Origin of the sequence: Sorangium sp. So ce204 (assembly GCF_051526795.1) — a bacterium.
Taxonomy (GTDB): Bacteria; Myxococcota_A; Polyangia; order Polyangiales; family Polyangiaceae; genus Sorangium; species Sorangium cellulosum_B.
Genome location: NZ_CP150317.1, coordinates 12990975 through 13047549, shown reverse-complemented (window position 1 = coordinate 13047549; position 56575 = coordinate 12990975). Strand labels below are relative to the sequence as shown.

The 56575-nt window shown below is 73.3% G+C and carries 44 protein-coding genes, 1 tRNA gene and 1 other RNA gene (2 of these 46 only partly in view); 28 read left to right on the top strand and 18 right to left on the bottom strand.

Translation table 11 applies throughout. The annotated features are described in order from the left end of the window. Window positions 1–672 carry the 5' end (the start) of a DsbA family protein gene (locus tag WMF22_RS49445; protein WP_438037346.1) on the bottom strand. 1149 nt of this gene lie to the left of the window's left edge, so 672 of the gene's 1821 nt are visible here — the first part of the coding sequence; it begins with the start codon at window positions 670–672; the stop codon falls past the left edge of the window. A gap of 343 nt (window positions 673–1015) precedes the next feature. Between WMF22_RS49445 and WMF22_RS49440 the strand changes: the two genes are divergently transcribed. The 4 genes from WMF22_RS49440 to WMF22_RS49425 all read left to right on the top strand — a co-directional run bounded on the left by WMF22_RS49440 (window position 1016) and on the right by WMF22_RS49425 (window position 7547). Beyond that, window positions 1016–2302: a GNAT family N-acetyltransferase gene (locus tag WMF22_RS49440; protein WP_437296793.1), complete on the top strand. Its 1287-nt coding sequence runs from the start codon at window positions 1016–1018 to the stop codon at window positions 2300–2302. A gap of 78 nt (window positions 2303–2380) precedes the next feature. After that, complete coding sequence (locus WMF22_RS49435; RefSeq protein WP_438034271.1) at window positions 2381–5236, top strand: DUF4175 family protein; 2856 nt, start codon at window positions 2381–2383, stop codon at window positions 5234–5236. Continuing rightward, window positions 5233–6798, top strand: a complete 1566-nt coding sequence (locus tag WMF22_RS49430; RefSeq protein ID WP_437296791.1) for a hypothetical protein — start codon at window positions 5233–5235, stop codon at window positions 6796–6798. Before WMF22_RS49435 ends, WMF22_RS49430 begins: the two co-directional genes overlap by 4 nt. 143 nt (window positions 6799–6941) lie before the next feature. Then, window positions 6942–7547, top strand: coding sequence for a hypothetical protein (locus WMF22_RS49425; protein ID WP_438034270.1), 606 nt, complete (start codon window positions 6942–6944; stop codon window positions 7545–7547). Window positions 7548–7571: 24 nt separating this feature from the next. Here the strand turns inward: WMF22_RS49425 and WMF22_RS49420 are convergent, their stop codons facing one another. Both WMF22_RS49420 and WMF22_RS49415 read right to left on the bottom strand, forming a co-directional pair. Next, a complete protein-coding gene (locus tag WMF22_RS49420; protein WP_437296789.1) occupies window positions 7572–9053 on the bottom strand; it encodes a sigma-54-dependent Fis family transcriptional regulator in 1482 nt (493 codons plus the stop codon). A gap of 56 nt (window positions 9054–9109) precedes the next feature. Then, window positions 9110–9952: an MBL fold metallo-hydrolase gene (locus WMF22_RS49415; protein WP_437296788.1), complete on the bottom strand. Its 843-nt coding sequence runs from the start codon at window positions 9950–9952 to the stop codon at window positions 9110–9112. A gap of 570 nt (window positions 9953–10522) precedes the next feature. Here WMF22_RS49415 and asd point away from each other — a divergent pair. Genes asd through WMF22_RS49400 form a run of 3 tightly spaced genes read left to right on the top strand, consistent with a single transcriptional unit; the run spans window position 10523 to window position 15689 of the window. After that, window positions 10523–11245: an archaetidylserine decarboxylase gene (gene asd / locus WMF22_RS49410; protein ID WP_438034269.1), complete on the top strand. Its 723-nt coding sequence runs from the start codon at window positions 10523–10525 to the stop codon at window positions 11243–11245. Then, entirely contained in the window at window positions 11242–13614 is a 2373-nt protein-coding gene (locus WMF22_RS49405) for a methyltransferase domain-containing protein (protein WP_437296786.1), read from the top strand. Before asd ends, WMF22_RS49405 begins: the two co-directional genes overlap by 4 nt. 20 nt (window positions 13615–13634) lie before the next feature. Next, on the top strand, window positions 13635–15689 hold the full coding sequence (locus WMF22_RS49400) for an FAD-binding protein (protein ID WP_437296785.1): 2055 nt from the start codon (window positions 13635–13637) through the stop codon (window positions 15687–15689). Between the two features lie 22 nt (window positions 15690–15711). On the opposite strand, the gene WMF22_RS49395 is transcribed toward WMF22_RS49400, so the two are convergent. The 5 genes from WMF22_RS49395 to rpmE all read right to left on the bottom strand — a co-directional run bounded on the left by WMF22_RS49395 (window position 15712) and on the right by rpmE (window position 19450). After that, window positions 15712–16050, bottom strand: a complete 339-nt coding sequence (locus WMF22_RS49395; RefSeq protein WP_012241641.1) for a histidine triad nucleotide-binding protein — start codon at window positions 16048–16050, stop codon at window positions 15712–15714. 9 nt (window positions 16051–16059) lie between these two features. Beyond that, window positions 16060–16647: a hypothetical protein gene (locus WMF22_RS49390; protein ID WP_438034268.1), complete on the bottom strand. Its 588-nt coding sequence runs from the start codon at window positions 16645–16647 to the stop codon at window positions 16060–16062. Beyond that, a complete protein-coding gene (prfA, locus tag WMF22_RS49385) occupies window positions 16647–17741 on the bottom strand; it encodes a peptide chain release factor 1 (RefSeq protein ID WP_437296783.1) in 1095 nt (364 codons plus the stop codon). Before prfA ends, WMF22_RS49390 begins: the two co-directional genes overlap by 1 nt. Before the next feature lie 62 nt (window positions 17742–17803). Further along, window positions 17804–18979: a DUF1385 domain-containing protein gene (locus tag WMF22_RS49380; RefSeq protein WP_437296782.1), complete on the bottom strand. Its 1176-nt coding sequence runs from the start codon at window positions 18977–18979 to the stop codon at window positions 17804–17806. A gap of 264 nt (window positions 18980–19243) precedes the next feature. Beyond that, window positions 19244–19450 carry a 50S ribosomal protein L31 gene (rpmE, locus tag WMF22_RS49375; RefSeq protein WP_012241637.1) on the bottom strand — a complete coding sequence of 69 codons (207 nt, stop codon included), beginning with the start codon at window positions 19448–19450 and terminating at the stop codon, window positions 19244–19246. 461 nt (window positions 19451–19911) lie between these two features. Between rpmE and dnaK the strand changes: the two genes are divergently transcribed. The 3 genes from dnaK (at window position 19912) to WMF22_RS49360 (ending at window position 24743) form a co-directional block, all read left to right on the top strand. After that, window positions 19912–21831, top strand: coding sequence for a molecular chaperone DnaK (gene dnaK, locus WMF22_RS49370; RefSeq protein ID WP_437296781.1), 1920 nt, complete (start codon window positions 19912–19914; stop codon window positions 21829–21831). A 231-nt stretch (window positions 21832–22062) separates the two neighbouring features. Continuing rightward, entirely contained in the window at window positions 22063–24090 is a 2028-nt protein-coding gene (locus tag WMF22_RS49365; protein ID WP_438034267.1) for a hypothetical protein, read from the top strand. 227 nt (window positions 24091–24317) lie between these two features. Then, window positions 24318–24743 carry a TraR/DksA family transcriptional regulator gene (locus WMF22_RS49360; protein WP_438034266.1) on the top strand — a complete coding sequence of 142 codons (426 nt, stop codon included), beginning with the start codon at window positions 24318–24320 and terminating at the stop codon, window positions 24741–24743. A 168-nt stretch (window positions 24744–24911) separates the two neighbouring features. Here the strand turns inward: WMF22_RS49360 and def are convergent, their stop codons facing one another. Further along, on the bottom strand, window positions 24912–25487 hold the full coding sequence (gene def / locus WMF22_RS49355) for a peptide deformylase (RefSeq protein ID WP_437296778.1): 576 nt from the start codon (window positions 25485–25487) through the stop codon (window positions 24912–24914). A 104-nt stretch (window positions 25488–25591) separates the two neighbouring features. Here def and WMF22_RS49350 point away from each other — a divergent pair, with 104 nt between their 5' ends. Beyond that, window positions 25592–26515 carry a hypothetical protein gene (locus tag WMF22_RS49350; RefSeq protein WP_437296777.1) on the top strand — a complete coding sequence of 308 codons (924 nt, stop codon included), beginning with the start codon at window positions 25592–25594 and terminating at the stop codon, window positions 26513–26515. Between the two features lie 92 nt (window positions 26516–26607). On the opposite strand, the gene WMF22_RS49345 is transcribed toward WMF22_RS49350, so the two are convergent. Then, complete coding sequence (locus tag WMF22_RS49345) at window positions 26608–27396, bottom strand: hypothetical protein (RefSeq protein ID WP_437296776.1); 789 nt, start codon at window positions 27394–27396, stop codon at window positions 26608–26610. Between the two features lie 325 nt (window positions 27397–27721). On the opposite strand from WMF22_RS49345, the gene ffs reads away from it, so the two are divergent. Further along, an RNA gene (gene ffs, locus WMF22_RS49340) (signal recognition particle sRNA small type) lies at window positions 27722–27811 on the top strand. Window positions 27812–27902: 91 nt separating this feature from the next. Here the strand turns inward: ffs and WMF22_RS49335 are convergent. Together WMF22_RS49335 and WMF22_RS49330 are read right to left on the bottom strand one after the other, a co-directional pair. Continuing rightward, window positions 27903–29372 (bottom strand): hypothetical protein, encoded by a 1470-nt coding sequence (locus tag WMF22_RS49335; protein ID WP_437296775.1) that lies wholly within the window; start codon window positions 29370–29372, stop codon window positions 27903–27905. A 55-nt stretch (window positions 29373–29427) separates the two neighbouring features. Then, window positions 29428–33798, bottom strand: coding sequence for a protein kinase domain-containing protein (locus WMF22_RS49330; RefSeq protein WP_438034265.1), 4371 nt, complete (start codon window positions 33796–33798; stop codon window positions 29428–29430). 318 nt (window positions 33799–34116) lie between these two features. Here WMF22_RS49330 and WMF22_RS49325 point away from each other — a divergent pair, with 318 nt between their 5' ends. After that, on the top strand, window positions 34117–35604 hold the full coding sequence (locus WMF22_RS49325) for a sigma 54-interacting transcriptional regulator (protein WP_438034264.1): 1488 nt from the start codon (window positions 34117–34119) through the stop codon (window positions 35602–35604). Window positions 35605–35693: 89 nt separating this feature from the next. On the opposite strand, the gene WMF22_RS49320 is transcribed toward WMF22_RS49325, so the two are convergent. Next, entirely contained in the window at window positions 35694–36134 is a 441-nt protein-coding gene (locus WMF22_RS49320; RefSeq protein ID WP_044967417.1) for a deoxycytidylate deaminase, read from the bottom strand. Window positions 36135–36456: 322 nt separating this feature from the next. On the opposite strand from WMF22_RS49320, the gene purD reads away from it, so the two are divergent. The 4 genes from purD to WMF22_RS49300 all read left to right on the top strand — a co-directional run bounded on the left by purD (window position 36457) and on the right by WMF22_RS49300 (window position 40162). Then, window positions 36457–37749 carry a phosphoribosylamine--glycine ligase gene (gene purD, locus WMF22_RS49315; RefSeq protein WP_438034263.1) on the top strand — a complete coding sequence of 431 codons (1293 nt, stop codon included), beginning with the start codon at window positions 36457–36459 and terminating at the stop codon, window positions 37747–37749. A gap of 9 nt (window positions 37750–37758) precedes the next feature. After that, complete coding sequence (locus tag WMF22_RS49310) at window positions 37759–38208, top strand: hypothetical protein (protein ID WP_437296771.1); 450 nt, start codon at window positions 37759–37761, stop codon at window positions 38206–38208. Window positions 38209–38431: 223 nt separating this feature from the next. Next, window positions 38432–39310 (top strand): FHA domain-containing protein, encoded by an 879-nt coding sequence (locus tag WMF22_RS49305; RefSeq protein WP_437296770.1) that lies wholly within the window; start codon window positions 38432–38434, stop codon window positions 39308–39310. Window positions 39311–39313: 3 nt separating this feature from the next. Next, complete coding sequence (locus tag WMF22_RS49300; protein ID WP_012241622.1) at window positions 39314–40162, top strand: FHA domain-containing protein; 849 nt, start codon at window positions 39314–39316, stop codon at window positions 40160–40162. Here the strand turns inward: WMF22_RS49300 and WMF22_RS49295 are convergent. The 3 genes from WMF22_RS49295 to WMF22_RS49285 all read right to left on the bottom strand — a co-directional run bounded on the left by WMF22_RS49295 (window position 40053) and on the right by WMF22_RS49285 (window position 42170). Continuing rightward, a complete protein-coding gene (locus tag WMF22_RS49295; RefSeq protein WP_437301693.1) occupies window positions 40053–40745 on the bottom strand; it encodes a DUF721 domain-containing protein in 693 nt (230 codons plus the stop codon). The genes WMF22_RS49300 and WMF22_RS49295 overlap by 110 nt on opposite strands. A 277-nt stretch (window positions 40746–41022) precedes the next feature. Then, window positions 41023–41105, bottom strand: a tRNA-Leu gene (locus tag WMF22_RS49290). Between the two features lie 201 nt (window positions 41106–41306). Continuing rightward, on the bottom strand, window positions 41307–42170 hold the full coding sequence (locus tag WMF22_RS49285; protein WP_437296769.1) for a Crp/Fnr family transcriptional regulator: 864 nt from the start codon (window positions 42168–42170) through the stop codon (window positions 41307–41309). Window positions 42171–42411: 241 nt separating this feature from the next. Here WMF22_RS49285 and WMF22_RS49280 point away from each other — a divergent pair, with 241 nt between their 5' ends. Both WMF22_RS49280 and nadE read left to right on the top strand, forming a co-directional pair. Next, window positions 42412–43398, top strand: a complete 987-nt coding sequence (locus WMF22_RS49280) for a hypothetical protein (RefSeq protein ID WP_438034262.1) — start codon at window positions 42412–42414, stop codon at window positions 43396–43398. Between the two features lie 11 nt (window positions 43399–43409). Further along, a complete protein-coding gene (nadE, locus tag WMF22_RS49275; RefSeq protein ID WP_438034261.1) occupies window positions 43410–45329 on the top strand; it encodes an NAD(+) synthase in 1920 nt (639 codons plus the stop codon). Window positions 45330–45407: 78 nt separating this feature from the next. Here the strand turns inward: nadE and add are convergent, their stop codons facing one another. Both add and WMF22_RS49265 read right to left on the bottom strand, forming a co-directional pair. Beyond that, the gene (gene add, locus WMF22_RS49270) at window positions 45408–46601 is read right to left on the bottom strand and encodes an adenosine deaminase (RefSeq protein ID WP_438034260.1); all 1194 of its coding nucleotides are present in this window, start codon (window positions 46599–46601) and stop codon (window positions 45408–45410) included. 57 nt (window positions 46602–46658) lie between these two features. Further along, window positions 46659–48044 carry a vitamin K epoxide reductase family protein gene (locus WMF22_RS49265; RefSeq protein ID WP_438034259.1) on the bottom strand — a complete coding sequence of 462 codons (1386 nt, stop codon included), beginning with the start codon at window positions 48042–48044 and terminating at the stop codon, window positions 46659–46661. Between the two features lie 103 nt (window positions 48045–48147). Here WMF22_RS49265 and rnr point away from each other — a divergent pair, with 103 nt between their 5' ends. From rnr to WMF22_RS49220, 9 genes are all read left to right on the top strand, one after another. Continuing rightward, window positions 48148–50520 carry a ribonuclease R gene (rnr, locus tag WMF22_RS49260; RefSeq protein ID WP_438034258.1) on the top strand — a complete coding sequence of 791 codons (2373 nt, stop codon included), beginning with the start codon at window positions 48148–48150 and terminating at the stop codon, window positions 50518–50520. A 222-nt stretch (window positions 50521–50742) separates the two neighbouring features. Then, complete coding sequence (locus tag WMF22_RS49255) at window positions 50743–51225, top strand: MSMEG_0572/Sll0783 family nitrogen starvation response protein (protein WP_020742060.1); 483 nt, start codon at window positions 50743–50745, stop codon at window positions 51223–51225. 14 nt (window positions 51226–51239) lie between these two features. Then, window positions 51240–52268 carry a Nit6803 family nitrilase gene (locus WMF22_RS49250; protein ID WP_012241613.1) on the top strand — a complete coding sequence of 343 codons (1029 nt, stop codon included), beginning with the start codon at window positions 51240–51242 and terminating at the stop codon, window positions 52266–52268. Next, a complete protein-coding gene (locus tag WMF22_RS49245) occupies window positions 52213–53532 on the top strand; it encodes an MSMEG_0568 family radical SAM protein (RefSeq protein WP_437296763.1) in 1320 nt (439 codons plus the stop codon). The genes WMF22_RS49250 and WMF22_RS49245 overlap by 56 nt, the downstream gene beginning before the upstream one ends. Further along, window positions 53429–53935, top strand: a complete 507-nt coding sequence (locus WMF22_RS49240) for an MSMEG_0567/Sll0786 family nitrogen starvation N-acetyltransferase (RefSeq protein WP_438034257.1) — start codon at window positions 53429–53431, stop codon at window positions 53933–53935. The genes WMF22_RS49245 and WMF22_RS49240 overlap by 104 nt, the downstream gene beginning before the upstream one ends. Continuing rightward, window positions 53935–54915, top strand: coding sequence for a sll0787 family AIR synthase-like protein (locus tag WMF22_RS49235; protein ID WP_437296761.1), 981 nt, complete (start codon window positions 53935–53937; stop codon window positions 54913–54915). The genes WMF22_RS49240 and WMF22_RS49235 overlap by 1 nt, the downstream gene beginning before the upstream one ends. After that, complete coding sequence (locus WMF22_RS49230) at window positions 54912–56141, top strand: MSMEG_0565 family glycosyltransferase (RefSeq protein ID WP_437296760.1); 1230 nt, start codon at window positions 54912–54914, stop codon at window positions 56139–56141. The genes WMF22_RS49235 and WMF22_RS49230 overlap by 4 nt, the downstream gene beginning before the upstream one ends. A gap of 16 nt (window positions 56142–56157) precedes the next feature. Continuing rightward, window positions 56158–56445 (top strand): MSMEG_0570 family nitrogen starvation response protein, encoded by a 288-nt coding sequence (locus WMF22_RS49225; protein WP_437296759.1) that lies wholly within the window; start codon window positions 56158–56160, stop codon window positions 56443–56445. Between the two features lie 40 nt (window positions 56446–56485). Next, window positions 56486–56575: the start of a methylenetetrahydrofolate reductase gene (locus WMF22_RS49220; RefSeq protein ID WP_012241607.1), read on the top strand. The gene runs 822 nt beyond the window's last position; only the first 90 of its 912 coding nucleotides appear in the window; the start codon lies at window positions 56486–56488; the stop codon falls past the right edge of the window.

The window sequence follows — 56575 nt, the reverse complement described above, 5'->3', positions numbered from 1 at the left end:
CACCACGCCGCCGTCGCCTTCCTCTCCGGCGTCGTCGGGCTCCTCGGCAGGAGGAGCGAAGTTCTTCTCCGCGAGCGCCGCGTAGATCTTCTCCGGCGGCGTCCCCCCGGCGCGGAGCGCCTGCGCCGCGGCGAGCTGCGCGTCGATGATCTCCGCGAACCGCTCCGCCGGCTGCGCGCCGACGAGGAGCACGCCGTTGATGAACGATGCCGGCGTGCCGTTCACGCCGAGCCGCCCGGCGAGCTCCATGTCCGCGCCGACCTTCTGCGCCGCCCCGCTCTGCTGGACGAGCTGCTGGATCTTGCCGGGGGTCACGCCGGCCCGCCGGAGCGCGGTGGCCTGGACCTCCGGCGAGAGCCGCTCGTCGGCCGTGAAGATGGCGTCGTGAAACGCCCAGAAGGCCTTGGGACCCGCGTGCGCGAACACCGCCATCGCGGCCTCGGCCGTCGGCCGGGCCTGCTTGTGGAAGGCGAGCGGGAAGTTCTTCCACACGACCCGCAGCCGCTCCGCGCCGTACCGCTGCTCCAGCTGCCTCAGCGTGCCGCCCAGGTGCTTGCAGAAGGGGCACTCGAAGTCGGAGAACACGACGATCGTCACGGGCGCGAGCCGGCTGCCGCGCGCCGGATCCGCGCGGGTCACCGGCACCGGACCGGGGTCGCCGTCCGCGACCATCACGTCGTCACCGAACGTCGCTCCCGGATCAGCGGCTGGGCTCGGCTGCCCCGCAGGGGCGCCGCTGCTCTTCGCCTGCGAAGCGTCTGGAGGGGGCTGCGGCAGCGCGGAGCTGCAAGCCAGGGCGAATAGCAACGAGAGCCAGGCGACGGCGGCGATGGCGCGGCGAGACATCGCGCGAGTGTACTCCGGTTCCGCGATGACGCCTTCGCCGCACGGGCGTCGCTGTGCCCAGCGCGGAACGCCTCGCCGCGCCGCCAGGCGCGATTGACGCCCTCACCGCCTTCGGCCATGACGGGCGCGGCGCGCCGCTCTGCCGCGCCAGGAGACGCACCGGAAAGCCATGGAGAAGGTCTACAGCGCCGCCCGCGTCCAGCCGGAAGAGCACAGGGACGTCCTCGCGCAGCTCTGGAAAGAGAACCTCGCCCACGGCGAGGTATCGCAGGAGCTCGTGGAGCGGCGGATGCGCTGGTTCCAGGAGCAGAACCCGGCCGGCCCCCCGCGGACCTGGATGGGCTTTCACGGACCGGAGCGGGAGATCATCGGGAGCGGCTCGTTCTACCCGCGCGACCTGGTCGTCGACGGGCGCAAGCTCAAGGCCGGCGTCCTCGGCGACTTCGGCGTGACCAAGGCGCACCGCATCGCGGGGGCCGCCATGAGCATCCAGCGAGAGCTCGCGAGGGGCTGCCGCGACGCCGGGGTCGATTTCGTGTTCGGCTTCCCCAACAAGGCCTCATTCCCGATCTTCCAGCGCGCCGGCTACAAGAAGATCGCCGATTCCATCATCTGGGTCCGGCCCCTCATGGCCGCGTACAAGCTGAACGAGCTCGCGGCCTCGTCGGCAGGCGAGCAGCGGAGCACCGTGAGCGCGGTGGTGCAGCGGATCGCCGAGCGGGCCGCGTCGGCGGTCCCCCACCCTCGCTGGCGCGCGCTCTGGGAGGCGGCGGAGCCGGGCGCCCCGCCCGCCCCGCTCGCGCAGGCGCTGTCGACCGCGGCGGAGCGCGCCGTCCAGCGGGCGACGGTGAAGCCGGACAACCTCCTGGTCCGGGCCGCGGGCAGCGCCCTCGACGCCTCGATGGCGCTCCGGGACACCGCCGCGCTGCTCGCGAAGGGGAGCCGCGTGCGCACCGAGCTCGTGGACACCGCCGATCACCGCTTCGACGGGCTGTGGTCGCGGGCGAAGCCCTGGCCGGTCGTCGGCGAGCGGAGCGCCCGGTTCCTGAACTGGCGCTATGCGCAGCTCGGTAACGTTCGATACCGCTTCTTCTGCATGCTCGACAGGCATGACGGGCGGCTGCTCGGCTACGCCGTCTACTCGGTGCGGAACAACAAGGTCGAGGTCAGCGACCTGTTCTGCGAGGACAACGGCCCCACGTTCGACGCCCTGCTGCTCGAGTTCTGCCAGGCGATGCGGCGGGAGGGGCACGTCTCCGTGGGCATGCTCCTCGTGACGCCCCCTTCGTTCAGCGCCCGCCTGCGGGCGCTCGGGTTCTTCTCCCGCCCCCACCCGCCGGACGTCGGCTCGCGGTGGCTCATCGTCCACCTCGATCCCGCCTTCCCCGACGAGCTGCGGCGCGTTCTGCTCGACGCGGAGAGCTGGTTCATGACCGACGGCGAGCTCGACGTCTGATCGCCCGGGCCCGCGCCTCCCGGGGGATCGCATTGATCCGCTGGACCACCTCCTCCCGCCGGTTACCCTTGCTTCTTCATGGATAACGAGGCGCCGGCCCTGTCCATCGCGCGGCTGCGCTCCGTCTGGGATGCGGAGGTGGGCCCCTCCGCGGGCCGCGCGCTCACCGCGGCCGCTTGCGCAGGGCTGTTCGGCGCGGCGCACGTGGCGCGCGTGGGGTCGCCGCTCGCCCGCGGGCTCACCGGCGCCGGGCTCGCGCTGCTGCTCGCGGCGATCGCCGCGCGGGCCATCCTCGTGCGCCGGCGGCGCGGCGACGCCCGGCGCACGGTGCGCGAGATCATCGGTCGCACGGACGAGGCGCTCGGCGCCGCCACCCTGCGGGCGCTCACGCTCGCGGATCGCGCCGCGGCCGACGATCGGGTCGGCTCGCCGGAGCTCGCCGGCCTGCACCTCCGGCGGCTGCTCGGCCGCGCCTCGCAGGCGCGCGTCGTCGAGCGCGCGCGCCAGGCGGCGACGCGGTGGGCGAGCGCGGGCCTCGCCCTCGGCGCGGCGGCGCTCGCGGCGGCGGCGATCGAGCCGTCGCGCGTCGTCGAGGGGCTGGACGTCCTCGCCGCCCGCGGCGGCGAGGCTCCCCTCGATCTGCCGTGGATCGAGGAGGTCGAGATGACGGCGGCGCCGCCCGAGTACCTGCACCAGGGCGCGGAGGAGCTCCTGCCGTTCGCCCCGACGATGCAGCCCCGAGGGACCGTGATCACGGTGCGCGGCCGCCCCGTCCGCGCGGGGCGCGCGCTCGTGCTGACGGACGGCGGCGCCGAGGTGCCGTTCGTCGACGACGGCAAGGGCAGCGTGGTCGCCCGCTGGACGCTCGGCGCGTCGACGACCCTCCAGGCGGCCGCGCGCTTCGGGCAGGTGCGCGTCCGGCAGGCCGACGCGCAGCGCGTCGTGTCGATCCCGGACGACGCGCCGCGCGTCACGCTCGAGGGCGCGCCGCGCACGGTGAAGCTCCTCGACGAGCCCAGCATCCCGCTCCGCTACGAGATCACCGACGATCACGGCCTGCGCGAGGTCGATCTCGTCCTGCGCGCCGGAGCGAAGGAGGAGCGGCGGGTGCTCTCGCGGCCGGCGGCGGACGCGAAGGTCGACCGCGGAGGCTACGAGCTCCGGGCGCGCGATCCCTTCTTCCGCAGGACGTACGTGCCGGTCGAGGTGCGGATCGAGGCGCGGGACAACGATCCGATCGAGGGCCCGAAGTGGGGCAGGAGCGAGGCCATCCTGGTCATCCCGCCGCAGGTGGGCGAGCCCGAGGCGCGGCGCTACGCCGCGCTCGTGAAGGCGCGCGACGCGCTCACGGATCTGCTCGCCGACCGCATCGGCCAGCGGACGCCGGAGGCGGGCGGCGCCGCGGCGCACGCGGCGCACGAGGCCGAGGTGCAGGCGACGGCCAGGGCGGCGGTCGAGGCGGCGCTCGCCGCGGATCACGGCGGGCTGCGGGTGCGGGGGCGCATCGCGTCGCTCGCCCGAGGTCAGCTGGCCCGGCTCGACGCGGCGCTCGCCGCCGAGCGGAAATCGACGACCCGCGCGGCGCACCAGGAGCTGCTCGACGAGACCGAGGGCGCGCTGCTCGCGTTCGACGCCGGCCTGCGCGGCCTGGGCCACCGCGACGCCCGGGCCGTCGCGCAGCGGCTCGCCGACGTCGCGGACGAGGCGGCGGCGGCGGCCGAGCTCCTGGGCAACGGCGACCGCGAGGGCGGCGAGGTCCGCCTGGAGGCGGCCGTCGCGGTGCTGGGCGGCGGGGGGGTCGAGCTCGGCAAGCTCGGCGAGCTCGGCCTCGACCTCGGCGAGATCGTCGCGAACGACCTGCGCAGGATCGCGCGCGCCCGCGGCGCCAGCGACTGGCTGCACGCCGAGCTCTCGGCGCGCGACCTCGCGGCGCGGCTCAGGCGGCCGGAGCCTTCGTTCGGCGGCGGCGGCCGCGGCGGGGTGGAGTCCGGCGCGCCGCGCGGGCCGGACCCCGGGGACGCGTCCAACGCCGACGAGAGCGTCGCCCAGAGCGAGCGGGATCTCGAGGAGCTCGCGCGCGATCACGCCGCCGAGACGAACGCGGTCGCCGAGGAGCTCTCGCGCGCGTCGCGGCCCGAGGACATCGCGGCGCTCCGGGAGGAGGCGAAGAAGCACGCGGAGGCGATCCGCGAGGCCGTGCGGGACCTGCCGCAGCCGGGCGCGGCGCCGGGCTCGGCCGAGGCCGCCGCGGCGGCTGGCCGGGAGCAGGCCGAGGCGATGGCCGGCGCGCTGGAGCAGGGCCGCCCCGAGGAAGCGGTGACGAGCGGCCGGGGCGCGATGCGCTCGCTGGGCGACGCGAAGCGGCTCGGCGCGCAGGCCGGCGGCTTCTTCCCGGAGGAGCGCGCCGCGCGCGAGGCCGGCGAGGCGCAGCAGGCGCTCGCCGAGGAGCTGGCCTGGGCCGAGGAGGCGCTGCGCAAGCTGCGGCAGGCGGCGGCGGAGCGGGCGCGGGACGGCCTCGGGAAGTCGAGCCAGCGCGAGGGGTCGCTCGCCGACCGCGCGCGCGCTCTCCGCAAGCGGGGCGAGCGCGGCGACGGCCGCATGCCCGAGGAGATGCTCGATCGCCTCGACGAGGCCGAGCAGGCGATGCGCGACGCCCAGCGCGCCCTCGCCGAGGGAGACGGCGAGGGCGGCAACGAGCGCCAGCGCGACGCGCAGCGGCTGCTCGAGATGTCGCGCAGCGAGGACCAGGGTCAGGACGGCGACGCCGAGTCGGAAGGGGATCGGAACATGGCGAGGAAGGCCGACATCCCGGACAAGGACAAGCACAAGGGCCCCGAGGAGTTCCGCCGTCGCGTGCTCGAGGGGCTCGGGGGGACCTCGGAGCCGCGGCTGCGAGGGGCGGTCAAGCGTTACGCCGAGGGGCTCCTGAAATGACGCACGCAGGCGGCAGGGCGGCCACGGCCCGGCGCGGGGCGGCGGCGATCGCGAGGCGCGGCCTCCGGGCGGCGATCCTCGCCGGGCTCGCGACGGCGTCGGCGACAGCGTCCGGGCGCCTCACGGTCGGTGATCTCGATCGCGCGGCGCGGGCCCGGGCCGCGATCCTGGAGATCGACGTCCCCGCGGCGCGGGACGCCCTGAAGGACGCGGATCCGGCGGACCTCGCGCTCGCGCTCGAGCGCGGCCGCCTCGCCATCTACGAGGGCGACTGCGACGCCGCCTCGGCGATCCTCGCGCGCCCCGATCTCGCGGCGACGGCCGAGGGCGCGGCGCTCGGGGACATCGCGCGCGGCTGCGCCCGGGCCACCGCGGCGACCGTCGTCGTGAACGACGAGGAGCGCGGCGTCTGGGTGCGGCTCCAGGACGACGACGATCGCGCGCTCGTGCCGCTCCTCGTCGACGTCGCGGCGAGGACGCGCGACGTGCTCGCGAAGGACCTCGGCGTCGAGCTCCTCCGGCCGCTGCGGATCGATCTCGTCCGCGATCAGTTCACGCTCTCCGCGATGACGGGGCTGCCCGAGGAGGCAGCGCGGACGACGGGCACGGTCGCCATCGCCAAGTGGGGGCGGGTGACGATGCTCTCGCCGCGCGCCACGCCGAGCGGCTACCCCTGGCTGGACACGCTCGCGCACGAGATAACGCACCTCGCCCTGTCGCGCGGGACGCGCGACAACGCCCCGCTGTGGCTGCAGGAGGGCGTGGCCAAGCGCGAGGAGGTCCGCTGGCGCGAGCCCGACCCGCTGGACGACGTGCCGTCCGCGGACGCGATCGCCTTCCTGGGCATCCAGAGGGGCCTCGGGCGTCCGCTCGACAAGATCGGCCCCTCGATCGCGATGCTCCCGAGCGCGGAGGAGGCGGCGGTCGTGTTCGCCGAGGTCGCGAGCTTCATCCGTTACTGGACGAGGGAGGCGGGCGACACGGCGCTGCCGCAGCTCCTGCGCCGGCTCAAGGACGCGAGCAGCGACGCGGACCTCGAGCGGGCGATCGCCGAGATCTCCGGCGCGGACCTCGCGGCCTGGGACAAGCGCTGGCGCGCCTACCTCGCCAGCGTGCCGGCCGACGTGCCGCCCGACCTCGCGCCCGGCGCGGACATGCCGCACCGGCAGGAGGTGAGCAAGCGGGTGCGGCTCGGCCAGCTGCTCCACGACCGCGGCCACCACGCCGCCGCCGCGGTCCAGCACGCGCGCGCGCAGGCGCTCGCGCCGCACGAGCCGGCGGTGCGCTGCTTCCTCGCCGCCGCGCTGCTGGCGTCGGGCGAGCGCGCGAGCGCCTCGCCCCTCGTCGAGCGGGTGGAGGACGTGCACAGCCGCTACGGCCGGTGGTGGTCGCTGCACGGGCTGCTCCACGGAGGCCCCGACGGGGATCGCGCCTTCTCGGCGGGCACGGCGCTCGATCCGCTGAACCCCGACGTGGCCTGCGAGGAGAAGCTGCCGCCCGATCTCCCCGGCGATCCCCTCCGTTCGGCCCTCTGCGAGGCCGCGCGCCGCAGGGCGCGCTAGCCCGCCGCCTCCGAGATCAAAAAAAAGACGGCGAGCCGAGGAAATAGCGCCGCTCGACGCAATGGCGCGCGAGCGGCGGTTTGTTCGCGAGGGCGCCCGCTCCGGATTCCGTCGCGCCGGCGCGCGCTCCTAGGGTGCGCGGGATGCCGAACCCTGGTCGCATCCCCTTGATGATCGCGCTGGGCCTCGCCCTGCCGGCCCCGGCCTACGCCGACGGCGCGCAGCGCGCGCCAGAGCCGCGCGTGCACGGCGAGTTCAGCGCGTCCTCCGTGCTGGCATTCGGCCTGACACCGACGGCGGGCCTCGGCCTCTCGCCCGCCGCCGCGCTCCGCTGGTCCGACATGTCCATGTCGCTCGAGGCGCGGGCGCTCGTCGCGCTGGGCGGCCCTCCGAGCGATCTGCCGAGCGTCGGGCCGCGGCGCATCAGCGCCGGCCTGGGGGTCATGTCGCTCTGCAGGCACCGGGACGACGTCTTCCTGTGCAACGTCTTCCAGCTCGGCGCTGTCCGCGCGCCCGTCCCGGAGAGCGTCACCCAGACGGAAGACGGCATCCTCTGGCTGCTCACCTCCGGCGCGCGCGGCGGCGCCGAGTGGCGCATCGCGCGGCACCTCCAGCTGCGCAGCTTCCTCGAGCTGCACCTCGTCCTGGCGCGCCCTCTGCTCTCGGCCGGCCCGGCCGGGAGGTGGAAGACCTCGTCCGTCGCGGCGATCGCCGGGATCGGCCTGACGTTCCCGGTGGACCCGGGGTGAGGAGGTCGCGCGCTCAGCGCGGCCTCAGTGCTTCGCGCGGAGCGCGCGCGCCAGGGTGTTCCTGCCGACGCCCAGCCGCTTCGCCGCTTCCGTCTTGTTCCCCTCGCACGCCCGGACCATCGCCTCGACGTAGCGCCGCGTCACCTCGTCGAGGGTGAGCCCGAGCGGCAGCGCCACCCGCGCGTCGCCCTCGGGCGCCGCGGCGGCGTGCGGCGGGGCGCCTTCACCCCGGCGCGTCGGGAGGTGCCCCGCGGAGATGCGGCCGTCCGGCGCGAGGGCGATGGCGCTCTCGACCCAGTGCTCGAGCTCGCGCACGTTGCCCGGCCACGTATGAGCGCGCAGGTGGCGGAGCGCGTCCGGATCGAAGCGCGGCGACGGCCTGCCGTACCTCGTCGCGTAGACGTCCGCGAAGTGCCGCGCCAGCGTCTCGACGTCGTCGGGGCCGCGCTCGCGCAGGGCCGGCAGATCGATCTCGACGACGCGCGCGCGGTAGTAGAGGTCCTTCCGGAAGCGCCCATCGGCGACGGCGCGCTCGAGGTCGCAGTGCGTGGCGCACACGACGCGCACGTCGGCGCGGAGCGACTGGCGGCCGCCGACGCGCTCGAAGGAGCGGTCCTGCAGGAAGCGAAGGAGCTTGCCCTGGATGTCGAGCGGCAGGTCCCCGAGCTCGTCGAGGAACAGCGTGCCGCCCTCGGCGAGCTCGACCTTGCCCGGCACGCGCCGGTCCGCGCCGGTGAACGCCCCCCGCTCGTGGCCGAAGAGCTCGCTCTCGACGAGCTGCGCCGGCAGCGTCGTGCAGTCGACGGTGACGAAGGGCCTCGTCTGGCGCCGCGAGTTGACGTGGATCGCCCGGGCGAAAAGGCTCTTGCCGGTGCCTGTCTCCCCGCGGAGCAGCACGGTCGCGTCGGTCTGGGCCGCGAGCTGGACCTTCTCGTACACGGCGGCCAGCCGCTCGCTCCGGCCGACGATCCGGTTGAACGGCCCCTGCAGCACGACCCCCGGGCCGCCGCCCTCGGCGGCGCGGAGCGTCGTCAGCGAGAGGGCGCGGGCGAGCTGCGTCGCGAGGGCGACGAGGTAGCGCTGGTCCTCCTCGTCGAAGGGCGCGCCCGCGCGGTTCAGCAGCTGGACGACGCCGCGGACCGGCGCGGCGCCGTCCTCGCGGATGGGCGCGACGAGCATCGAGCGCGTCGTGTAGCCCGTCGCCCGGTCCGCCGACGGATCGAAGCGCGGGTCGCGCGACGCGTCGTCGACGCGCACGACCTGCCCGGTCGTGGCCACGTGCCCGGCGATGCCGCGCTCCAGCGGCTGCCTGAGCGAGGGGAGCTCGGGCAGCAGGGCGACGCGCGTCACGAGATCGCCGCGCTCGGCGTCGACGAGCCAGATCGTCGCGCGGTCGGCGCGGAGCGCCTTCGCGAGCCGCTCGCACGCCGTGCCGAGGAGGGCGTCGAAGTCGACCTCCCGGGCGAGGAGGGAGGCGAGATCGACGAGCAGCGAGAGGCGCGACATGGATAGCGGAGCAGCATCCAGCATAGAGGGCGCCGCGCTTGTCGTCATCCGCGTCATCACGCGGCCCGCGCGAGGGCCTCTACGTGGATGCAGAGCCCCTCGCGCGCCGCGACCGATCCAGCGAAGAGCTCGCGGGAGAGGCGCTCGATCTCGGCGACGCCGGCGTCCGTCCGCTGCGGGTCGTGATGGAACAGGACGAGCTTCCGCGCGCCGCACGCCCGCGCGATCTCCGCGCCCGCGACGTACGTCGAGTGCCCCCAGCCGACCCTCGAGCGCCCGCCGTCGCCGCGGTACTCCTCCGGGGTGTACTGCGCGTCATAGATGAGCACGTCGGCGCCGTCCGCGAGCGCGCGCAGCGCCGGATCGACGCAGGCGTAGTGCTCGGTGTCGGTCGCGTAGACGACGCTGCGGCCCTCGTGCTCGACGCGGTAGGCGAGGACGCCGCCCGGGTGGTTGAGCTTGGCGATCCGCACGTGGACCTCGCCCACGTCGAACGCCTCGCCCGGCCGCGCCTCCCGCACGGCGATCTGCGCGCAGAGCTCGTCCATGCGGACGGGGAAGCTCGGCGCGGCCATCTGCGTCGAGAGCACCTCGCGGAGGCTCCCGACCCCGTGCGCGCTGCCCACGATCGACAGCCGCGAGCTCGGCAGGTACGCCGGCACGAAGAACGGCAGCCCCTGGATGTGGTCCCAGTGCAGGTGCGACAGCAGCACCGTCGCCTCGACCGGTCCCTCCCGGAGCAGCGCATCTCCGAGCTTGCGTACGCCCGTCCCTGCATCGAGGATGATCCGCGACGATCCGCAGCGAACCTCCACGCAGCTTGTGTTTCCGCCCACCGCAGCCGTCTCCGGCCCAGGCGAAGCGATGCTCCCGCGAACTCCCCAGAACGTGATCTCCATCGTTGTTGCGAGCCTCCTCGCCCCGCTTCAGCGAGCGGCGTGCCAGGACGCAGGCCCTTGAAACCGCTCCGCTTTTCTGCTGCGCCCGCGGAGGTCGATCGAAGTTGCAGCGCGAGGCCCGGATCGCCGCTTCAGAATGGAGCGCGTCGAGGGGACGGCCCGCGGGCCCTCGCGCCCCCATTTGCGCGGAGCGGCGCTTCGCGATTGACGCGCTCGCAGCGACGTGGAGAAACGTGGGGCGCGGGGGACGGGCCTGGCGTCGCGCCTCGGATCGCGCTGTGCGTCGCGTCAAGGCTGAGCTCCCTCGCTGGCTGGGGACCGCGCCGACGCTGGAAGGTTCGTCTGACCCGAGCGTTGACCAAGGTCCTTCCTGAGGCCTAGCATTCCTGCACCGCTCTTTTCCCGCATCGTTCCCGCATCGTTCCCGCATCGTTACCGCTGCTCCGCACAATGACCGTTGCCACCTACGCCGCCGCACAGCTGTTGCGGGTGCTTCCGCGAGAGCGCATTACCCGGGCCGTTGGCCGCCTCTGCGACGCCAGGGCACCCGCCGCCGTCTTGAACACGGTGGTGAAGCTCTACGCGCGCGCGTACCGCGTCGACATGGACGCCGCCGAGGTGCTGACGAGCCCTTACGAGAGCTTCGACGCGTTCTTCACGCGCAAGCTCCGCGAGGGGATGCGCCCTGTCTGCTCCGATCCCGGAGCCATCACCAGCCCTGCCGACGGCCGGGTCGAGGCGCTCGGCCCCGTGACCGAGGGCGGGCGGCTGACCATCAAAGGGCAGCCCTACCGCGTGGAAGACCTCGTGGGCGACCCCGCGGAAGCCACGCGTTATGACGGCGGGCAGTTCGCGATCGTCTACCTGTCGCCCCGCGACTACCACCGGGTCCATTCGCCCGTCGCCGGGCGGGTGAGCCTCATCCGCTCGATGCCGGGGGAGCTGTTCCCGGTGAACGCGATCGGCGAACGCCACGTCCCGGGCCTCTTCGCGCGCAACCGGCGCGTCGCGATCGTGATCGACACGGAGCGCCAGGGGCGCGTTACGGTGGTGATGGTGGGCGCGATGATCGTCGGACGGATCACGGTGAGCGCCGTCGACGCGCGCGACGTGCCGCTCGGCGTGCACACGATCTCGCCGGCCCTTCCGGTCGCGTGCGGCGAGGAGATCGGCAAGTTCCACCTCGGATCCACCGCGGTCATGTTCGTGGAGCGCGGGGTGGCCCCGCCCTGGAGCAGGGCGCCTGGGCCGATCCTCTACGGCGAGCCGCTGGACGGAGGGGGCCAGCGATGACGAGCGAGCGGCCGCGCAACCCCCTGGCTACGCCCGCCCAGGAAGGCGGCGCCTCCGGAGAGCCCGGCGCGCCGCTGCCGGGCGAGGCAGGGAACGCGGCCGCACCGGCGCCGCAGGGAGAGCAGGGCTCGCTCCCCGCGCGCGCGTCCGCCCCACGGCCCGAGCGCTCGCCCAGCGCGCGCCCGCAGCTCGCGACGACGACGCCGCTGCCGCGCCTCGATGTCATCGCGGGCATCGCGGACGGGAGCTCCGGCGGGCAGATCGCGGAGATCCCGGACCTCGATCTCGACCCGCGGATCGCCGGACCGCCCACGGAGCGCTCGCGGCACGGCGCTCCCCTGCCGACGAGCTCCAGCTCCAGGCGGTCCTGGCAATCGCTCGCGACGGAGGTGGAGCGGGCGGCGGAGGTGGAGCGCGGCGAGGGCGCGAAGACCGGGCGACGGCGCTCGCGGCGGCTCGTGAACGTGTCGGGAGACGCAGCGCAGCAGGGCGACGATCAGGTCACCACGCACGACCGCGCCACCGTGCCCGAGGATGCCGCGGCGCAGCGCTCGCGCGACGAGGCGGACGACGACGGGTGGCCGAGCGCCTCCGAGAGGCGCCCCAGCTACCCGACGCTCGAGGCGCCCAGGCATCCCAGCGAGCCCGCGCTCGATGGATCCAGGCCCCCCAGCAAGCCGGCGGCGGCGACGGCCGCGGCGACGAACCTGGCCGAGCTGGTCGCGCCCCGTGCGGTCCCGCGCCCGTCGCCGAAATCCTCGAGCATGCCGCCGATGCCGGCGCCGAGCGGGCTCATCATCGATCCCGATTCGGTCGCGGTGATCCGGCCGCTCCAGATTGTCAGCATCGAGTCGGACCTGCCGCCGGTGCCGCCGGTCACCTCGGCCGCCGAGCCCGCCAGACCGCCGCTCTTGACCGATCCGGCGGAGCACGAGTGGCCGCCGCTCCAGTTCAGGATCCGGCCGGACGACGTCCCGACCGGGATGGGCCTCGACTCGTTCCAGGAAGGCCTCTCCGAGGGCCCGCCGACGGCGCGCGACGCCGCCTTCGACGCCCTCCAGCCGGCGCCTCGAAGGCGGTCCAGGAGGCAAACCTCGGCGCCGGAGATCGACGCGCGCCCCTTGGACTGGCCGCTGGGGGCGGGCGCGGACGAGGTCGCGGAGGTCGAGCCCGAGTCCGAGCCCGTCGACGAGGCGAAGGCCGAGCTGTCCGGCGCTCCTCCCGCGGGCGGCGAGGGCCAGCAGGCGCAGGGCGACGCGACGCGCATCACCGTGCCGCCGAGGAGCACCGAGGTCGAGCTCGAGGAGGTCGAGCCCGAGCGCGACGCCGAGCTCGCCGACGCGGGCTCGGCCGCGCAGGCCGATCCGCACGCCGCGCACCCGAAGAAGCCACCGCCGCCTCCCTTGCCGCCGCGGCGCCCGCGCGCGCAGGCGCTTGCATCGCCGGATCTCGCGACGTTCACGAGCTCGGTGCCGCCGCCGCCCGCGTCGGCGCCGCCCGTGTCGGCGCCTTCGTCGCACGGCGAGCCGTCCGCGTCCGCGCGGCCCGCCGCTCCCGCCGCGGCGCCCGCGGCGAAGCAGGCCGAGCACGATTCCGGCCCGTCGACCGAGCCCGCCGCGCGCCGGAAGCGCCCGTGGTGGGAGGAGCTCTTCGGCGACGACTTCCTGCGCACGCTCGACAAGATCGACAGCAAGGTGGTTCGCCGCGAGGTCGATTTCATCGAGGAGCGGCTCGGCGTCGAGAAGGGCGCGGTGATCCTCGATCTCGCGTGCGGCGCAGGCGGCCACGCGATCGAGATCGCCAGCCGCGGCTACAGCGTCGTCGGCTACGACCTGTCGCTCGCCATGCTCGCCCGCGCCGCCGACGAGGCGCAGGATCGCGGCCAGAAGCTGAACTTCCTCCAGGGCGACATGCGCGAGATGACGTTCGAGGAGACCTTCGACGGCGTCTACTGCTGGTCGACGAGCTTCGGCTACTTCGACGACGAGAAGAACGCGGATGTCCTCGCCCGCATCCGCCGCGCCCTCCGCCCCGGCGGGATGCTCCTGCTCGACATCGTCAACCGCGACTATGTGGCGTCCCGCCAGCCGAGCCTCGTCTGGTTCGAGGGGGAGGGCTGCGTCTGCATGGATGAGATGCACGTGGATTTCTTCACGAGCAGGCTCAAGGTGAAGCGCACCGTCATGTTCGAGGACGGCCGCTCGCGCGAGCTCGACTACTCGCTCCGCCTCTACGGCCTGCACGAGCTCGGCAAGGTGCTCCACGAGGCGGGCTTCAAGGTCACCGAGGTGACCGGACACCCTGCGCACCCCGGCGTCTTCTTCGGCTCCGAGTCGCCGCGGCTCATCGTCCTTGCCGAGCGGAGCTGAGGCGCTAGGGCTCCCCGCGAATGAGCTTCGAGGCCGCGATCGCGCGCGCGCTGCCGGGGATCCCGCGCAGCGCCTCCCCCGTCGATCAGATCGCCTACGCCCGCGATCTCTGGCCGCGGCACCACCTCGCGGTGACGGAGGGCCGCATCGCCGAGCACCGGCCCGGGATGATCGTCTGGCCGTCCTCCGCGGAGGAGGTCGCCCAGGTGGTGCGCTTCTGCGCGGACGAGGGGCTCCCGCTGGTGCCTTTCGGTGCGGGCTCGGGCGTGTGCGGCGGCGTCTTGCCGGACGAGCGCACGGTCGTGCTCGATCTCAAGCGGCTCTCTCGCCGCCGCTCGCTCGATCGCCAGGCCCCCTCGGTCGAGGTCGAGGCCGGCGCGCTCGGCATCCGCTTCGAGGAGGAGCTCAACGCCGAGGGCTTCACGCTCGGCCATTTCCCGTCGTCCATCCTCTGCTCGACCGTCGGGGGCTGGGTCGCGGCGCGCAGCGCCGGCCAGTGCTCCGGGCTCTACGGCAAGATCGAGGACATGGTCGCGTCGCTCGAGTGCGTCGTCGGCCGCGGCGAGATCGTCCGCTTCGATCGGCGCGCACGAGGCCCGGATCTCACGCCGCTCCTCATCGGCAGCGAGGGCGTGCTCGGCGTGGTCACCGCCGCGACGCTCCGGCTGCACCCGGCGCCGCCGGCGCGCGCGTTCGCCGCGTTCTCGTTCCCCGGCGTCGAGGCCGGATGGGACGCGATGCGGACGATGTTCCAGGCCGGCCTCCGCCCGGCGGTCTCGCGGCTCTACGACCCGTTCGACTCCTTCATGGCCCGGCTGGGCGCCGTGCGCCGGCAGCGCGCCCACGCCGCCGCGGCCGATGAATCCTCCGAGGGGGCGGCCGCGCGGGGGCACGGCGCCCGCGGCCCCGGGGCCGGCGCCGCGGTGCTGCGCGGCCTGCTGCGCGCGCCGGGGCTCCTCAACCAGATCGTCGACGGCGTCGGGTCGCGCGTGCTCCGCGGCGCGACGCTCATCCTCATCTTCGAGGGCACGGCGCGCGCGAGCGCGGACGACCTCGCCCGCGCCGCGGCGATCGCGGAGCGCGGCGGGGCCAGGCCGCTCGGCGAGGAGCCCGCGCGCCACTGGCTCGCGCACCGCTACAGCGTGAGCTACCGCCAGGCGCCCGTGTTCATGGCCGGCGCGTTCAGCGACACCATGGAGGTCGCCGCGCCCTGGTCGCGCCTCGACGGGCTCTACCGCGCGGTGCGCGGCGCGCTCGGGCGCCACGTGTTCGTGATGGCTCACCTGTCCCACGCGTACCCGGACGGCTGCAGCATCTACTTCACCTTCGCCGGCAGCGCTCCGAGCGTCCCGGCGGCCGAGGCGAAGTACGACGCGGCCTGGCGGGCGGCCCTCGACGCAGCGATCGACGCCGGCGGGACGCTCTCGCATCACCACGGGGTCGGCCGGAGCAAGGCGCCGCGGCTCGGCGCCGAGCTCGGCCTCGGCGCCGACGTCATCCATGCGCTCCGCGGCGTCTTCGACCCCGCCGGCGTCATGAACCCTGGCAACCTGCTCCCGCGCGAGGCGTCCTCCGCCGCGCGCCGCCCGCTGCCGCCGCCGCCCGCGGCGCCTCTGCTCGACGGCGACTCCATGCTCGTGCACGCCGCCGGTACCGCTCGCCTCGGCGAGATCGAGCGCGCCCTCGAGCAGCGCGGCCTCACACTGGCGATCGACTTCGGCGCGACCTCGCCCGAGCTGACGCTCGACGCGTGGATCGCGGCGGGCGCCCCCGGCGCCCCGGATCCGTGGAGCGATCCGGTCGATCACCTCGTCGCCGGGTTCACCGCGCGGCTCGCGTCCGGCGCCGAGCTCGCGGTGCGGCCCGCCCCGCGGCGCGCGGTGGGCCCGGATCTCTTCGCGCTGTTCCTCGGCGTGGGTGGGCGCGTCGGCGCCATCACGTCCGCGCACCTCCGCGCCCACGGCGCGTCGCAGCCCCGCGCCCTGCCGACCGCGCTGCCGAGGCAGCCGTCGCTCCGCGACGACGAGGCGGCGTGGCTCGACGCGGCGGTGAGCGCCGCCCGCGGCGTCCGCTGAGCGCGGTCGGCGCGTACGGCGCTCAGCCGGGAGGCCAGGCCATCGGCCTTCCACCCATCACGTGGACGTGGATGTGGAAGACCGTCTGGCCGGCGTTCGCGCCGCTGTTCACCACGGTCCTGAAGCCGCTCTCCGCGATGCCGGTGAGCTCCGCGACCCGCCGCGCTGCGAGGAGCAGCCGGCCGAGGACGGCCTCGTCCTCGGGCGTGGCCTGGGCGATGCCCGCGATGTGGCGCTTCGGGATGACGAGCGCGTGCGTGGGCGCCTGCGGGTTCACGTCGTGGAAGGCGATGACGTGCTCGTCCTCGAACACGACCTTCGACGGGATCTCCTTGTTCGCGATCTTGCAGAAGATGCACATGGCCGCGTCCTACTCCCAGGGTGCTTGCGAGTCACGCCGCGCCTGGTCACGCGGCAGCGCCCTGGTCCCGGGGTCCGGCTCTCCCGGCTCCTTCTCGCCAGGAGGCTCCAGCGCTCCGCCGGCCTTCCCCTCGGGCAGCAGCCGGGCGAGCGCGCGCTCGATCCGCGACGTGTCCGCCGGCTCGGGGAGGAGCGCATCCGGCAAGGCGGCGCCTGTCGCCGAGCTCGGCGCGGCGCCCCCGCCGCCCGGCTGCTCGGCCCGCGGGACCACCCCGCGCGCGACAGCGATGCGGAGCACCGCGAGCTCCAGGGCGTCGAGCGCGGCGGTGCGCTTCAACCCGAGCGACGGCACGTCGTAGGTGAGCAGCGCGCCGCCGCTCGCGGCGGGCGCGAGCCCGGCGCGGTCCGCGCCCGCGACCAGCTGCCGCACGATGCTCCTGAGCAGCGCCGCCCGCCGCCGCACCCGGCGCGCCTCCGGGTCGGCGTACAGCGAGAAGAAGCGGTTTCGCGAGAAGGTCGACGGCGCCAGCACGAGCGCGACGAGCAGCGCCTCCAGATCGACGGGCGGCGCCCCGCTCTCGATGGACGGCGCCCCCATCACGTGGCGGGCTCCAGCGCGGGCCCCGAGAGCCCGCCACGCCGCAGGAGCTCCGCCTGGCGGTGCGTGCGCAGCGCGCCGATGAGCTCGTCGAGGTCCCCTTCGATGATCTTGTCGAGCTTGTGCAGCGTGAGGCCGATCCGGTGATCCGTCACGCGGTTCTGCGGGAAGTTGTAGGTCCGCACCTTCTGCGCCCGCTCCCCCGTGCCGACCATGGTCCTTCGCTCGGCGCTCTGGGCCTCCTCCTGCCGGCGCTGCTCGAGCTCGAGCAGCCGGCTCCGGAGCACCTTCATCGCCTTCGCCTTGTTCTTCAGCTGGGAGCGCTCGTCCTGGCACTTCACGATCATGCCCGTCGGCAGGTGCTTGATCTGCACGGCGCTGTTCGTCGTGTTGACGCCCTGGCCGCCGGGGCCGCCCGATGCGGCGATCGAGATCTCCAGGTCCTTGTCGTCGATGTGCACGTCGACCTCGTCGGCCTCGGGCAGCACGGCCACGGTCGCGGTCGAGGTGTGGATCCGCCCCTGCGTCTCCGTCGAGGGGACCCGCTGGACGCGGTGGACGCCGCCCTCGTACCGGAGGTGGGAGTAGACGTCCTGCCCCGTGATCAGCGCCGCGACCTCCTTGTAGCCGCCGGCGGAGGCCTCGCTCAGGTTGAGCACCTCGACCTTCCACCGCTTCGTCTCCGCGTAGCGGCAGAGCATGCGGAAGAGATCGGCGGCGAAGAGCGCCGCCTCCTCGCCGCCCTCGCCGCTGCGGATCTCGATCACGGTGTTCCGCGTGTCGTTGGGGTCCTTCGGCAGGAGGAGCACCTCGAGCTCGCCGGCGAGCCGCTCGCGCTCGATCTCGAGCTCGGGCAGCTCCGCCTGGGCGAGCTCGGACAGGTCGGGATCGCTCAGCGCCTCGCGATCCTCGGCGATGCGCCGCTCGACGTCCCGCAGCCGGGCGAAGGCGACGACCACCGGCTCGATCTCGGTCCGCTCGCGGTTGAGCCGCTGGAGCTCGGCCGGCGCGGAGAGCACCGCCGGGCTGCACATGAGGTGCTCGAGTTCCTGAAAGCGGCGCTGAACCGCCTCGAGTTTCGCGATAGGTAGCATCTGCAATCCGAAGACGACGCGGGGTTGGACGGCGGCGAGGGGCCCGGCGGAGCCGGCGCGCGCTAGCCGTGAGCGCCTGCGTAGCCGGGGTCGGCCAGCAGCTTGGAGTAGTCGGCGAACACCCGATCGGGCTGGACAGGAGCGGCCACCGAGGCCTCGCGCCAGAGCGTCGCGCGGAGCGACGCGAGGGCGATCTCCAGCTGCGCGTCGTCGGGCTCCGCCGTCGTGATCTTCTGGACCAAAAACCCCGGCCAGAGCAGCGCGCGGAGCGGGCCGGTGGTGCAATAACGCGCGAAGATCCGCTGGATCTCGAAGGTGACCGCGGCGATCAGCGGGAGGAACGGCAGCTTCATCAGGAAGAACGTGACGCTCTCGACGAGCCGGCCGCCGGGCAGCTTGGGCAGGAGCGCCCCGAGGGACGCCCCGGCCACCGAGAACACAACGATCGACACGAGCGCCACCATGACCAGGAACGTCGTCCCGCAGCGGGGGTGCATGGCCGTCTTCCGGCGCGCGTTCTCGACCTCGAGGAGCTCGTGCGCCTCGTAGGTGGAGATCGCCTTGTGCTCGGCGCCGTGGTACTGGAAAACGCGTCGAACCTCGGGGATCTGGCGGATCAGCAGGAGGTAGCCGACGACGATGGCGAGCTTCGCCACGCCGGTGATCGCCTGGAACGCCGGCGACGTGACCTCGAGGCCGAGGCCCAGGAGCTTGTTGACCAGCTCGGCGCCGGCCTGGGGCGCCGCCACGAAGAGCAGGACCGCGAAGAGGATCGGGATCATGCCCATCCCTCCTCCGCGCTTCTTCCCCTCTGCGCCGCCGCCCGGCGCGGGGCTGCCCGTGACCTGCGCGGGCTCCACGTCCTGCGCAGCGATCGCCGCCATGCTGAGCGCCAGGGAGGTGAGGTTCACCCCGCCCGCCTGCCCCGCGCTCGGGCGCTTGGACTCCGGCCCCTTGGCCGAGCCCGCCTCCTCGGCCGACAGATCTTGCTCGTAGAGGTCCGCGGACCAGCGGAGCGCCTGGGATCCCAGGCGGAGCGACTCGACGAGCGTCGCGACCCCCCGCACGAACGGCCAGGTGCGCGGCCCCTTCGAGACGGCGGTCATCGGCTGCTCGCGCACGACCAGCTCTCCCGAGCGGCGCCGGCAGACGATCGCGACCGAGCTCGGCGACCGCATCATGACCCCTTCGATGACCGCTTGGCCGCCGATATACGGACGTGCAGGCTGATCGCTCATACGCGTTCCAATCTAGCGCATAACACGGCCAGCGCATCGGCCCGACCGACGAGCGCTGCACAGGTGAATGTGCCGACGTCGTCGGGTTCGCCTTCGCGTCCGGGTCCGCGTACGCCGCGCGCGACGTCTCGGCCGCTCACGTTCCGCGCAGGGCCAGCGGGCTCCAGGCGAACGAGCCCATCCGCCACGCCCTGGGCGGGCGCGGCGTGACGGGCGAATCCGGTGAAAGAAGGGAGTTCGGGGATAGAGGGACGATCGGCCCGGCTACTTGCCTGCGGTCGCGTACTTCTTGCGGAAGCGGTCAACGCGGCCGGCGACGTCCATGATCTTGTGCTTGCCCGTGTAGAACGGGTGGCAGGCGGAGCAGACGTCGGTGGTGAAGCTGCCGCGGGTGGAGCGGGTCTCGACGACGGCGCCGCACGCGCAGGTGATCGTGGAGGCCTTGTACTCGGGGTGGATGCCGGGCTTCATGGTGAGTCCTTCGGGTGTTGCGAGGGAGGGCGCCTATAGCTCAGCGCGTCTTGGACCGCAAGAAGCCCCTCGGACGCGCCCGCTCTTCTATTCTCTCGTCCGGTTCAGGTCCGGCCCGCTCGGCATCGTCTGCGATCGTTTGCGCCGCTAGCGATGCGAAGCGCGGACACCTCAGGTGCGGCGCGACCGGGCTCCGGTCAAGGTCCGGGCGGCCCCAGCCCGCGCGCACGGCAATTGCTAGAGGCGGCGTTGACGCTCGGGCGCACATGGTTAGCTTCGCGGTCGCGAGCCAGCGAGCTCGCGAAAACTCGGCGAAAGTATCCGGATTCCCAGCGGTTTTTGACGGCTCTGGAGCGGTGGCTCGCGGCAGCTGTCAGCTGAGCCCTGCTGGCCGGTCGGGTCTTCTCGCCCCCCGTGGCCATCAGGCCGTCGCGCAAACAGTTCTCGGAGGGTTCAACGTCATGGGCAAGATCATCGGCATCGATCTCGGCACGACCAACAGCGTCGTCGCGGTGATGGAGGGCAAGGAGCCCAAGGTCATCGTGAATGAGGAGGGCTCGCGCCTCACGCCGTCCGTCGTGGCCTGGGACGACAAGGGCGAGGTGCTCGTCGGGCAGATCGCCAAGCGCCAGGCGGTCACGAACCCCACCAACACCATCTACTCGGCCAAGCGCTTCATGGGGCGCCGCTACGAGGAGGTGCAGGAAGAGGCGAAGCGCGTCCCGTACACGGTCAGCAAGGGCAAGAACAGCGACGCCTCGATCGCGGTGCGCGGCAAGCAGATGTCGCCCCCCGAGGTCTCCGCGAAGGTCCTCCAGAAGCTGAAGAAGGCCGCGGAGGACTACCTCGGCGAGAAGGTCACCGAGGCCGTCATCACCGTGCCGGCGTACTTCAACGACTCGCAGCGCCAGGCGACCAAGGACGCGGGCCGCATCGCCGGGCTCGACGTGAAGCGCATCGTCAACGAGCCCACGGCCGCCGCGCTCGCGTACGGGCTCGACAAGAAGAACGAGCAGGTCATCGCCGTGTACGACTTCGGCGGCGGCACGTTCGACATCTCGATCCTCGAGGTCGGCGACAACGTCGTGCAGGTCATCTCGACCAACGGCGACACCCACCTCGGCGGCGACGACGTCGACCACCTCGTGATGGACTGGCTCGCGGCCGAGTTCAAGAAGGACACCGGCATCGACGTCTCGAACGACAAGATGGTCGTGCAGCGGCTCAAGGACGCCGCGGAGCAGGCGAAGATCGAGCTGTCGAACGTGCAGGAGACGACGATCAACCTGCCGTTCTTGACCGCGGACGCCTCGGGGCCGAAGCACCTCCAGAAGCAGCTCACCCGGGCGAAGCTCGAGCAGATGATCCGGCCGCTCATCGACCGCACGCTCGAGCCGACCCGCAAGGCGCTCGCCGACGCGAAGAAGTCGCCGCAGCAGATCGACGAGATCGTCCTCGTCGGCGGCTCGACCCGCATCCCGCTCGTGCAGGAGACGGTCAAGAAGTTCTTCGGCAAGGAGCCCCACAAGGGCGTGAACCCGGACGAGGTCGTGGCCGTCGGCGCCGCGGTCCAGGCCGGCGTGCTCTCGGGCGACGTGAAGGACCTCGTGCTGCTCGACGTCACGCCGCTCTCGCTGGGCGTCGAGACGCTCGGCGGCGTGATGACCGTGATGATCTCGAGGAACACCACGATCCCGACCCAGAAGAAGGAGATCTTCTCGACCGCGACCGACAGCCAGCCCAGCGTCGAGGTCCACGTGCTCCAGGGCGAGCGCACCGAGGCCCGCTACAACCGGACCCTGGGCCGCTTCCACCTGGAAGGGATCATGCCGGCGCCCCGCGGCGTGCCGAAGATCGAGGTGACGTTCGACATCGACGCGAACGGCATCCTCTCGGTCCACGCCAAGGACACGGCCACCGGCAAGGATCAGCGCATCACGATCACCGCGTCGGGCGGCCTGAAGGAGGACGAGATCAACCGGATGGTCAACGAGGCGGCGGCGCACGAGGCCGAGGACAAGCGCCGGCGCGAGGAGATCGAGCGGCGCAACAAGCTCGATAACCTCTGCTACACGCTGGAGAAGACGATCAGCGAGAACAAGGACAAGCTGCCGGAGGGCGACGTCTCGGCGCTGAACGGGGTCATCGCCGAGGGGCGGTCGGCCATCGAGAAGCAGGACGACGCGGCCGTGAGCGCGGCGCTGGAGAAGCTCGAGAAGGAAGCGCACCGCATCGCGAGCGTCATGTACGAGAAGGCCGGCCCGCCGCAGGACGGCGGCGGCGCCGCGCCCGGCGGCGCGCCGGGAGGCCAGCCGCCGCCCCCCGCCGGCGGCAAGGGGAAGGATTCGGTCATCGACGCGGAGTTCGAAGAGTCGAACTGATCGCCGCGAGGAGCCCGCTCCTCGACGGTGTGCGACGAGCGCGGATCCCTCCGCGCGCGTTCGCCGAGCGGCAAGCGCCAAACGCCAAACGCAACGAGCGCGGATTCGTCCGCGCTCGTTCGCATTTGGAGCGACCGCCGCGCGCTATGCGGCGCACGCGGCCGTCGCCTGCGCGGCGCGCTCCTTGTTGGGCGTCGACTCGGATGTCCGGGAGCCGTATAACCGGCGCTCATGCGAACTCTCCTGCCGATCGCCCCCCTGGTCCTGATGGCCGGTTCCCTCGCCTGCGGGCCGTCCCCCGCGCCTGTCGCGCCGACAGCAGGACAAGGCGAGGTCAAGGCCGGGCCTGCCCAGGTCGCCGCCGGCCCAGCGTTCGATCTATCCCCCGTCGCCGAGCCAGCCGACATCGTCGGCGTGCTCCGCTGGAGCAACCCCGCGGCCACGCTGTCGAGCATCGCGACGTGCGCGGGGCTGCCTCCGGCGCTCGCGGAGACGGGCGCGCAGGCGTTCTCCTCGGGTGTGCTGGGCGAGCTCGTGAGCCCTTCCATCGACACCGACCAGCTCGCCGCGGTGCTCGCGCTCGACGCGCCGGTGCACCTGATCGTCGCGCTCGATGACAGCTCGAAGCGGGGCAAGCCCGTGGCGGCCGTGTCGTTCGGGCTCACGTCGCTCGAGCGGGCGAGGGGCGCGCTCGAGGCGGGCGCCGCGCTCACCGAGGTGAAGCCCGGCATGTGGAAGATCGGCGGCAAGGAGCCCTCGTCATCGAGCTGCTTCCTCGCCGCGTCCGCCGGATCGGCGCCCGCGCGGCTCCTCTGCGGCGATCGGGACCGCGACGTGACGACGCTCGGGCCGTACCTCGCGCGCACGCTGCCGACGCTCGCGCCCGAGGCGCGCGACCTCCACGGCGAGGTCCGCTTCGTCCCGCTCAGCACGAAGTTCGGCGGCATGGCGAAGCAGCAGCTCGGCGGGCTCCCTATCCTCGCGCAGAGCCAGCTCTCGATCGGACAGCCCCAGTTCGATCGGGCGCTCACCGACGCGACGACCGCCGTCCAGCAGGAGCTCGAGGCGCTCATCAACGACGCGAGCAAGGCGGTCGTCGATCTCCAGGTCGACAACCAGTCCTGCGTGAGCCTCACGGCTGCCCTGGAGCTCCGGGGCCAGTCGTCGTGGCTCGCCAAGACGATGGCCGACGGCGCGAACCGCGCCGGGGCCGCGCCGGAGCTCTACTGGCGCGTGCCGAAGGACAGCGCCGGCGCGTTCTTCGACCACGGCTACGACCCGGCGCACTACGGCGGCATCCTGAAGACGCTGCGCGAGATGCTCGAAGGGTGGCTGGAGAAGGAGAAGATCGGCAACCCCGCTGATCGCAAGGCGCTCGCCGACGTCCTCTCGCTGCCTATCAACAGGGGGCCCAGCGTGTCCGCCCACGGGTACGTCGACGCGCCTCCTGCCGCTGCGCAGGCCGGGAAGCCGACGCCGAACGAGGCGCTCGACAAGATGATGGGGGGCTTCGTCGGCTGGAACCTGTTCGGGTTCGAGGAGGCGCCCGACGCGATCATCAAGTACGTGAAGAACGCCGTCACCGCCTACAACACGCCCGGGCTGCGCAAGCGGCTCCCGGAGATCGACGTCAATCCGAAGGATCTGCCGACGGTCAAGACGGTCCAGGCGCCGAAGGAGCTCGGGAAGACGTCCCTCGCCGTCGAGGTCCAGCTCGTCCACGAGCTCCCGCCGCTCGACGGCGACGCGAGCTCGACCCCCGCCGCCAAGGGCAAGCAGAAGCCCAAGCTGACGATGACGCTCCACCTCTTCGTCATGGGTGACGAGAAGACGACGTGGATCGCGTTCGGGCACGACAAGAGCGAGCTGCTGAGGCGGCTCGCCACGGTGAAAGCGGGCGCGCCCGCCGCGGCGACGCTCGCGTCACGTCCGGGGCTCGAGAAGCTGAAGACCGGGAAGTTCGCCTCGGGTGGATTCTCGACGCTCACCCCGATCACCCGCACGCTTCAGAGCGTGCTCACGACGCTGGACCAGCCCGGCGCGTCCCCGCTGGCGCTGCCTAGGGAAGCCCGAATGTTCGGCGAAGCGCTGGCAAAGCTCCCCCACAAAGGGGAAGGGCTGATGTTCATCACCACCCAGCAGCAGGGCGGCGCCGCGCCGCGGGCCGAGATCTCGATCAACGTGTCGAAGCCCGTGCTCGAGGACATCGGCGCGCTCGTCGCGGCAGGGTTTCGAATGGCCGGCATCACGAAGCCATAGGCTCGTGGATGCGCTATCACCATAGCCAGTAGCCTGGCGCGGCCGCTCCTGCTCGGTCGTGTTTCCTGGTCACCGCGCCTCGCGCGTGCTTCGTCCGCCCACGTTCAAGATCGGTACGCGAATTGCCACCGAAAAGATGAGAGGAAACAATGAACAACCGTGAAGGTGCGAGTCGCGACGGAATGAGCCCGGCGCGGCCGGAGACGTCCGTCACGACGGCAGCCGCCATGCCGAGGCCGCCCGTGCGCCGCGCGGCGCCCGAAACGGACGACTCCGACCTGCCCGATCTGACGCCGGAGCAGCTCGACGAGCTCAAGCAGGCGCTCGAGGAGCGCCGGGCGGCCCTCGTCGCCAACATCGATGAGCGGCAGCACGCGGAGCGCGACATCTCGCGCGAGGTGGGCGACGAGATGGACGAGGCCAACGCCGAGGGCGCGACGTCGCTGACGTCGAAGCTCCTGGAGCGCGACGTCCGCGTGCTCGCCGAGATCGACCGTGCTCTCGCGAAGATGAAGGAGGGGAGCTACGGGATGTGCGAGGGCACCGGCGAGCCCATCGGTTACCGCCGCCTCAAGCTGCGTCCCTGGGCGCGCTACAGCGTCGCCTACCAGGAGCAGATCGAGCGCGAAGAGCGGACCGGCGGCGGCGCCTGATCGCTCCCCGCCAGCAGGCACCGCACGTCCCTCCCCGCCAGCGCGGGCGAGAGGCGTGCGGCCTGCGTTCGCGGAGGCGCATGTCCGCGGGAGCGCTCGAGCTCGCGCCGAGCGCCCTGGTCCGCGCAGCGGTCACACGCACGAGCAGGGCCCGCGCGACGAGGCGCCTCAGCCGCCCATCCGCTGGATGAACGGGACGATGCGCTCGACGAAGGGCTGCTTGTGATAGCGGTCGAACTCCGCCCAGGTGCAGAGCGTCCGCGGATCCTTCACGCGATCGATAAAGAGCACGCCGTCGACGTGATCCTTCTCGTGCTGGAAGGTGCCCGCCGACAGCCCGCGCACGACGCGGTCGATCGGCCTCCCGTCGCGATCCAGGCCGGTGAGCCGGATCTCGGTGGCGCGATCGACAACACCCCTCAGGTTCGGGACGCTCAGGCACCCTTCGTAGTTCTCGAACGTCTCCTGCGTGAGCGGCTCGATCACCGGATTGACCACGATGGTGAGCGGGATGTTCGGCTTGTACGGATAGCGGGGGTTGTCCTGCACCTCGACCGCGAAGATGCGCACCGGCACATGGACCTGGGTGGCGGCGATGCCCGCGCCGTTCGCGTCGCGCATCGTCTCCACCAGATCGTCGATGAACGCCTGCATCGCAGGGGAGGAGAGCTCTTCTGCCGTGACCTCACGCGCTCGCTGCCTGAGGACAGGGTTGCCGATGTGGGCGATTTTCAGGAGCGTCACGCGGCGATCGTACCATGGACGCGCGCCGTCGGCCTGGCCGGCCATGGCGGCGCCCAGGCGCTGGTCCATGCGGCGCGCGGCGGCGTCAGCTATGGAGACGGGGCATGCGCTACTTCCCTGACGAGCCTTGCGTCCCCGAGCAGCAGCAGGCGACCGCCGTCATGCACCTCCGCTTCGAAGACGTCAGCCAGAACGGACAGGTGATGCTGGACGCGCTGCCGCACGGCCTCGGGCCCGCGGTCTGGGCGAAGCTCCTGCGGGCGAGCCCCGTCGAGGCGCTCATGCTCACGCAAGGGATCGTCCCGATCCTCACCCGCCTCATCATCGAGGGCGGAGAGGGGCCGATCGCGACGCGGGAGCCGCTGGAGCTGCAGGGCCGCTACCAGCTGGCGCACACGGAGGACGCGACCTCCCAGGTGAACCGGCTGATCCTGGCCATGTGGCTCTCGGCCAGCGGGCGCCGCAGCCGGACCTACGGCCCGCCGCCGCCCGGCGCGGGCGAGCCGATCCAGGTGGGTCGCGTGTTCGCGGAGCACGTCTTCACGCGGCCCTTCGCGGCGCCCGAGGCGCGCAAGGTGCTGCGCTTCGAGTCCCCGGATCTGCCGGCGGTGCCGCCCGAGCGCTACGACTTTCGCTCGCCGGAGGCGTTGATGGGCCTGCCCGAGGGCGCGGAGCCGCTCGACGCGAAGCCGACCCTGGATCCGATCCCGGTGGCGTTCGGCCTGGATCACACGGACGGGAACCAGCACGTGAACTCGCTCGTGTACCCGCGGCTCTTCGCGGAGGCCGCGCTGCGACGCCTCTCGGCGCAGGGCCACGGCACGGCGGTGCTCGCCCGGAGGGTGGAGGTCGCCTACCGCAAGCCGTGCTTCGCGGGCACGCAGGCGAGGATCATGCTGCGCACGTTCACCCTCGGCGGCGCGCTCGGCGCGCTCGGCGCGTTCGTGCCGGACGCGCCGGAAGACGCCGCCAGCGCAGCCCCCGGGGCGCGCGCCTATTGCTACATCCGCACGCTGTTCCAGGGCTGAGCCAGCGCGAGCGCGAAGCCGGCGCGCCCTCTGGAAGGACCGGCGTTCCGGGTCGGCGCCGCGCGCAGCGGCGCCGCGCGACGACCGGCCCGCTACGCGCTCACCGTGCGGGGAAGGCCGGCGCGATCGGCGATCTCGTCGTGGAAGGCGCGGAACGTCGACTCCTGGGGCCATGAGGGCGCGTCGGCGAGGAGCTCTTCGACGCGGGTGAGCTCGCCCTCGTCGATGGCGACGACGGCCGCGGCGTAACGCATGGCCCAGAAGACGAGCGGGCTTGCCTCGCTCGCGCGCTCCAGCAGCGCGCGGTCGCCCGGCACGCTCGTGTGAGCGAAGGCGCGGGCGAGCGCGCCGGCCGCCGCTCGCAGGATGACCACCCGGCTGCGAAAGGGCGAGCTGATGTCCGGGAGAGGGAGGCGCGCCAGGCGACGCGCCTGCGCGAGCGCCATGTCGCGATCGCCCTCGAAGGTGCAGAGGAGCGTGTCGAGGAAGAGGCGGTGCTCGAGGGCCGCTTCCCACGCGGGCCCCCGCTCGGCGGCGGCCATGGCCGCGCGCGCCTTCTCGACCCAGCCATAGGCCGCGAACGCCGTCGCCGTCATGAGCGGCGCCATCGTGGCGGGGTGCGGGATGCGGTGAAGCGACGTCGACCAGCGCCGCAGCACCGAGCCCACGTCGCCCGAGCGCAGCAGCCGGCGCAGCTTGCGGCGCGCGAGCCAGCGGGCCGCGGCGAACACGAGAACCACGCTGACCACCGCCGCCATGAGCACCGGCTGCTGCCAGGCGAGCCGGAGCGCGGCCGCTGCCAGCGCTGCGGAGCCGATGAAGAGAAGCACCGGAATCAGCCGGCTGCCCCGTCCCTCGTCCTCGGAATCGAACGGATTCACGACAGCTCCAAGCGTACGGGGCTTCCTGAACGAGGCAAGTCCCGGCCGATGCCGCTCCAGGTCGATCGCTCCACGCTCACACCACCCTTTGCACACCCCGATCGCAGCTCACGCTCACACCTCACTCACTCCGCGCTCACCCCCCCGAAGACTCCCGAGGAGGGAACCAAACGTGGGCGACGTGGGCGACGTGGGCGGCGGCGCTGCGTCCGCGAAGGAGTCGAGACGCCATGGCCCACGAATCGCCGCCGCGCGCGCCGTGGGGCTCGACATGGGGACGAGGTTCGACTACGAAGTCCCTGCGTCAGGCAACAGCGCCTGGACCTCATGGGTCCGCCGACAGCGCGCCGTGAACCCCGCCAGGCCCGGAAGGGAGCAACGGTAGCGGAAAGCGAGTGTGGCGGGCCCACTTACTTTTTGTCGGTCCAGTTGTGGGCCCGACGCGCTCCCGCGCTCACCTCGGGACGCGGTCCCAGCGCCGGGCCGTCGCCGCGCGGATGCAGGCCTCAGGGGGCGTCGAGCGCCGCCGGCGCGATGGGCGCGACGGGCACGGAGAACAGCGCCTCCGGGCTCGTCACGATGCGCGGGACATCCGCGTCGCGCAGCGGGCTCATGCCGTCAGCGGGCAGACGCTGCTGCACGATGCCCGCCGCTTCGTCGCCGCCCTCCAGCGTCACGGCGGAGAGGCGGCTGTCCAGGCCGACGCCGCCGTCGATGAGCACGCTCGCGCGGCGTGACGGGCGGATGGAAGGGTTGAGGGACTCGAGCCCGTTGCCGCTCAGGACGAGCCCGAAGATCGCGGCCTGCGCGCGCTCCTGCCAGCTCACGCCGTCGCCGACGACCTCCTGGGCGAGCCCGCCGTCCGCGCTCACCACCGCCGAGTCCGCGAAGGTCCCGGCGATGCGCATGCCATCGATGATGATGCCGCGCGCGTCGCCGCTCATCCCCAGGCCGATGGCCCGGTTCTTCTCGAGCAGGCCTCCGGTGAGCTGGACGGTCTGCTCCGGCGTCGTGTGCTGGATCCAGATCCCGGGCTGGTTGCCGCTCACCTCGAAGCCCTCGCCGCTCTCGCCGAGGGCTGCGTTCGCCCGATCGATCAGGAGACCGAACCCGGTGTTGTCGGCGACCTTGAGGGCCGCCGCGTCGAGGCTCGAGCAGCCGGACACGGAGATGCCGCCGCTCGGGTCGAACCCGCTCAGGCCATTGCCGCTGACCTCGACGAAAGACATCGTGGCGCGCGCCCCGACGAGCGACACGCCGACCACCTTGCTGTCGCGGACGAGCGCGTCCTCGACGTGGAGCTCCACCGGCGCCTCGCAGTCACAGCCGCCGGTGCACTGCGCCCACAGCCCCGGCCCCTGCGAGCCCGAGACGACAGACCGCACGACGGAGACGCGGGCGGCGTCGAACGCGCTCAGGCCGTACCGCGCGGAGCCCTCGATCGCCGACGCGACGAGGTCGAGCGACGCGCCGAGGCCGAGCGTCACGCCGTCGGACGCGCTGCCGACGACGCGCACCGCCTCGATCCGCGCCCGGGCGCCGGCCGCGATCCGCACGCCGCCCTCGCCCACGGTCAACGCCCGGAGGACGGCGCCGTCGCCGGCCGCGAGCGAGACCGCCGCGACACTCACGGAGCCAGCGCCCCGGCCGAGCAGGCTCACGCCGGGGGGCAGATCGATCGGGCCGTAGGCGCCAGGGCCGAGCGCGATGCACGCCCCAGGTCGAGCGGCCTCGGTCGCCTGCGAGAGCGCGGCGGCGCTCGAGACCTCGATGACCTCGGCGCAATCGACCGACGCGGCGCAGAAGTCCCCGTCGCAGAGCGCTCCCGCGGGGACACCGATGCACGCGCCGGACGCCGCGCGCGCGCCAGGGCATCCGCCCGGCGGCGCGGGATCCGACGCGCACCCGAGCGCCGCCGAGCCGAGCGCGGCCGCGGCGGTCAGAACGATAGCTGCCTGATTCCAAGACTCGATCATGACGAACGTCTCCCGCGCGGCACGTCGCGCTACCTGACGAGAAAGGGTCAGCGCCTCAGGGATCCGAGAGCAGCGCGCGGCACTCGGCCGCCCGCGCCGCGAGCTCGCCGTCCCGGAAATGCGCCGCCAGCGAGGCGGAGAGCTGCGCCACGGCCGCCTCGGCGCGAGGGCGGGTCGAGGCGTCGCGGAGGGCCGCGCGGCAGATCCGCGCGAGGCCGAGCGCGACGTCCGCGAGGTACACGCGCCCGCCGCCCACCTCGGCGAGCCGCAGCGCCGCGCAGCCGGACTCGAGCGCCTCGCCGACGTGGCCGGCCGCGAGCAGCGCGGCGGCGAGGTTGCGGTACGCGTCCGGGAGATCGGCGCCGGCGCCGGCCTGCTCGCCCAGCCTCACGGCGCGCCGCGCGTGCTCCAGCGCGGCGTGCGGGCGCGCGAGGCGGAGCTCGACCTCCGCGAGGTTGTTGTGGCCCGACGCGATCGCCTGGAGATCGCCGAGCCGCTCCTTCAGCGCGAGCGCTCGGGCGAACACCTCCCGCGCGCCGCCGAGATCGCCCTTCGCGAACAGCACCGCCGCGACGCCGTTCAGCGCGAAGCCCAGCGCCTCTGGGTACGCGCGCTCGTCGACGGCCCGCGCGGCCTGGCGGTAGCAGCGCTCCGCCTGCGCCAGCCGACCGCGCGAGTAGAACACCGTCCCGAGCGCGAGGAGCAGCTGCGACGCCGCCACGCGGCGGCGGTCGTCGCCTCGATGCAGCGTCCGGCAGATGCGCAGGCTCCGGAGCGCGACCGCGCGGCACGCGTCGAGATCGCCGGCGCGCCGGTGGAGCGCCGCGAGCAGCCCGTACATGGGGAGCGTCTCCGGGGCGGCGCCGCCGCGCTCCGCGAGCGAGATCGCGCGCTCGACCAGCGCGCGCGCGTCGGCCGTCGCGCCGCGCACCTTGAGCACGAGGGCGAGGCGGAAATCCACGCGCGCATCCCAGAACAGCGCCGCCTCCGGGCCTTTCGCGGGCGGGGCGGAGGCGCGCCGCTCGACGCGGAGGATCCTCGCCCGCGCCTCGAGGTACGCGCGCTCCGCCTCGTCGAGCCGGCCCGCCCTGCGGAGGGCGTCGCCGACGTCGAGCAACAGCGCCGCGCGCTCGTGCCAGGCGAACAGCCGGCGCTCGTCGCCCCCCGGCGCGGCGGACGACGGGGCGCGCGCCGCGGAGCCCCTCGCCGGGGCGCCGTCCGCCGCGCTCGCGTGGATCTCCCGGGCCCGCTCGAAGTGCCGCAGCGCCTCGGCGTTCTGCCCGAGCGACGACGCGCTCGCCGCCGCGCGCGCGTAGGCGAGCGCCGCGCTCCGCGCGTCGCCGCCGCGATCATGGTGGAGCGCCGCGAGCGCCTCCCCGAGCCCCCGCGGCGCGCGCGCAGGCGAGCGCCCCGCCGAGACGCCGTCGACCCAGGCGGCGACCGCGCGATGCATGGCCCGGCGCACCTTGAGGCTGAGCGTCTCGTAGGCGATCTCCTGGGTCGCCGCCTCGGCGAAGACGTACTCGCAGTCCTCGGGGAACGTCGACGCGTCACGCGCCTGGATGATCTGCTGATCCCGGAGCCGCCGCAGCACGTCCGCGGTGCTCGATCCGCCGCCGTCGAGCGGCGCGGCGCCGCGGAGGTGGTCGATCGCGCCCTTCCAGAACGTCCTGCCGACCACGGCCGCCTGCGCCAGGACCGCGCGCGCCTCGCCGTCGAGCCGATCGAGCCGCGCCTGGACGATGCCCTGGATCGTCGCCGGCAGCGAGAGCCGGGCGAGCTGCTCCTCGTGCAGGATCCAGGGCTCGTCGAGGCGCCGCTCGAGCGCGCCGGCGTCGATGAGCAGGTACAGCGTCTCGGTCAGCGTGAGCGGGTTGCCCTCGGCGCGCTCCGCCAGGGCGCGGATGGCCTCGGCGGAGCAGCGCGCGACGAGGCGGAGGCGCTCGCGCGCCATGTCCTCGATGTGCCGCCGCGGCAGCGGGCCGAGATCGAGGCGCGCGTGGCTCGCCTTCCCTTCGCCCCAGTGCGGCCGCCGCTCGTAGAGCTCGGGCCGGGCCGCGCCGACGAGCAGCAGGGGCGCGTCCGACAGGCGCACGGCGAGATCGTCGAAGAGGTCGAGGCTGGCGTCGTCCGCCCAGTGGATGTCGTCGAGCAGCACGACGACGGCTCCGCGCGCGGCCATCGCGCGCAGCAGCATCGCGACGGCCGCGGCCACCCGCTTCGCCACCTCGGCGCCGCCCTCGTCGGGGACGATCGCCGTCGCGGGCGCGGCTTGCGCCGCCGGGCACGGGCAGAGCACGGCCGCGACCTCCGCCAGCGCGTCCTCCAGGGCGAGCGGGTGCGGCGCGCCGCCGGCCTCGCCTCCGGCGTCGACGCCGAGGACGCCGCTCGCGAGCTTGCGCAGCACGACGTCGCGCACGTCGCCGTCCTGGACGCGGAAATGAGCGCGAAGGAGCGACGCGGCGAGGTGGTAGCTCGCATCCATCGACAGCGACGAGCACGCCGCGCCGAGCACGATGCACGGTTCCGCGCACGGTTCCGCCTGCGACAGCGCCCTCGTCCGGACCTCGGCGAGGAGGCGGCTGCGGCCGATGCCGCCCGCGCCGATCACCGAGACGAACATCGCGCGCCGCTCCGCGATGACCGTCTCCAGCGCCTCCGAGAGCCGCTGCACCTCCCCCGCCCTCCCGACGAAGCGGGTGTCGAGGCCGAGGAAATCGGATCCCGCGCCCGATCCGCTCGCGAGCTTCAGCACACGGAAGCACGGCGCGCCGTCGCCTTGCGGCTCGACCTGGAAGAGCCCGGCCACCTGCCGGAACGTGGGCTGCGCGATCAGCACCGCGCCGGGCGCGGCGGCTTGCTGGAGCTGCGCGGCCGCCTTCAAGGCCTCGCCGGAGGCGTCGACCGGGGCGCCCCGTCCGGTCGCGCCGCTCACGAACAGCCTCCCCGTGCTGATGCCCACGCGCAACCTCGGCCGGGAGCGCGGCGGCAGCTCTACAGGGAGCGACGCGGCGTCGAGCGACGCGAGCTCCAGCCCGGCGCGGACGGCGCGCTCGGCGTCGTTGTCGCTCGCGCGCGGCGCGCCGAACAGCGCGGTGACGACGCCCTCGCTCCTGCCCTGCACGACGCCCCCGAGCGCCTCGACGCGCTCGCGGACGAGCTCGCGGCACGCCTCGCGGAGCTCCAGCTCCTGCTCGGGATCGAGCGGCTCCTGCCCGTCGTCGCCGGCGACGATCTCCGCGGAGAGCACGGTGCAGACGCGGTACTCACCCGCGGGCGCCGCGACCTTCGCCCCGCCCGCGGGCGCCGCGACCTTCGTGGCGTCCGCGGGCGCCGGGGCGGCCGGGGGCGCCGCGCTCGGACCCCGCGGAGACGCCTGGTCGGCGCTCGGCGAGATCGCGGAGAGCGGGGCAGCCGGCGGCCGGAGCGCGGAGCCGGCGCGCGCGGACGCGAGCGCTTCACCGAGCTCGCGCGCGTCCCGGAAGCGCGCTGCGGGCTCGACCGCGACGGCCCGCGCGACGACCGCCTCGAGCGCGGGGCTCGCCTCGACGCCGAGCCCCGCGAGCGACGGCCGCCTGCGCGGGTCCACGGCGGCGAGGTAGAGCTCGGCCCAGTCGCGCCCGTCGATCGGCGGCTTCCCCGAGGCGAGCTCCAGCAGCACGAGCCCGAGCGCGAACACGTCCGTCCAGGGCCCCGTCGCGCCGAGCTTCGGCTCGAACTGCTCCGGAGCGCCGTAGAGCGGCGTGAACACGTGCAACGTCGGCGACGTCGCGAGCACCTGCGTCGTGTCGCTGGGGCTCACGGCCCGCGCCGCGGCCGCCACGGCTCGCCTCGTCTCCGCGAGCGCCTTCGACAGCGGCATCGACGCGTCGATCACCTTGGCGATGCCGAAATCGACGACCTTGATCGTCGTCGCGCCGGGAATCTCGACGAGGAACAGGTTCGCCGGCTTGACGTCGCGGTGAGAGACCCGCTCGTCGTGCGCCATCGCGAGCGCGCCCACCGCGGGTGCCAAAAGCTCGATCGCCTCGTCGACGGAGTACGGCGCGCGCCCGGAGGCGCGCCGCGCCTCGATGTGCTGCGCGAGCGTCTCTCCCTCGAGCCACTCCATGACGATGTACGGCGTCCAGCAGCCCTCCGGCGAGGTCGCGGCGGAGACGTCGAGCGCCTGGACGATGCCCGTCGTCCGGCGCGAGAGCCGGTGCAGCAGCCGGGCCTCGCGCTCGAACGTGTCGAGCAGCGACTGCCGCTCTTCCGGCAGGAGATCTGCGGGGATCTTCAGGCACTTGACCGCCACCTGCTCCTGGAATCCCAGGTGGGTCGCCCGGTAGACCACGCCGAACGTCCCCTCGCCGGCCACGGCGTCCACCAGCAGCTTGCCGCCGATGGTGCTGCCCACCCAGCCGAACGGGTCCCGCGCGATCATCCGCGGAAATTCTACTGCCCGCGCCGCGGCGCCGGGAGCGCGCCGCCTCGCAGCGATGACGATCGCCGCACCGCGCGCGCTGGACCACCTCGACCGCCACGGCCGGGGAGCCCCGCGAGCCCCGCGAGCCCCGCGGGCGCGAGGCGAGCGCGACGGCGGTCGCCCTGCGCGCGCGTCCGTGCTACGCAGCCGGCTGCTGGGCGTGCCCTCGGTCCTGGCGACCGTCCCGCGAACGCTGCCGCGACGGTCCCCGGAACGGATCGCACGCGCGCAGCGGCAGGGCGTCGCTCGTCGTCCGGCGCGACTCTGGGGTGCGATGTGGCTGAGCCGGAGATTCTTTCCCGCGATGGTGGCTCGCTCGAGCTCCTGATCATCACCCAGAGCTCGATGAGCACCCGGCAGCTGCCGGGCTCGGGCAGCGTCGTCCTGGGCAGGGACGAGGACGCCGGCATCTGCGTCCCCGACGCCTCGGTGTCGCGCCGGCACGCGGTGCTGCACCTCGGCCCGCCGCTCCGGATCGAGGACCTCGGCAGCAGCAACGGGAGCCGCGTGCGCGCCCGGCACTGCAGCGCGGCGACCGAGCGCCTGATCGATGTGGGCAAGAGCACGCCCGCGCGCGGCGCTGCGGTCGAGCTCTCGCCCGGCGACGTCATCTACCTCGGCGCCGCGCGCGTCGTCCTCCGCCAGAAGGGCGGCGAGCGGGACGCGGGCAAGGACGTCATCGTCAAGGACGACGCGATGCGCGCCGTCTACGAGCTCGCCCAGCGCGTCGCGAACGGCCCGATCAACATCCTCCTGCTCGGCGAGACGGGCGCCGGCAAGGAGGTGCTGGCCGAGTCGATCCACAGGGCCTCGCCGCGCGCGAGCCGCCCGCTCCTGCGCCTGAGCTGCGTCGCGCTGTCCGAGTCGCTGCTCGAGAGCGAGCTGTTCGGCCACGAGCGCGGCGCCTTCACCGGCGCCGTCCGGGCGAAGCCGGGGCTGCTCGAGACGGCCGAAGGGGGCACCGTGTTCCTCGACGAGATCGGCGAGCTGCCGCCCTCGATCCAGGCCAAGCTGCTCCGGGTCATCGAGGAGCGGAAGGTGATGCGGGTCGGCGGGCTGACCCCCATCAAGATCGACGTCCGCTTCGTCTCGGCCACGCACCGCGACCTCGAGGCCGAGGTGAGCCGCGGCGCGTTCCGGCAGGACCTGTATTTCCGGCTGAACGGCGTGACCCTCTCCATCCCGCCGCTGCGCGAGCGGCCCGGGGAGGTCGCGGCGCTGGCGCAGCTCTTCGCGGAGCGCACGGCGAAGGAGCTCTTCCCCGGCGAGGCGAGCGCCGCGTCCGTTCCGATCTCGCCCGCGGCCCTGGCCGCGCTCCAGCGCCACAGCTGGCCAGGCAACATCCGGGAGCTGCGCAACGTGATCGAGCGCGCGGTGATCCTCGCCAACGGGGCGCCCATCGGGCCGGAGCACCTGCTCCTCTCCTCTCTGGCCGATCCCACCCGTCCATCGCATGCCATGCCCCTTCCGGCGCGCCCGCCGCAGGCGCCCTCGAACGCGCGTGCGCCGGCGCCGGCGCCGGCCTCAGCATCGACGATTGCGAGGAGCGTGCCCGACGGCGCGAAGAGCGCGCCGGACGGCGTGGACCCGGGCCCCACCCGGCTGCGCGACGCCATGGAGGCCCACGAGCGCGAGCGCATCGTCCAGGCGCTCGAGCAGTGCATGGGGAACCAGACGCGCGCCGCGGCGCTGCTCGGGATCTCACGGCGCACGCTGGTCGAGCGGATCCGCGTGTACGGGCTGCCGCGGCCGCGCAAGGCCTGAGCGTTGCGCAGATCGCCGCGCAACCCGGCGTCGATCTGGCGTCGATTGCGCGAGGGCTCGCTCAACCGAGCGGCCGCCCGCGCAACACCTCAGGCGGGCGTCTCGCGCCGCTCCAGCGGGGCGAGCTCGATCCCGAGCTCCGTGGCGAACCGGAAGATGCGCTCGTCGCGGTAGAACTCGCCGAAGACGACGCGCGAGAGCCCCGCGTTCGCGATCATCTTGAAGCACCCCCAGCAAGGCGAGGCCGTGACGTAGACCGTCGCGCCGTCGATCCGCACCCCGTTCCGCGCGGCCTGGATGATGGCGTTGGCCTCCGCGTGGATCGTGCGCACGCAGTGGCCATCCTCGATCAGGTGCCCGTCCTCGTCGCAGTGAGGCAGCCCCCGGATCGAGCCGTTGTACCCGGTCGCGAGGATGCTCTTGTCGCGCACGATCACCGCGCCGACGTGCTTCCGATCGCAGGTCGCCCGCGACGCGACGACCTCGGCGATGCGCATGAAATATTCATCCCACGAAGCCCGATGCGTCATCGCTCACCTCCACGGCGGGGGATCCGCGCCCGCCGCCCCCTCGACGTCCCCTCGACGCCGAGCGACCCGCGCTCGCCGATCCCTCCAGAATGTTCAGGGATCCGCCCTCCGGTCCCCCTCGCGAAGGGCCCGGCGGCGCGCGCCCGCGGCCCCGGCTGAGCCGCGCCGCGCGCCCAGCGGGCGCTTCTAACACGACGCCGGGCGCCGCGGAGCCCCCCGCGGGCGCGGGACCGCGCGAGGCGCCTCGACAGCGAGGCCCGGCGCGTGGTAGCGCGCGGGGGTGAGCTCCGCCGCCCCCCGAAGGTCAGATCGCCGCATCCTCGTGCTCGGCTCCGGGGGGCGCGAGCACGCCCTCGCGCGTGCGTTCGCCCGATCGCCCTCGGTCGCCGAGGTGATCGTGGCGCCCGGGAACGCCGGGACCCACGCGCGAGCGGGCGCCGGCCGCGCCCCGATCCGCCGCGTCGACCTCCCGTCCCTGTCGCCCGCCGAGGCGACCCGGCTCGCCGTCCGCGAGCGCGCCGACCTGGTCGTCGTCGGCCCCGAGGCGCCGCTCTGCGCCGGCGTCGCCGACGCGCTCGCCGCCGAGGGCGTCGCCGTCTTCGGGCCGAGCCGGGAGGCGGCGCGCCTCGAGGGGTCGAAGGCGTTCCTCAAGGAGTTCGCCGCCCGCCACGGGATCCCGACCGCGCCGTTCCGGATCGTGCGCTCCTTCGACGAGGCGGCCCGCGTCATCCGCGAGCGCGGCGCGCCCATCGTCGTGAAGGCCGACGGGCTCTGCGCCGGCAAGGGCGTCGTCGTCGCGACGACCGTCGACGAGGCGCTCGCGGCAGCGAAGGACATGCTCGTGGATCGCCGCTTCGGCGACGCCGGCGCGACCGTGATCCTCGAGGACGCGATCCAGGGCGAGGAGGCCAGCGTGCACGCAATCAGCGACGGCGAGGCGATCTTCGTCCTGCCGGCGGCGCGCGATCACAAGCGCGTCGGCGAGGGCGACACCGGGCCGAACACGGGCGGCATGGGCGCGTTCGCGCCGAGCGCCCGCGTCACCCCTGCCCTTACCGCGCGCGTCGAGCGCGAGATCCTCCGGCCGACGATCGACGGCATGCGGGCGGAGGGGAGGCCCTTCCGCGGGGTGCTGTTCGCGGGCCTGATGATCACGCCCGCCGGGGACCCCATCCTGCTCGAGCACAACGTCCGCTTCGGCGATCCCGAGTGCGAGGCGCTGATGGAGCTGCTCGAGGGCGACGTCGCCGAGCTCTGCGCGTCTGCCGCGGCGGGCGCGCTCGCTCCCGGGGCGGCGCGCGTCGCCCCCGGCCGCCACGCGCTCACCGTCGTGCTCGCGGCGCGCGGCTACCCCACGGCGCCGGTGACCGGCGACGTCATCCGCGGCCTCGACGCCGCGGCCGCGGTGGAGGGCGCCTTCGTGAACCACGCGGGCACGGCCGAGCGGGACGGCGCTGTCGTGACCGCCGGGGGCCGCGTGCTCGCCGTCACCGCCGCGGGCGACTCGATCGCCGAGGCGCGGGAGCGCGCCTTCCGCGCCGCGGGCGCCATCGACTTCGACGGCAAGGTGCTCCGCCGCGACATCGGGGTGGACGGAGCGCGCGCGGCCGGGTGAGACGGCACCATGGAACCCATCGTCGATCTCGCCCCAGGCGCTGAGGAGAACCCGCTCGCGGCCTACCTCGGTCACCTCATCCGCGAGCACCTCGCGCGCGACCCGAAGCGCGCCTCCGATTTCCGGGCGCTGCGCGGGTCGGTGCTCGTCGTCGCGCAGGACGTCGATACGTCCATGACGATGCGCTTCGACCACGGGCGGCTCACCATCCACGACGGCGCCATCGGCATTCCGTCCGTCACGTTCTGTGGCGACGAATCGGCGCTCCGCCGGCTCCCCGACGTCGCGTTCCACCGCTGGCTGCGCCTCCCGAAGCTGGGGGTGCTGCACCGTCGACAGAGCGGCCCCCTGCGCGACCTCGCGCGCCTCGTGGCCCGCGGGGAGCTCAAGATCTACGGCCTCGTCGCGCACCCAAGGCTCCTCCTTAGACTGCTCCGGGTCCTCTCTCGCCTCCCCTGAGCGCCTCGCCCAGGCCGGTAGCAACGCCGCGCGACGACACGCGACAACGTGCGACGACGATGCGACGACGATGCGACGACGGCGATAACTGGTGTGATACTGTAAGACGAAAGCGGACGTCCCGTCCGGATTGCACGGCCGTTCTTGTGGGCTTGCAAACCAATGCTACACGGCCCGAAAGCTGTCTTTTGACGGCCTGTTGGGCTGTTGGTATGGCTCGATCATGGGCATCCGATTGCGCTACCTCGCCCACGATCTCGAGGTGCCGCTCGGCGAGTTCTTCATCGGACGGAGCGCGGACTGCCAGCTGTCGCTGGACGACCCGCTGGTGTCGCGCAGGCACGCGCTGCTGACCGTCGGTGAGGGCGGCGTCGCGATCGAGGATCTCGGCAGCCGCAACGGCGTGCTCATCAACGGGGCTCGGATCGCGGGGCGCCAGATCCTGTCGGACGGCGACAAGATCGCGATCGGGGGGCAGGAGATGTTCCTGCTCGGGGCCATCGAGCCGAGCTCGGCGCACTCGCCGCGGAGCGCGCCGCTCTGGACGAGGCAGCAGAACGCGCGCACGGTCGACATGAGCGAGATGCCCGCAGGCGAGGACGACGGCGCGACGGCCATCGCCTCCCGGAGGTCGCTCCCCGGGCTCGTCCCCCAGCACCCGGACAAGCGCGTGCACGCGCTCAGCCTCATCGGCAGCGTCGCCGACAAGGCGCTCGCCCTGGGGCGCGTCGACGAGGCCGAGCGCATCCTCCAGCGCTCGCTCAGCGACATCCTCACGAAGGCGCGGGACGGAGGCGTCGGCGCCGTGCAGCCCGAGCTGGTCGAGAAGGCAAGCATGTATGCGGCCCGCCTCGCCGCGGCGACGGGTCGGGGCTCGTGGATCAACTACATTTTCGAGCTGAATACCCGGCTCGAGCTCCTCCTCCCCGCCTACCTCGTCGATGAGCTGTATAGTGTCCTGCGCAAGGTGAAGGCCGTCGACATGTCCATTCTCCGTGGCTATGCGAAGCGGCTCCGCGAGCGCGCTGGTGAGCGTACGCCGGCGGAGCGGTTCATCCTCCAGCGCATTGAAGGGCTCGAGCGCCTCGGCGCACTGAAATAGACCATGCCTTTCCGCCTCCGGTACTTGGCGCACGATTTCGAGCTCCCCGAAGGGCCCTTCGTGATTGGCCGGAGCGGCGACTGCCAGCTCTCGCTCGATGACCCGCTGGTGTCGCGGCGCCACGCGACGCTGCAGGTGCGCAACGACGGCGTGGCCTTGCACGATCTCGAGAGCAGGAACGGCGTGTACGTCAACGGCACGCGCATCTCCGGCCAGCGCGAGCTGACCGACGGCGACCGCATCATCATCGGCAGCCAGGAGATGCTGCTCTACGGCGGGGAGGAGTCGCGCCCCCACGACGCCTACGGGGTCGAGTTCCGTCGCGCGACGGCGACGCTCGGCGCGATGGCGCTGACCGAGATGCGCAAGATGTCGGACGACCCGACGGAGCTCACGAGCCCGACGGGAGACGGCGGATCCAAGGGCTTCCAGTCGCTGCGCCTGCTCGCGAGCCTCGCCGACAAGGCGCTGGCGATGGGCCGCAGCGAGGAGGCCGAGCGCATCCTGCAGACGGTGCTGATCGACATCCTGAGCCGCGCGCGGACGAACGTGCCGCTGGAGATGCCGGCCGCCGAGCTCGCCGCGCGCTACGCGGCTCGCCTCGCCGGCGCCACGACCAAGGGGACGTGGGTCAACTACGCGTTCGAGCTCTTCACGATCGCCCGCCGCCCGCTGCCCGGCCCCGTCGTCGACGAGCTCTACACCGTCGTCCGGCGCGTCAAGACGCTCGATATCCAGCCGCTCAGGATCTACCTCGACGACCTGCGCCGGATGGCTCCGTCGTTCGGTCCGACCGAGCGGTTCTTGATGCAGCGGATCGAGGGTCTCGAGCGCCTCGTCGCGGCGAAGTAGCCTCCGCATCGCCGCCGGGCGTCGCGGGAGCGGCGGCCTCTGGCGACACGCGCGACACGCGCGACACGCGCGGAGCCGGCGGCGGCGCCGTGCGAGCGGCCCCGTGCGGAACAGGCGGCGGCGCCGCGCGTGAAGCAGGCGGCGGCACACCTGGGGCCGGCGCCGCGGAGGGCTGGAGCGGCGGCGGCGCGTTGCGGGGACGCGCGCTCGCCTCGGCTTCCTGCCAGCCGAGGTTCCTCGCGGCGGCCTTCGCGATCGCCTCGCGCAGCTCGGTGTCGGCGACCTTCCCGAGCTCTCGCCGCACCTCGGCCGGGAGCGGCGCCTCCTTCGGGGTCGGGCGGACCTCCTCGCGCCACGGCGGCCGCGCGACCGGGTCCACCTTGCCCACGCGGAACCGGAGGGACTGCACCGGGAGGCCGCGCGACCGGAGCTGCGCGGTGATGGTGTCGCCGAGCAGCGAGAGCTCCTGCGCCCACATCGAGCTCGCCGCGCGGACGTGGAGCACGCCGCGCTCCAGCTTGAGCGGCCGCGCGCGCGCGGCGATCCTGGACCCCACGGCCGCTTCCCACTCGCGGAACGGCATCGGCGAGGTGTCGACCTCCGACGGCGCCGAGAGCGAGGACCCGCGCTGGATCAGCGCACCCAGCCGTTCGATCCCACCTCCGCTCCGACGCGACATGCGCGCCGAGCGTAGCAGCCTGACAGCGCCGTGCTCCGGCAGAGCGCGCCGTCCAGGCTCGCCCAGCGTCACGGACGGTCAGCCCCTACGGCGCCGCCTTGTGACCAAGGCGGTCGCCCGCCAGAGCAAGGCACCCGCCCTCGGCTGCCTGGCGTCGAACGATCGTGAGGGGCGCTCTCGGTACCGAAGGTGGGACTCGAACCCACAAGCCCTTGCGGACAGCGGATTTTGAATCCGCCGCGTCTGCCATTCCGCCACTTCGGCTCAGCGCTGCGATGTCAGCGAGCTCCTGGAACCGTAGATCACCGGGCACGATCCTGGCAACCATCAGAGCGCCTGAGAGCCAGAGCGCCTGAGCGCCCGAGAGCGGTCGCGCGGGCAGGAGGCGCGGCGAAGCCAGGAGCAGCGCCGCCGCGCCGCCGCCACGCATCGAGGCGCGGCCCGCGATCGCGGCGCGGCGCGAGGTCACACCACGAAATCCAGCATCTGGAGGCGCGTCAGGTAGTCCTGGAGCGCGGAGGCGTACTCGTCGATCAGGAGATCGAGCTTCACCAGCGCGCCGTGATCGTCGACCGCGTCGAGGGTCCCGCTCACCGGGATCTCGCGCGCGGGCAGGACGAGCACGCCGCTCCAGTGCGCGCCCTTCGCGACGTCGCGCAGTCCGGCGAGGCGCAGCCAGCCGTCCGAGAGCTCGACGACGGGGACGAGGGCGCCGCTGTCCAGGCGGACCGAGCTCTTCAGCGTGTGCGCCGGCTCGACCATGTAGTGGGAACGCCGGTTCTTCTCGATGAGCTCCTCGAGGGTCGCGCAGATGACCTTGCTCAGCGGCGTCTCCTCGCTGTCGAGCACGAGATCGAGGAGCCGCTTCATCGCCTTCTGCGTGCGGATCAGGTTCGCGCGGGTCTCCTCGAGGCGGCGCGCGTCGCGCCGGATCTTGCCGGCCACGACGTTGAGCAGGTTGTTGTAGAAGGGGTACGCGACGTCCCCGTGGTCCTCGAAGAAGTCCTGGAGCTCGGCGGCGCCGATGCGCCAGATCTCCGAAGGCTGCGCCGTCACCGCCGTCGTCGTCCGCCGGAAGCCGGTCAGCGCGCCGAGCTCGCCGATGGGCGAGATGGGGCTCAGGCGGAAGCGCGTCTCGCCCGCGTCGAGCAGCGCGACCTCGCCCCGGACCAGGAGGAACAGGTGCGCCGGGGCGCTCCCGGCCTCGAAGAGCACGTGGCCGGACGGGACCTCCTGGCGCTGGAACGCCTTCATCAGGTCATCGAGGTGATCCTCCGTGATTCTCTCGAACAGCGGGATCGCGTGCAGGTCGGATGGGCGGACCGCCATGGGATGACACTCCTCTTCAACATGGGTCGGGCGCCGCGTCCGCGGCGTCGCGGGACACGGAGCCTTGCGGCGCGCACGAGCTCTGCGTGGACCGCGGGAGCGGCATCCTACTCCAGGTCCCGAGCCGAGGAAGAGGGATGGCCTCGCTGCGGCGAGGTGCGCGCCGAGGTGCGCGCCCGGGCGCCGTGGAGGTTTGCCCCGCTGGCAGGATCGGGTAGGTGCCGGTAACGTCGCCCGGGTGATGCCGTCCGTTCGCCAAGGGCTCCCCGCCGCGATGTGCGCCTCGCCGCCGCGCCGCTCGCTGCTGCGGCTCGCCGCCATCGGCCTCGCCCTCCTCGCCGCCTCGTGCGGCTCCGCGTCGTCCGGAGCGCCGGTCGGCGCGGAGACGGCGCCGCCGCCGAAGCCGCGCAACGCGGCCGCGATCGCGCAGTCGATCGCCGGGGGGAAGGTCTCGGTGCTCGTCTACGGCGACAGGACCCGGGGACACCCCATCATGGCGCGGCTCTCGGCGCTCGATCTGTGGGGCCCCGTGCTCACCGGCACGGGGCTCGATCCGGAGCGGGACGTCGAGCGCGCCTTCGTCACAGCGCCGCGCGCGGACGCGGCCCACGAGGCGGTGGTCGTCGTCCAGCACAGCGTGCCGCCGGACAGGCTGGCGTCCGGCCTCGACGCGCTCCTCTCGCGCAGCCAGCCGCCAGGGGCCGAGGAGAGCGGGCTCGGCGTGCCGGCGGTGCGCGTGACCATCAAGGGGCACACGCGCGTCGTGGCGACCGTGGAGCCCGACTTCCTCGTGGTCTTGCCGGTCGCGCGGGCCCGCGAGGCGCGGCGCTTCCTTGGCACGGGCGGCTTCCCCGATCCGACAGGGGACGAGGCCGCGATCGCCGCGGCGATCGACCCGGCGCGGACGCTGAAGGGACCGCGGGAGGCGCCCCGGGTGCCGCCCACCCTGAGGTCGCTCGAGGCCACGGTGACGCTGACCAAGGACGGCGGCGCCACGGTCGCGCTCGACGGCGCGAGCGAGAGCCCCGAGCTCGCCGCCCGCGACGCGGCCTTCCTCAACGAGGAGATCGAGCGCGCGACCTCGTTCCGCATCGCCATCGTGACGATCCGCGTCGTCGACCCGATCGTCTTCTTCGCCGAGGGGGACCGCGTGAGGTCGAACCGGCGCGTGACGCCCGGGGAGCTCGACAAGCTCTTCGGCCTGCTCAGCGCCGTGCTGCCGCGGTAGGCTGCCGCCCGATGCGACTCGTCAAGATCGGAATCGCCAGCGTCAACGCGACCGTCGGCGCCGTCCGCTCGAACACCGACCGGTGCCTCTCGCTCGCGCGCGCGATGGCGCGCGACGACGTCACCCTGGCGGTCTTCCCGGAGCAGGTGATCGGCGGCTACGCGGCCGAGGACCTCGTGCAGTGGCCGGCGTTCGTCGCGAGCCAGCAGCGCGAGCTCCGCCGGTTCGCCGAGGAGACCGCGCAGCTCCGCACCGTGTTCGTCATCGGCGTGACCGTCGGCGTGGGGGGCGACCTCTTCAACGCCGGCGCCATCGTCCACGCCGGCCGGGTGCTCGCCTTCTCCCCGAAGGAGAAGCTGCCGACCTACAACATCTTCTACGAGGCGCGGACGTTCTCGCGCGGCATGCCGCTCATGGAGCTCGACGCCGACGGCGTCCTCTGCGGCGATCGCGTCTACGCCTTCGATTTCGGGACGATCGCCGTCGAGGTGTGCGAGGACATCTGGTCGCCCGACGGCCCGATGCGGCGCCGCTGCTACGCCGGCGCCGAGATCGTCTGCAACATCTCGGCGTCGCCGTTCCGCGCCGGGGTGACGAGCACCCGGCGCGAGATGATCGCGACCCGCGCCGCGGACAACCAGTGCACGGTCGCCTACGCGAACCTCGTCGGCGGCAACGACGGGCTCGTCTTCGACGGCGGCGGGTTCATCAACCAGAACGGCCGGCCGATGCTGGAGGCGCCGCGGTTCCGCGAGGGGTTCTCCGCGGCCGTCGTCGACCTCGACCGGACCACCCGCTGCCGCCGCGAGGCGAGCACCTGGCGCAGCGATCTCGAGGAGTTCCGCCGCGCCTCCGCCCGCATGGTGCAGGTCCTCCGGATCGACGGGGAGACCGCGGACCGCGCGCGCCTCGCCTACCCCGCCCCGCCGGCCGGCACGACGCCGTTCCTGCCCTCGGCGGCGCTGCCCGCGATCTCCGCGCGCGACGAGCTGCTCGACGATTTCTACGAGGCGCTCGCGCTCGGCGTCGCCGACTACTACCGCAAGATCGGCGCCTTCAAGAGCATCGGCCTCGCGCTCTCGGGCGGCCGCGACTCGCTCCTCACGCTGCTCGTCGCCTGGCGCGCGGTGCAGCGCATCCACCCGGGCCTCGAGGGCGCGGCCCTGCGCGAGCGGATGGGGGCGTCGCTCCACGCGTTCTTCATGCCCTCCCGCTACTCCAGCGACGCCACGCACCGCGCCGCCGCGCAGATCGCCGACGATCTCGGGGTGTCGTTCGCGGTCATCCCGATCGAGGACGCGTTCCCCCGGGAGCTCGAGGCCGCCCAGTCGATGGTCGGCGAGGGCGGGCAGCTCACCGAGCTCACGAAGCAGAACGTGCAGGCGCGCATCCGCGGCGGGCGCATGTGGAACTGGGCGAACACGAGCGGCGCGCTGTTCCTGCAGACGGGGAACATGAGCGAGAAGGCGCTCGGCTACACCACGGTGGGCGGCGACCTCGAGGGGGCGTTCAGCGTCATCGCCAACCTGCCGAAGACGGTGGTCATCGCGCTGCTCGAGCGCCTCTCGCAGCGCTTCCGCTTCCAGGGCATCCAGCAGACGCTCGCCACCACCGCCGGGCCGGAGCTCGCCGAGAACCAGTCGGGCGAGGCCGAGCTCATGCCGTTCGAGGTCCTCGACGCGTGCCTCCACCTCTACGGCGCCGAGAAGCTCGCCGCCGACGAGGTCGCGGCGGCGCTCCCGAGCCTGTTCCCCGACAAGGACCCCGCCGCGCTGCGGGCCTGGGCCGAGAAGTTCGCGACGCTGTTCTCGAGATCGATCTTCAAGTGGGTGCAGTCGCCGATCGCGATCCACCTCGGCTCGCTCGATCTCGACCGCGAGCGCGCGCTGCAGCTGCCCGTGGTGCAGCGGACCGAGTGGAAGGGCGGCTGAGCCCGCTCCGAGGGCGCGGCCGCCGCCCTGCGCCGCGCGATCGGCGCTTCGATCCGCGGCGCGCCGGCGGGCAGCGCGTCAGTTGGCGGCCTTCTCGACGGAGGCCGGGGGCCCCTGCCTGCCGTCCTTCCCGTCCCTCGCGGCGATCTCGATCCCGTCGTGGCCGGCGGCCATGCCAGGAGCCACGGGCGTCACGGCGGGGCGGATCGAGCCGTCCGCCGAGAAGCGCTCGAGATCCTCGGTGACGCGGCGGAGATAGGCCTGCTTGATGTGGAACGGCAGGAAGGCGCTCTTGAAGCCGGCCACGATGGTCGCCTTGATCTCCTTCAGCCCGAACCCCATCTTCGTGTGGCAGTGCCAGAGCTCGTGGGACACCGTCGTGTCGGTGACGAGCCGGTTGTCGGTGTTGACGGTCACGCGCAGGCCGAGGCTCTGGTAGAGCTTGAGCGGGTGCGAGGCGAGGTCCCGCACGGCGCCGGTCTGCACGTTCGACGACGGGCAGCACTCGAGCGGGATGCGGTGATCGTTGATGTAGTGGAGCAGGTCGCCGTCCTCGCGCAGGCGGCAGCCGTGGCCGATCCGGTGCGCGCCGCAGACGTGGAGCGCCTGCGCGATCGACTCGGGGCCGTACGCCTCGCCGGCGTGGATGGTGCAGTTGATGTTGTTCTGCCGCACGAGCTGGAACGCGGCCTTGTGGTGCTTCGCCGGGTGGTCGTACTCGGCGCCGGCCAGGTCGAACCCGACGACGCCGCGGCCCTTGTACGCCACCGCGAGCTCCGCCATCTCCAGCGACGACTCCGACGAGATGTTGCGGATGCCGCAGACGATGACGTTGCTCTCGATGCCCAGCGCGTCGCGCGCCGTCCTGAGCCCGGAGAGCACCGCCTCGACAACGCTCGTGAGCCGCAGGCCGAGGCGGGTGTGCAGCATCGGCGAGTAGCGGACCTCCATGTAGCGCACGTTCTCGCGCGCGGCGTCCTCCGCGAGCTCGTAGGCGACGCGGTGGAGGGCCTCCTCGGTCTGCAGGACGCGCAGCGTGATGTCGAACGCCTTGAGGTACTCGACGAGCGAGCCGCAGTTCTGGCCCAGGTTCATCACCCTGCGCAGCTCCGCCGGCTCGTACGTGGGGAGCTCGACGTGGTGGGCGCGGGCGAGCTCGATGATCGTCTCGAGGCGCAGCGAGCCGTCGAGGTGGACGTGCAGATCGGTCTTGGGTAGTTGCCGGAAGAACTCCAGGGGGAGCTTGCCGGCTAGCTCGGGATGATCACTCATGAGCTATTCTGTCACCCGGCGACCGGCCGCGAAAGGCAGCGCGGGGCGCGACGTCGCTCACGATCGCTCTGGCGAGGACGACGAGGGCGCGGCGCCCCCCTCGTCCGCCGCGCCGCGCGAGCGATCCCTTCCGGCCGCGAGCACGGCGACGGCGGCCACGCCGAAGAGGGCGACGAAGAGCCACGGGAGCGGCAAGCTCATGTCGTCCCCGGCGGCCTCACGGCGCAGCGCATCGCGGATCCGCTCGGGGTTGTACGCCACAACGAGCCGCCGGCCGACGTAGGTCGTCGGGAGCCCGCGCGCCTCCATCCGCCCATACAGCGCGACGTCCGCGTCGATGGCGGCCTGGGTCTCAGGCGCGGCGAGGCAAGCCGCGAGCTCCGCGGCGGAGAGGCCGAGCGGCGAGAGGACGGAGGCGACGCGCTCGTCCGTGAGCTTGCTGGGCGACGCGCTGTAGAGCAGCGCCGCGGCCTTCTCGCGCTTGTCCTCGGGCGTGCAGACGTAGGCCTTCGCGGCGGGGAGCGCGCCGGGGTGGATCGGGAGCGGCACCATCTTGCGCACGTGGCGCACCCTGTCGCCGTAGGGTTCCTCGATCTTGGTCAGCTCGGGGTGCAGCCTGCGGCAGAAGGGACACTCGAAGTCGGTGAAGGCCACGATCGTGATCTTGCCCGGCTCCTGCAGCGCCGCGAGCTCCGGCGGGAGCGGCGGAATGACCGGGTGGCTGCCCCAGAGGAACGGCAACCCGATCGCGGCCGCGGCGGCCGCGCCCCACACCGTGACGCCCAGCGGCCCGCCCTGGGCAGCGCGCTCGAACGCCCCGGCCGGCATGCGCCGCGCCTGCCGCGCAACGAGGGCAGACGTGATCGCGGCGGCGAAGGCCGCGAGATCGACCGCGATGCACCACGCGCAGAACGCGCCGATCACGAAGCTCTGGAGCCCGAGGAGCACCACGGCGGCGAGGCCGCCGACGGCCGAGGCGGCCGCGATCGCGGCGTGGTGCCAGCGCGCCCGCGCGAGCAACGAGGCGGTGAGGAGCGCGGTGAAGGCGGCGAGGCCGAGGTTCGGCAGCGGGACGCCGAGGAAGCGGCTGTACGGCGAGATCCTGACGGCGAAGCACCCCGACGTGACGCCGCAGAACGCCGGATCACCCGCGTTCTGGTACTCGACGACGAGCGCCGCGCTCGCCGCGATGGCGACGAAGAGCGCGAGCCGGAAGAGCGTGACGAAGAACCGGGCGCGCCCAGCCTGCCGCTCGCTCGAGGACGGCGACGCAGGCGCCTCGGGGCTCGCCTGAGAGGCCTCCGCGCGCCCAGGCCGTCCGTCGTGTCCTTCGCGTCCTTCACGCCGGTCGCCGGCCGGACGCACCGCGAAGACGTTGCCCCTGCCGGCGAGGGCGACGAGGAGCACCAGCGCGAGGAGCAGGGCGATCGAGTTCAGCAGCATCGGTCGTTGCGGGTGCGTTGCAGGTGGAAGAGGGGTGGGTTCGAGGCATACCGGACCCGGGCGGAGACAGCCAGCGCGAGGAGACTCGTGCTAGTCGAGTTTCATGCGTTCTTCATCTCGCGGAGATCCTCCGACGACCGGCTCCGGCGCGCGCCGCCGGGAGGCCGTCGTCGACCTGCTGTCCTCGTTCAAGCGCGCCCTGCACGCGAACGAGATCGCCGAGCGCCTCGGGGTCGAGCCGGGCCGCTACGCGAAGCTGCAGCGGCTGCTCGAGGAGCTGTCGCTGGAGGGCAGCATCGTGGCGCTCCCCGGGCAGCGCTTCCGCACGAGCCAGAAGCAGGTCGAGGCGCGCGGCGCCGAGCGCGAGGGGACGCTGACGGTGCACCCGCGCGGCTTCGGCTTCGTGGCGCTCGGAGGGGCGGCCGAGGACGTCTACATCTCGCCCGAGGCGATGGGCGGCGCGCTCCACGGCGACACCGTCCTCGTGCGCATCTCGACCCGCTCGCGGCGCGGCGTGGAGGGGGAGATCGTCCGGGTCGTCAAGCGGCGCCACGCGCGCGTGGCGGGCGTGCTGCGGCGGCGCGGCAGGAGCGCGTGGCTCGAGCCGGACGACGGGCGCGTCCGCGGGCCGATCGTGATCGTGCCGCGCGAGCCGGGCGGGCCGCTCGTTCCGCCCGACGCGGAGGACGGCGCCGCGGCGGTCGTGTCGATCGCCCGCTTCCCGGATCTGGCCGACGAGAACCCGGAGGGCGTGCTCGAGGCCGTGCTGGGGACGCCCGGCGACCCGAACGTGGAGGTCGCCAAGATCCTGGTGCGCGAGGGGATCGAGGAGGAGCACGCGCCCGAGGCGATCGCCGAGGCGGAGGCGTTCGGGGGCGAGGTGCCGGCCGAGGCGCTCGAGGGGCGCACGGACCTCACCCACCTGCCCATGCCGACGATCGACCCGGAGGACGCGCGCGACCACGACGACGCGGTGTGGGTGATCCGCGAGGAAGACGGCTCGTACCGCGCCTGGATCGCGATCGCCGACGTCTCGCACTACGTGCGGCCGGGCACGGCGCTCGACCAGGCGGCGCTCGGCCGGGGCAACTCGGTCTACCTGCCCGATCGCGCGATCCCGATGCTGCCGCGGGCGCTCTCGTCGAACCTGTGCTCGCTGCTGCCGGGCGTGATCCGCCTCTGCCTGTGCGTCGAGGTCGAGCTCGACGCGACGGCGACGGTGCGGCGGGCCCGCGTCATCGAGGGGTACATCCGCTCGATCGCCAAGCTCACCTACCCCGGCGTGGCGCGCGCGCTCGGCTTCACCCCCGAGCCGCCGCGCAGCCCCGAGGCCGAGGCGCTCAGGAACGACCTTCAGGTGATGTGGGACCTCGCCCGGCTGCTCCGCGGCAGGCGCATGCGGCGGGGCGCGCTCGACCTCGACCTGCCCGAGGCGAAGGTGGTGCTCGACCCGGAGACGGGCGCGCCCGTCGACGTGCAGAAGCGCAGCCACGACCCCGGCGTGGCGAAGGCCTACCAGCTCATCGAGGAGATGATGCTCCTCGCGAACGAGACGTGCGCGCAGTTCGTCGTCGACCAGGGCATCCCCACGGTCTTCCGGTACCACGCGCCCCCGGACCAGGCGAAGCTCGAGCGCTTCGCGACGATGTGCGGCGAGCTCGGGCTCGCGTTCGACCCCGAGGACGCGGCCGACCCCAAGCGGCTGTCGGTGTTCCTGAAGAAGCTCGACGCGCACCCGCAGAAGCAGGTGCTGCACATGCTGCTGCTCCGCGCGATGAAGCAGGCGGTGTACGACGTCGCGAACGTGGGCCACTTCGGGCTCGCCTCGAGCGCGTACCTGCACTTCACCTCGCCCATCCGGCGGTACCCGGACATCACGGCGCACAGGGCCATCCGCGCGGTGCTGCGCGGCGAGCGCGTCGACAGGAGCGAGGCGGCCACCGAGCGGCTGCGCGAGGCGGCCATCACCGCGTCGGAGCGCGAGCGAAAGGCGATGGAGGTGGAGCGCGAGGTGGTCGACCTGCACCGCGCGCTGCTCATGCGCTCCCGGCTCGGCGACACCTTCGAGGGCACCGTCACGGGCATCGTGGGAGGGGGCGTCTACGTCAACATCGAGGATCCCTTCGTCGACGTGCTCGTCCGCATGGAGTCGCTCGGCCCGGATCAGTACGAGATCGACGACGAGGGGCTGCGCGTCATCGGCCGCCGCTCGGGGGACCGGATCGCGATCGGCGACGCGATGCTCGTGCAGATCGAGGACGTGGCCATCCTCCGGCGCGCCGTCTATGGCCGGCGCCTCGCCGGCGAGCCGGCGGCGGACGAGGCGAAGCCGCGCCGGCTGCGGCGCGACGCGGCGGACGCACGGCCCCCCCGTCGTGTCAAGATCAGCAAGAGCACGAGGCCCCTGAAGGGCGTTAAGACCAGCAAGCGCACCAAGGGCGGCAAGAGCGCCAAGGTGCGAAAGAAGCAGCGGTAGCAGCCCGCCCGAGGGCTCGATTCCCTGCAGGCTTTGCGCTCGAACGCACGAGCGCGCAGCGCCTTCCCAGCCACGCTCGTTCTCGCGGACAACCGCGCGAAACCTCGTCGAAATCGTCGAGATGCCCCGGCCCGCTCATAAAGAGGGAGGGTTCCTGCATTTTCCTTGCGCCCAGAAAACCACTATGTTCTCAACTAACTCATTCTAGGAGAGAGGTAACCAATGCCCAAGCCGACGTATCCCGCCTACAACGCTGGTGACTTCCTGGTCGATTACGAGGAGAAGGTCTTCGAAGACGTCAAGGCGAAGCCGGGAGAGAAGGCGCTGGTTACCTTTCACACGGTGGCCTTCGAAGGGTCCATCGGCCTCGTCAACGTGCTGACGGCGATCCGCCTGCAACGTAAGGGGTTTGAGACATCCATCCTGCTCTATGGGCCGGGCGTCACGCTGGGGCTCCAGCGCGGCTTCCCCAAGCTCGGCAGCGAGGCGTTCTCCGGGCACCTCGCGGTGAACCAGCAGATCGGCCGGTTCATGGAGGAGGGCGGCAAGGTGTACGCCTGCCGGTTCGCGCTGCAGGCGCTCTACGGCCACGGCGAGCACGCGCTGATCCCGGGCATCAAGCCCATCAGCCCGCTCGACGTGCTCGACATCCAGCTGATCCACCGCCGGGAGAACGCGTTCATGGTCCACTCCTGGACGCTCTGATCCGGGCGCGGTCCATGGAGTTCAACCGCAAAGTCCGGGCGGCCGCGGTGCAGGCCAGTCCCGTCCTCGGCAGCCGGGACGGGACGACCGAGCGGGTCGTCGCCGCGATCGCCAGGGCCGCGAAGGAAGGCGCCGAGCTGTGCGTCTTCCCCGAGGCGTTCGTCCCGTATTACCCGTACTTCTCCTTCGTGCTCCCGCCGCCCGCCATGGGGAAGGAGCACATGCGCCTTTACGACGAGGCGGTCACCGTCCCCGGCCCGGTGACGCGGGCCGTGGCGGCCGCCGCGCGCGCGCACGGGGTGGTCGTGGTGCTCGGCGTGAACGAGCGCGATCACGGGACGCTCTACAACGCGCAGCTCGTCTTCGACAGCGACGGCTCCCTGGTGCTCCACCGGCGCAAGATCACGCCGACCTACCATGAGCGCATGATCTGGGGGCAGGGCGACGGCTCGGGGCTCAGGACCGTGGACACCGCGGCCGGGAGGCTCGGGGCGCTGGCCTGCTGGGAGCACTACAACCCGCTCGCGCGGTTCGCGCTCATCGCGCAGCACGAGCAGATCCATTGCAGCCAGTTCCCCGGCTCCCTCGTCGGGCCCATCTTCGCCGAGCAGATGGAGGTGACGATCCGGCACCACGCGCTGGAGTCGGGCTGCTTCGTGGTGAACGCCACGGCCTTCCTGACGCCGGAGCAGGTCCGGGAGGTCGCTCCGAACGAGCAGATCCAGGGCGTTCTGCGCGGCGGGTGCATGACGGCGATCGTGACGCCCGAGGGCGTGCACGCGTGCCCGCCCGTGACCGACGGCGAGGGGATGGCCGTCGCCGAGCTCGATTTCGCCCTGATCACGAAGCGAAAGCGGATGATGGATGCGGCGGGGCACTACGCCCGGCCCGACTTGCTGCGGCTTTGGATGGATACGGCGGAGCGCTCGATAACGCTCGGCGCGGGCAGCCCCAAGGCCTCCTCCCTTGCCCCTGCGGCGGTGGACCATGGATACCCAGACGCTGATCACCGAGCTCCAGTCGTTCGGCCTGAGGCTGGCTGAAGCCCCCGAGGGCGCCCCCGAGGCGGGCGCCGCGCCCCCGCCGGAGCGCGCCTCCGGCGAGGGCGACGGCGGCCGCGCGGCGTGGACCTCGCGGCGCGGCGGCGCGGGGCCGACCCAGCACGTCGCGGCGACGCTGCGCGGGGCCACGGTGATGATCCCGATCCACACCGACCAGGCGGCGGCGTCGCCGTTCGTCGCGCGGCTCGGGCGCGACGGCGCGGGGACGGTGGAGCGGGACGGCCAGGCGCTCGCGCCCATCGCCCTCGTGAAGACGCCGCGCTTCTACGCCCTCTCGACGAAGGACGGCATCCCCTACCCCAAGATCGCGCTGCTGCACGGGGCGGACGTCCTCGCCTCGACGGTGCTCCAGACGTGCATCCGGTACACGGAGCGCGAGAAGGCCTGCACGTTCTGCGCGATCGGGCAGTCGCTCGCGGCGGGGCGCACCACCGCGAAGAAGACGCCGGAGCAGCTCGGCGAGGTCGCCGAGGCGGCGGCGCGGCTCGACGGGGTGCGGCACGTGACGCTGACGACGGGCACGCCGCGCTCGGCGGATCGCGGCGCGGCGCACCTCGCCGACTGCGCGCGCGGCATCAAGGCGCGCGTCGATCTGCCGGTGCAGGCGCAGTGCGAGCCGCCCGACGATTTCGCCTGGTTCGAGCGGATGCGCGCCGCCGGCGTCGACAGCCTGGGCATGCACCTCGAGGCGGTCGAGGACGAGGTGCGCGCGGCCGCGATGCCGGGCAAGGCCGAGGTGAGCGTGGCCCGCTACTTCGAGGCGTTCGAGGCGGCCGTGCGCGTGTTCGGGCGCGGCCAGGTGTCGACCTACCTCATCGCCGGGCTCGGCGACTCCCTGGCGTCGCTGCTCGACGCGAGCGAGCGGCTCATCGCGCTGGGGGTCTATCCGTTCCTCGTCCCGCTCGTGCCCATCCCCGGGACGCCCGGGGCCGATCGCGCGCCGCCCTCGGGGGACTTCATGCGGGCGCTCTACGAGCACATCGGCCCGCTGCTCGCGCGGGCGGGGCTGCGCTCGACCGACGTGAAGGCGGGCTGCGCCCGCTGCGGCGCCTGCTCGGGGCTCTCGGGCTTCGAGGCAGAAGGCCGGCCCGCGGCGCGGCCAGGACCCGGCGCGGCATGGACACCAACCTCGGAGAGCTCCGATGACGCCACGTTACAGCTTCGAGCTTGTGCAGAGCAGGGACACGTACCTCGAGTACCTCCGCTTGCGCCGGGCCATCTTCTGCGACGAGCAAGGGCTGTTTAAGACCACCGACGAGGACGACTGGGACGCCTCCGCGTTCCCCATCGCCGCCCTGGAGCACGGGGCGCCCGGGGGCCCGCGGCTCGTCGGCGCCGTGCGCATCTACGAGGCGGAGCCCGGCCTCTGGTACGGCGGCCGGCTCGGCGTCGAGCGCGCCCACCGCAAGCAGGGCGTGGTCGGCCGCGGCCTCGTCCACAAGGCGGTCACCACCGCCCACGGCTGGGGGTGCCACCGGTTCCTCGCGCTCGTCCAGGCGGCCAACGTCCCGTTCTTCGAGGGCATCCACTGGCGCTCCCTCGAGGAGCGATCGCACCGCGAGCGGCCGCACCACCTGATGGAGGCCGACCTCGACAGCTACCCGCCGAGCGACGAGCCGCGCCCGCCGCCCGGGCAGAGGTTCCGCTGATGCTCGGCGGCGTCGCGGCCGAGCTGCGCGGCGCGATCGGCGTCCTCGCGAAGCGGGACGTGCAGATCCCGGCGCGGCACCTGTCCGGCGCGCCGGGCGCGGCCGGCTCCGTCCAGCGACCCGCGGCGCTCGGCGACGACTGCGCGGCCATCCCCGACGGAGACGGCTACCTGCTCCTCGCCGCCGAGGGGATCTGGCCCGCGTTCCTCGAAGGGGACCCGCGGTTCGCCGGCTACAGCGCCGTGATGGTCAACGTCAGCGACGTCTACGCGATGGGCGGCCGCCCCATCGCCGTTGTCGACGTCGTCTGGGGGACCTCGGCCGGCGCGCTGGAGCCGGTCTTGGAGGGCATGGTCGCCGCGTCGCGCGCCTACGGCGTGCCGATCGTTGGAGGGCATACGAGCGCGCGCGGCCCCTACAACGCCCTCGCCGTGGCCATCGCGGGCCGGGCGCGGCGGCTCATCACGAGCTTCGCGGCGCGCCCCGGCGACGTGCTCGTCGCGGCGATCGATCTGCGCGGCGCGATGCACGCGGAGCACCCGTTCTGGAACGCCTCGACGGGCGCGGATCCGGCGCGGCTCCGCGGCGACCTCGAGGTCCTGCCCGCCCTCGCCGAGGCGGGCCTGTGCGACGCGGGCAAGGACATCAGCATGGGCGGCGTCGTTGGGACGCTGCTCATGCTCCTGGAGACGTCCGGCGCCGGCGCGGTGCTCGATCTGGAGGCCGTCCCGCGGCCGCGCGACGTCCCGCTCGCGCGCTGGCTGCTCGCGTTCCCGAGCTACGGCTTCCTGCTCAGCGTGCGCCCCGGGGTCGCCGGCGACGTGCTCTCGGCGTTCGCGCGGCGGGGCATCGCGAGCGCGGCGGTCGGCGCCGTCGACGGCTCGCGGCGGCTCACCCTCCAGGCCGCCGGCGAGCGACACACGCTCTGGGACCTCTCCGCGGAGCCGCTCACCGGGCTCGCGCGCGAGGGCGCGCGATGAGCGCCCGCACCCCAGCCGGCGCGATGAGCGCCGGCGCCACGAAAGCCTCCGGCGCGCCGCTCTCTGTCGCGCTCCTCACCTACTCGACCAAGCCGCGCGGCGGCGTCGTGCACACGGTCGAGCTCGCGGAGGCGCTCCACGACCTCGGCGTCTCGGTCTGCATCTACGCGCTGAACAAGGACCAGGGCGGCTTCTACCGCGCGCCGCGCTGCCCCTCGGTCCTCGTGCCCGCCGCGCCCCCGCCGGCGGGGATCGACGCTGTCGTGAAGCAGCGCATCGCGGAGTTCGAGGACGGGCTGCGCCGCCTCGGGGCGCGGCACGACGTCTGGCACTCCCAGGATTGCATCAGCGCCAACGCGCTCGCGGCGCTGCGCGCCGAGGGGCGCGTCCCCCACTTCCTCCGGACGGTGCACCACCTCGACGACTACGACAGCCCGTACCTGCGCGCCTGCCAGGACCGCTCCGTGCGCGAGGCCGACGCGTGCCTCGTGGTCAGCGAGGCGTGGAGGAAGGCGCTCCGGGCCGAGCACGGCGTCGACGCGGCGATCGTCCCGAACGGCGTGAGCCTGCGCCGCTACACGGCCACGCCCGACGAGCGGGACGCGGCGCTGCGCGCGCGCCTCGGCGCCACCGGATCGCCGCTCTACGTGACCGTGGGCGGCGTCGAGCCGCGCAAGAACTCGATCGGCCTGCTCAAGGCGTTCCTGTCGGTGCGGAAGCGGCTGCCCGGAGCCCAGCTCATCATCGCCGGCGGAGAGACGCTGTTCGACTACGAGCCTTACCAGCGCGAGTTCGAGGCGATCGCGCGCGAAGGCGGCGTATGGCCCTCGCCCGCGGGCGCGTCGCCGCCGCCGCTCGTCCTCGCGGGCGTGCTCCCCGACGCGCTGATCCCGCCCCTCTACCGGCTGGCCGACGCGTTCGTCTTTCCGTCCGTCCGCGAGGGGTTCGGGCTCGTCCTGCTGGAGGCGATGGCCTCGGGGGCGCCGGTGGTGAGCTCTGCGCAACCTCCCTTCACCGAGTTCCTCGCCGACGGCGAGAGCGCGCTGCTCGTCGATCCCTCGAGAACAGACGATCTCGCCGGCGCGATGGAGGCTATCCTGGACGAGGGCGTGAGGCGGCGCCTCCGCGCCGCGGGGATCGAGACCGCGGCCCGGTACACGTGGGATCGATCGGCCCGCATCGCGGCCGGCGTGTACCGCGAGTTCCTTGGATCCCGCCAAACGTAGGACAAGCGAGCGACGTATGCCGGAGATGCGCTTCGTTATCGAGTGGCCGAGCGGCGAGCAGCAGGTCTGTTACTCTCCGTCGCTCGTCGTGAAGGAGCACCTCGACGTCGGGGAGAGCTACGAGCTCGACGACTTCGTGTCGCGTTGCCGGACGGCGCTCGATATCGCGAGCGAGCGGGTCTTCAAGAAATATGGGTTCCCCTGCAGCCTGGCGCGGGCCGAGGCGGCGCGCATCGCGAGCGCGGCCGCGCGGTTCCACGGCCGGAGCGGGGCCAAGGTCCGGGTCCTCAGGTTCGTCGAGTGACGGAGTCCTCAGGTTCGTCGAGTGACGGAAGGAGCAGGAGATGGTGACGAAGTCGAAGATGGAGCGCCTCCTCAGCGAGCGCCAGTTCCTCGTTTCCGCCGAGCTGACGCCCCCGCGTCACTACGATCTG

What these genes read in the sequence shown, in the direction of transcription:
- WMF22_RS49440 (WP_437296793.1), top strand. Translation starts at nt 1,016, where the DNA reads ATGGAGAAGGTCTACAGCGCCGCCCGCGTCCAGCCGGAAGAGCACAGG.
- WMF22_RS49380 (WP_437296782.1), bottom strand. Translation starts at nt 18,979, where the DNA reads ATGAGCGATCAGCCTGCACGTCCGTATATCGGCGGCCAAGCGGTCATC.
- WMF22_RS49230 (WP_437296760.1), top strand. Translation starts at nt 54,912, where the DNA reads ATGAGCGCCCGCACCCCAGCCGGCGCGATGAGCGCCGGCGCCACGAAA.
- WMF22_RS49435 (WP_438034271.1), top strand. Translation starts at nt 2,381, where the DNA reads ATGGATAACGAGGCGCCGGCCCTGTCCATCGCGCGGCTGCGCTCCGTC.
- WMF22_RS49330 (WP_438034265.1), bottom strand. Translation starts at nt 33,798, where the DNA reads ATGATCGCGCGGGACCCGTTCGGCTGGGTGGGCAGCACCATCGGCGGC.
- WMF22_RS49415 (WP_437296788.1), bottom strand. Translation starts at nt 9,952, where the DNA reads ATGGAGATCACGTTCTGGGGAGTTCGCGGGAGCATCGCTTCGCCTGGG.
- WMF22_RS49245 (WP_437296763.1), top strand. Translation starts at nt 52,213, where the DNA reads ATGGATACCCAGACGCTGATCACCGAGCTCCAGTCGTTCGGCCTGAGG.
- WMF22_RS49285 (WP_437296769.1), bottom strand. Translation starts at nt 42,170, where the DNA reads ATGGCGGTCCGCCCATCCGACCTGCACGCGATCCCGCTGTTCGAGAGA.
- WMF22_RS49255 (WP_020742060.1), top strand. Translation starts at nt 50,743, where the DNA reads ATGCCCAAGCCGACGTATCCCGCCTACAACGCTGGTGACTTCCTGGTC.
- add (WP_438034260.1), bottom strand. Translation starts at nt 46,601, where the DNA reads ATGAGTGATCATCCCGAGCTAGCCGGCAAGCTCCCCCTGGAGTTCTTC.
- WMF22_RS49300 (WP_012241622.1), top strand. Translation starts at nt 39,314, where the DNA reads ATGCCTTTCCGCCTCCGGTACTTGGCGCACGATTTCGAGCTCCCCGAA.
- WMF22_RS49360 (WP_438034266.1), top strand. Translation starts at nt 24,318, where the DNA reads ATGCCGAGGCCGCCCGTGCGCCGCGCGGCGCCCGAAACGGACGACTCC.
- WMF22_RS49365 (WP_438034267.1), top strand. Translation starts at nt 22,063, where the DNA reads ATGCGAACTCTCCTGCCGATCGCCCCCCTGGTCCTGATGGCCGGTTCC.
- WMF22_RS49420 (WP_437296789.1), bottom strand. Translation starts at nt 9,053, where the DNA reads ATGTCGCGCCTCTCGCTGCTCGTCGATCTCGCCTCCCTCCTCGCCCGG.
- WMF22_RS49395 (WP_012241641.1), bottom strand. Translation starts at nt 16,050, where the DNA reads ATGTGCATCTTCTGCAAGATCGCGAACAAGGAGATCCCGTCGAAGGTC.
- WMF22_RS49250 (WP_012241613.1), top strand. Translation starts at nt 51,240, where the DNA reads ATGGAGTTCAACCGCAAAGTCCGGGCGGCCGCGGTGCAGGCCAGTCCC.
- prfA (WP_437296783.1), bottom strand. Translation starts at nt 17,741, where the DNA reads ATGCTACCTATCGCGAAACTCGAGGCGGTTCAGCGCCGCTTTCAGGAA.
- WMF22_RS49425 (WP_438034270.1), top strand. Translation starts at nt 6,942, where the DNA reads ATGCCGAACCCTGGTCGCATCCCCTTGATGATCGCGCTGGGCCTCGCC.
- WMF22_RS49225 (WP_437296759.1), top strand. Translation starts at nt 56,158, where the DNA reads ATGCCGGAGATGCGCTTCGTTATCGAGTGGCCGAGCGGCGAGCAGCAG.
- rpmE (WP_012241637.1), bottom strand. Translation starts at nt 19,450, where the DNA reads ATGAAGCCCGGCATCCACCCCGAGTACAAGGCCTCCACGATCACCTGC.
- WMF22_RS49390 (WP_438034268.1), bottom strand. Translation starts at nt 16,647, where the DNA reads ATGGGGGCGCCGTCCATCGAGAGCGGGGCGCCGCCCGTCGATCTGGAG.
- WMF22_RS49405 (WP_437296786.1), top strand. Translation starts at nt 11,242, where the DNA reads ATGACGAGCGAGCGGCCGCGCAACCCCCTGGCTACGCCCGCCCAGGAA.
- WMF22_RS49350 (WP_437296777.1), top strand. Translation starts at nt 25,592, where the DNA reads ATGCGCTACTTCCCTGACGAGCCTTGCGTCCCCGAGCAGCAGCAGGCG.
- WMF22_RS49305 (WP_437296770.1), top strand. Translation starts at nt 38,432, where the DNA reads ATGGGCATCCGATTGCGCTACCTCGCCCACGATCTCGAGGTGCCGCTC.
- WMF22_RS49310 (WP_437296771.1), top strand. Translation starts at nt 37,759, where the DNA reads ATGGAACCCATCGTCGATCTCGCCCCAGGCGCTGAGGAGAACCCGCTC.
- nadE (WP_438034261.1), top strand. Translation starts at nt 43,410, where the DNA reads ATGCGACTCGTCAAGATCGGAATCGCCAGCGTCAACGCGACCGTCGGC.
- WMF22_RS49295 (WP_437301693.1), bottom strand. Translation starts at nt 40,745, where the DNA reads ATGCCGTTCCGCGAGTGGGAAGCGGCCGTGGGGTCCAGGATCGCCGCG.
- WMF22_RS49335 (WP_437296775.1), bottom strand. Translation starts at nt 29,372, where the DNA reads ATGATCGAGTCTTGGAATCAGGCAGCTATCGTTCTGACCGCCGCGGCC.
- WMF22_RS49235 (WP_437296761.1), top strand. Translation starts at nt 53,935, where the DNA reads ATGCTCGGCGGCGTCGCGGCCGAGCTGCGCGGCGCGATCGGCGTCCTC.
- WMF22_RS49400 (WP_437296785.1), top strand. Translation starts at nt 13,635, where the DNA reads ATGAGCTTCGAGGCCGCGATCGCGCGCGCGCTGCCGGGGATCCCGCGC.
- WMF22_RS49265 (WP_438034259.1), bottom strand. Translation starts at nt 48,044, where the DNA reads ATGCTGCTGAACTCGATCGCCCTGCTCCTCGCGCTGGTGCTCCTCGTC.
- WMF22_RS49280 (WP_438034262.1), top strand. Translation starts at nt 42,412, where the DNA reads ATGCCGTCCGTTCGCCAAGGGCTCCCCGCCGCGATGTGCGCCTCGCCG.
- WMF22_RS49430 (WP_437296791.1), top strand. Translation starts at nt 5,233, where the DNA reads ATGACGCACGCAGGCGGCAGGGCGGCCACGGCCCGGCGCGGGGCGGCG.
- WMF22_RS49320 (WP_044967417.1), bottom strand. Translation starts at nt 36,134, where the DNA reads ATGACGCATCGGGCTTCGTGGGATGAATATTTCATGCGCATCGCCGAG.
- dnaK (WP_437296781.1), top strand. Translation starts at nt 19,912, where the DNA reads ATGGGCAAGATCATCGGCATCGATCTCGGCACGACCAACAGCGTCGTC.
- rnr (WP_438034258.1), top strand. Translation starts at nt 48,148, where the DNA reads ATGCGTTCTTCATCTCGCGGAGATCCTCCGACGACCGGCTCCGGCGCG.
- WMF22_RS49240 (WP_438034257.1), top strand. Translation starts at nt 53,429, where the DNA reads ATGACGCCACGTTACAGCTTCGAGCTTGTGCAGAGCAGGGACACGTAC.